The sequence below is a fragment of the Hydrogenophaga palleronii genome (genome assembly GCF_031457455.1).
GTDB classification, from domain to species: domain Bacteria; phylum Pseudomonadota; class Gammaproteobacteria; order Burkholderiales; family Burkholderiaceae_C; genus Hydrogenophaga; species Hydrogenophaga palleronii_A.
Map to the genome: position 1 here is coordinate 1 of NZ_JAVDWU010000017.1, position 55,754 is coordinate 55,754.

A 55,754-nucleotide genomic window follows, 5' to 3' on the forward strand; every position below is an offset into this window, starting at 1 on the left:
GGCGGGGTGGGGGCAATCTTTGCCAGTCGGTCTGAGCCAATAGCCGGAAGTTCCAGGCCCTCCACCCCAACCCCTCAACCATACAAGCCGGTTCCTCGGTATCTCTGGACTAGGGCACTTCGCTCCGGAAGGGTGCGTGCCCACCCCTGTCGATTGGCGTTTCTTGGTGTAGCCACTTCTCACTCGCTCCACGTGTGAACCGCCTTCCAGACGCAAAAAAGCCGTCTTGCGACGGCTTTTTTGCTTTTGCTGGCAGCGCACCGTTTCAAACGGCAGACCCTTGAAGGGTCCGGGCTGGTGGTCTGGCGGGGCAGACCGTGGGGGTGTCAGGCGGCGGTGGCGGTGGCCAGCGTCTTGACTTTGGAGGACAGGCGGCTCTTGTCGCGAGCGGCCTTGTTCTTGTGGAAGATGCCCTTGTCGGCAACGATGTCCACCACTTTTTGCATCTTGGCAAACAGTTCGGTGGCCTTTTCCTTGTCGCCGGCCAGAACGGCTTTTTCCACGTTCTTCACGGCGGTGCGGTACTTGGAGCGCAGCGAGGTGTTCGCGGCGTTGATCTTGACGTCCTGGCGGACGCGCTTGCGGCCTGAGGCCAGGCGGGGGTTCTTTTTCTTTGGCTTGGTTGCCATGATGAGTTTCCTTTAGGTGTTTGGGATGATGCCAGCAAAGCCCGCGATTTTAGCATGAGCCACCTCCTTGGCAAATCGCGTCGTGTGGCTGGCTCAGCTTCGGCTGAGCAAGAGCTTCAGGCCGAAAAGCGCCATCACCCCGCCAGTGAGGCGGTCAATAGCCTTCTTCGCCAGGGCATATCCGCTGCGAGCCCGTTGGGCGGAAAACACGGTGGCCAGCATCACATGCCATACCACAGACATCAGCCCGACCAGCAGGACGGCTGCAAGCTTGATGCCGACCGAGAGTCCTGGCGTAAACAGCATGGCGAAAGCGCTGCTGAAAAATACCAGCGTCTTGGGATTGGTCAGATTTGTGAGCAGGCCATCGCGAAACGCTGACCAGGCGTTGAGTTGTGTGGTTGGTGGTTCCACGGTCGGCAGCGGTCTGGAGGCTGCCCAGAATGTCCTGACGCCGATCCAGAGCAGGTAGAGGCCGCCAGCGATCTGCAGCGCGCGGTGCAGCCACTGCATGTGCTCCATCGCCATGCCCAGTCCCGCAGCAGCCATGGCCGCCCAGATCACACTGGCGCAGGACACACCGAGCCCGGCCCACACAGCCTGCCGGCGGCACTGGCGCGCAGCGGTGGTTGTGATCACCAGGAAACTTGGCCCCGGGCTGACGACCAGCAGCAAGTACAGACCTGCGACACCAAAAAGAAATTGAATCTCCTGCATGAGGTCCTCCTGGTTGGCAGTGGCAATCCACCGTGTATGTACGCTGTGGTTTGCGGGCGCAACAGACTACCAGATCTGTGGGGCTTTTAAGCGCATCCTCGCACTGAGGAGTGCGCTGCCTTAGTCAAGGGCAGCCGGGGATCGGGGCTTTGCCCGGCCGCAGGCGGTGCAGGGGGTTCTCTTACACTCGCGCGGTGACACTGTTCAAATCCGCCTCCCTGATCTCCGTGCTGACGCTGGCGTCGCGCATCACCGGCCTGTTGCGTGAACTGCTGATGGCATCGACCTTCGGTGCCAGCGCCCTGACCGACGCCTTCAACGTCGCGTTCCGCATTCCCAACTTTTTCCGGCGCCTGTTCGCCGAAGGCGCTTTCAGCCAGGCCTTTGTGCCGGTGCTGGCCGCCGCCCGCGAGAAGGACGGGGAGGCGTCCACCAAGGAACTGGTGGACCAGATCGCCACCGTGCTGGCCTGGGTGCTCACCTTCACTTGCATCCTGGGTGTGGCGGGCGCGCCGGTGCTGGTCTGGGCCATGGCCAGCGGCCTGAAGCAGAGTCCCGAGGGCTTTGAGACCGCTGTTTTCCTGACCCGCTGGATGTTCCCGTACATCGCTTTCATGTCGTTTGTGGCACTGGCCGCGGGCATCCTCAACACCTGGAAGCGTTTCGCGGTACCGGCTGCCACCCCGGTGCTGCTCAATGTGGCCCTGATTGCGGCGGCGGGGTGGGGGGCTCCCTGGTTCGGCAGCATGGGCATTGAGCCCATCTACGCCATGGCCGCTGGCGTGCTGCTGGGCGGGGCGCTGCAGCTGTCGGTGCAGATACCGGCCTTGCGTCGCATCGGCATGCTGCCGCATGTGGGCTTGCGTTGGTCTTCGCTGCGCACGGCATGGCGTCACCCGGGCACGCGACGGATCACCACCCTTATGCTCCCAGCGCTGCTGGGCGTGAGCGTGGCGCAGATCTCGCTGCTGATCAACACGCAGATCGCTTCCCATCTGACCGTGGGCAGCGTGAGCTGGCTCACTTATGCCGATCGCCTGATGGAATTTCCCACGGCCATGCTCGGCGTGGCGCTGGGTGTGGTGCTGCTGCCCCAGCTGGCGGCGGCCCGGGCGGCAGACGATGCCGATCGCTACAGCGGCCTGCTGGACTGGGGCCTGCGCCTGGTGGTGCTGCTGGCGGTGCCCAGTGCGGTGGCTCTGCTGACTTTTGCCCGGCCCCTGGTCGCAGTGCTGTACCACTACGGCGCCTTCACCGCTGCCGATGTGCAACAGACCTCGCTGGCCCTGATGGGCTATGGCGCGGGCCTGATCGGCCTGATCGCCATCAAGGTGCTGGCGCCCGGTTTCTATGCGCGGCAGGACATTCGCACCCCCGTGAAGATCGCCATCGTGGTGCTGGTGCTGACCCAGTGCATGAACCTGCTGCTGGTGCCGTTCCTGGCCCATGCGGGGCTGGCACTGGCCATCGGCATTGGCGCCATGGTCAACGCGCTGTGGCTGCTGCTCGGTCTGATCAATCGGGGTGCCTACAAGCCTTCACCCGGCTGGGGCCGTTTCGGACTGCAGGTGGTGGCGGCCAGCGCATTGCTGGCGGTGTTTCTGATGGCGATGACCACCCAGGTGAACTGGCTGGCATTTGAGGGGCGGGCGCTGGGCCGCGTGGGGTTGTTGACCCTCTGTATCCTGGGGGCGGTTCTGGTGTATTTTGTGACTTTGTTGCTGTCGGGTTTGAACCTGCGCCAATTCGTCAGAAAATAGCCGAACCGCCGTCACCGCCCGCCCACCCACCATGTCTGCCGCCTACGACTACTTGGCGCCCACGCCTCTGGGGTACTTTGCTGCCCTGGTGGGTGATGACGAGAGCCTGCCGCTGCTGGAAGCGGCCACCGCCGTGGCACAGGACGAATACCCCGATCTTGACGTTCAGGCGGTGCTGGGCGACGTGGACCAGCTGCTGGCTCGTGTGCGCCGGCGCTGCGCGACAGAGACCGAACCCCTGCCGCGCCTTCGGCTGCTGAACCAGTTCTTCTTCCATGACATGGGGTTTGGCGGCAATGTCAACAACTACTACGACCCGGACAACAGCTACCTGAACGCCGTCTTGCGCACGCGCCGGGGCATTCCCATCACGCTGGCGGTGCTGTGGCTGGAACTGGCGCAGGGCTTGGGCCTGAAGGCGCGCGGTGTCAACTTCCCCGGGCATTTCATGGTCAAGGTCAACCTGCCGAACGGGCAGGTGGTGATCGATCCCTTCAGCGGGCAGTCGCTCAGCCGCGAAGACTTGTCGGAACGGCTGGAGCCCTACAAACGGCGCAATGGCCTGGTCGACGATTTCGATGTGCCGGTGGGGCTGTACCTGCAGGCTGCCGCACCACGCGAGATCCTCGCCCGTATCCTGCGCAACCTCAAGGAAATTCACCGCACCCAGGAAGACTGGCTGCGCCTGATCGCGGTGGAGGACCGCTTGCTGGTGCTCTTGCCCGACGCCTGGAGCGAATACCGCGACCGCGGGCTGGCCTGGGCCGAAATGGGCGAGGCGCGCCTGGCCGTTAGCGATCTGGAAATCTACGTCGATCACACCGAAGACACCCTGGAGCGCGACGCCATCGATCAGCGCCTGCAGGAATTGCGTCGTGCGCTGAACTGACCGGCGAAAGACATTCGCCCATGACGACGCTGCTGATCCTGGGCGCCACTGGACTTGTGGGGCGTTCTGTGCTGAGCCAGGCACTGGCCGATCGCAGTGTGAGAAGGGTGGTGGCCCCTACCCGAAAACCCCTGCCACCCCATGCCCGCCTGCACAATCCGCAGCCGGATTTTGAGCGTTTGCCGGGAGACGCGGATTGGTGGAAGGTGGACGCGGTGATCTGTGCGTTGGGCACAACCATCGCCAAGGCGGGCTCCCGCGAAGCGTTTTACAGGGTCGACCACGACCTGCCCTTGCGCGCGGCCGAACTCGCGCTGGCACACGGTGCGCGGGCCTATGCGCTGAATTCGGCGCTGGGCGCGGACCCGCTGTCCAAAGTGTTTTATTCGCGCACCAAGGGCGAGCTGGAACGCGATCTGCAGAAACTGGGCTACCCGTCGCTCACCCTGGTTCGGCCCGGGTTGATTGGCGGCGAGCGCGAAGAGTCGCGCCCGGCCGAGCAGATCGGGGTGACCCTGTCGCAATGGCTGCGTCCGCTGTTGCCGCTGCGCTACCGCGTGGTGCCGGCTGAGAACATCGCACACCACCTGCTTCTGGCGGCCTTGGCAGCCCGCCATGGGGTGCATGCGGTGCCGTCGGAAGCGATGGTGTGAAAGAGAGCACCCCCGCGTCGCTTCGCGCCACCCCCTCAAGGGGGCGATACCTGTGGCCCGGCAAAGCCGGCCCGACGGTATCTCTGGACTGGGTCATTTCGCGCCGGAAAAGCTCAGATACACCCCCGCGCCGCTTCGCGTCACCCCCAAGGGGGCGATACCAGTGGCCCGGCAAAGCCGGTTCCACGGTATCTCTTGACGGGGTACTTCGCTTCGGGTCGGGTATTGGTGTGAGTTTCGACAGGTTCAGCCCGCACGGCATTTTGGACTGCCGGCTTTTCCGAGCAGATGCCAGGTACGCCGCAACTGGGTGTCGGAACTGAAACCGGCCAGTTCGGCCGCCTGGGTCACGCTGTGGCCTGAGCGCAGCGCGGCTTCGGCCAGATCGAGCCGGATGTTGCGCAGGTAGGCCAGTGGCGCGATGGCGGCGTGGGTGAGGAACAGCCGGGTGAGGTGGCGTGGCGAGGTGCAGGCGACTTCGGCCATGCGCGGCAGCGACCAGTCGGCCTGCGGCTGCTGGCCGATCATGTCCTGCACGCGGTGGATGGCTGGATGCAGGTGGTCCCGAAAGCGCAGGAACGGCGAAAGCTCGGGGTCGTTCGGTCCGCGCCGCAAGGCCACCACCATGCCCTGGGCCACCTGGGCCGCCAGCGCGGGGCCACAGACCTTGCTGATGCGGTGCAGGAAGAGGTCGATGCCCGTGGTGACACCGGCACTGCTGCACACCGGGCCATCCATGAGGAACACCCGGTTGGCCACCACGTCGCAAGCCGGGGCCACATCGCGCAGTTCGTCCAGATGCTGGTGATGGGTGGTGGCGCGCCGGCCGTCGAGCAGGCCGGCGTGGGCGGCCAGCACGGCGCCGGCGCACACGGTCAGCAACTCCACTCTGCCTGTGGCGAACTGCAGTCCGCGCAACCAGTGCATGAGCCTGCGGGCGGGTTCGTTGTCGACTGCGATCCGGGCGCCGGGTTGGCCGACCAGTACCACCCAGCAGGCTTCAGCAAGCTGCGCGGGCAGGGGCTCGATGTCGCTCACCATGGCGCCCACCGAGCTCCGGGTTCGGGCCTCGGGGCCCACAAAACGCAAGCGAAAGGCATCGGGCTTGCCGGCGGCACGCATGCACAGGTTGGCGATGCGCAAGGCCTCGGCCGGGCCGGCCCAGTCCAGGATGAGGCTGTCCGGCAGGAGGACGAACAGCACTTCGATGGGCTGGACTTTCGGTTTCAGGCGCGCGTCCACTGGAAATCCATTTGGTGGGCCGTGCGTTCGGCCAGCGCCATGCCGGCCAGGCGTGCCACCAGGTGCAGGCTCATGTCGATGCCGGCGCTGATGCCGGCGGAGGTCACCACACGGCCCTGGTCGACCCAGCGCACGCCGTCTCTCACCGTGAGTGCCGGAAATCGCCGGGCAAGGTCGTCCAGATCCTCCCAGTGGGTGGTCACTTCACCGGTGGTGAGCACACCGCTGGCGGCGAGCAGGAAGGCGCCGGTACACACCGAAGCCGTGATCTGAGCAGAACGGTCGGCGCGGGCGATCCAGGCCAGTGTCTGTGTGCTGGTCAGTGCGTCGTCGACCACGCCACCCGGCACGATGAGCACGTCTGGCGCAGGGGCGTCTTCGAAAGCGTGGGTGGGCAACAGCGTGAGGCCGGCACGCGCCCGTACCGGCATGTGGTTCTGCGCAACGCAGTGCACGTCGAACAGGACCGCAGCCGCAGGGCTTTCGCGCTGGTGCATGCGGCTGGCCGTGGTGAACACCTCGTAGGGGCCGGCCAGGTCCAGCGCCTCCACCTGGTCAAAGGCCAGAATCGCGACCTTCATGGTTTGGGCAGGCCGGGTCACACGCCCTCCAGGGCCTGTGCTGGCGTGCAAAGGCGAACGAACCGGTCTTTCAACACCGTGGCGGTGCGGGCGCGGATATCTGCGGCCAGCAGCGGGCTGCCATCGGGCTGCACCATGTCGAAGGTCAGGGTGGCATCCAGCACGAAGTCCACGGTGTAGCCCAGGTCGGAGGCGTGCCGCGCCGTGGTTTCGCAACACTGTTCTGTGCGGATGCCGCTGACGATCAGGCGCTGCATGCCGTTGCTGTTCAGCCAGACATCCAGCCCGGTACCGACGAGAGCGCTGTGGCGTGATTTGTGGAAAGTGGCGGCGGCGTCGAAGTCAGCCAGCCCGTCGAGCGGCCTCACCGCGCCCGATTCCTCTGAAAACGGGTTGCTGGGCACCGCCGGTCCCTGCCGGTGGAACACACGCACGATGGGCATGTTCACGGCTTTGGCGCCTTCGATGAGGGCGTTCTGCGCAGCCAGGTAGGCCGGCAGATCCTGTTGGCTGAAGAACGGGAAGTGGCGGAACGACTCTTGAACATCGATCACGATCAGACAAGTTTTCATGGGTGTTCCTTGATGGAGTGAAAGCCTGAATTGTCCCCTTGTGATTGAGTGTTGTCCGCCACGGTAAGGGACGGATTTCGATCATTTCAAGACATCATTCTTAAGAAATGGAAATCCAGATGCTGCCATGAAAAAAGGCCCGCTGAGCGGGCCTTTGTGCAGGTCAGGACTGTTGCTTCAGCCCACCACCACCGCAGCGTCTTCGCCCCGGGGGGCGATCACGCCGATCTCGTACACCGTCTCGCCCAGTTCGCGCAGCGTGGTGGCGCAAGCAGCCGCTTCTTCAGCCGCGATCACCACCACCATGCCGATACCGTTGTTGAAGGTGCGGTTCATCTCGGTGTCGTCGATGCCGGCGGTTTTCTGCAGCCAGGCGAACAGCTCGGTCTGGGGCCAGCTACCGGCCTTCAGGTGGGCGGCGGTGCCTTCCGGCAGCACGCGCGGAATGTTTTCAAGCAAACCACCGCCGGTGATGTGAGCCAGGGCCTTGATGGGATGGGTGGCCAGCGCGGCCAGCACGTTCTTCACGTACAGGCGGGTCGGCGCCATGATGGCTTCGCGGAACGGCTGGCCGTCCAGCGTGGCGGGCAGGTCCGCTCCGGCGCGTTCGATGCACTTGCGAACCAGCGAAAAACCGTTGGAATGCACCCCGTGCGAGGCCAGACCCAGCACCACATCACCGGGCTTCAAGCTCTGGCCGGTGAGGATCTTCGATTTTTCGACCGCACCCACGCAGAAACCGGCCAGGTCGTACTCGCCAGCAGGGTACATGCCGGGCATTTCGGCCGTTTCGCCACCAATGAGCGCGCAACCCGAGAGCTCACACCCCTTGGCAATGCCGCCCACCACCGCAGCGGCCGTGTCCACATCCAGCTTGCCGCAGGCAAAGTAGTCCAGGAAGAACAGCGGCTCGGCGCCCTGCACCAGCACGTCGTTCACGCTCATGCCCACCAGGTCGATGCCCACGGTGTCGTGCATGTTCCATTCAAAAGCGAGCTTGAGCTTGGTGCCCACGCCGTCGGTGCCGCTGACCAGCACGGGTTCCTTGTAGCGCTTGGGCACTTCGAACAGGGCGCCAAAGCCACCGATGCCCGCCAGCACGCCTTCGCGCATGGTCTTTTTGGCCAGAGGCTTGATGCGTTCGATGAGCGCATCGCCAGCGTCGATGTCGACACCAGCGTCTTTGTACGAAATGGGAGTGGTGGGGGAGGTCATGTGGGCAGGGGCGGCACAGGCCGCGAGGGGGTGAAGTTGGCGACGCCTGGGACCGGCGCACCGCGTTTTGGCGGGGCGGCGCCCGGCGCCAGGGGCGTTCGGCGTCGGCAACAAGGGCGCGGAATAGAATTTGCGGTGGATTTTAAGGGTTTGCTCCCGCCGCCCGTCCCGTCAACACGCCGAACCGCCCCCCATGACCTTCACACCTACCCAGATCCGCGCAGCCGCCTGGACCACGATTGCCGTGGTGAGCTGGCTCCTGCTGACGCTGCTGGCGCCGGTGCTCATGCCCTTCCTGCTGGCGGCGGTGATTGCCTATGTGCTGCACCCATGGGTGGAACGCATGCGGGCCAGGCGAGTGCCTCGCTGGCTGGGCGCGGGCCTGGCCATCTCCTTGCTCATGCTGGTGATGCTGGCGGTGGTGCTGCTCATCGTGCCGGTCATCACCAAACAGGCGCCGCTGCTGCGCGACCAGGTCCCGGCGCTGCTGGAGCGGTTGAATGACTGGGTGGTGCCCTTTGCTGGCCGCTTTGGCGTGGACGCCCAGGTCGATGTCACCGTGGTGCGCGAAGGCCTGAAGTCGCTCGTCAGCGGGCACGAGAGCGAGCTGATCGAGGGACTGTTGTCTTCGTTGCGCATTGGTGGCAGCGCGCTGGCCGCCGTGGTGGGCAACCTGTTCCTCATGCCCATCGTGGCTTTTTACCTGCTGCTGGACTGGAACAATCTGGTGCAGCGCTCCAAGGGCCTGATTCCGCCGCGCTGGCGCGAAAGCGTGCAGAGCTTCCTGGACGAGACCGACGAAGTGCTGGGCCAGTACTTGCGAGGCCAACTGGTCGTGATGGGCCTGCTCGCGGTGATCTACACCGTGCTGCTGGTGCTGGTGGGGCTGGATCTGGCCCTGCCGATCGGCGTGTTCACCGGGCTGGCGGTTTTTGTGCCCTACCTCGGTTTCGGGCTGGGTCTGGTGCTGGCCCTGCTGGCGGCCCTGTTGCAGTTTCAGACCTTGTTGGGTGTGGGGCTGGTTTTTGGCGTGTACATGCTGGGTCAGGCCTTTGAGAGCATGTACCTCACACCACGCCTGCTGGGTGAGCGCATTGGCCTGCACCCCATTGCCGTGATCTTTGCCTTGCTGGCGTTCGGCCATCTGTTCGGTTTTGTGGGGGTGCTGATCGCGCTGCCAGCCAGCGCGGTGCTGCTGGTGGCGATCCGCCGGGCTCGCAACGAATACCTCAAGAGTGAGCTTTATCTGGACGAGGCGCCTGCGGAGCCGTCCCCCCCGCTGGCCCTGCCGCCCTCCACAAACGGTGGTGAAGCATGAGCGCAGCGCCGGGCCGCTCCCAAGCAAGCTCTCACCGCAGCCCGCTGGGCGAAGGTGTTTCGGTGCTCGCAGCGCCGGGCCGCTCCCAAGCAAGCTCGCACCGCAGCCCGCTGGGCGAAGGTGTTTCGGTGCTCGCAGCGCCGGGCCGCTCCCAAGCAAGCTCGCACCGCAGCCCGCTGGGCGAAGGTGTTCCGGTGCTCACAGTGCCAAACCGTTCTCAGGCAAGCCCGCTCCGAAGCTGGAAGGGCGAGGGCCAGTCATGAGCCAGCCTCCCGCTCCGATGAAGCAGATGGCGCTGGACATCGGGCTTGCGCCAGTGCCCACGCTGGACAATTTCGTGGCAGCGGGCAACGAAGCAGCGTTGGAACACCTGCGCCTGTGGGCGGGCAATCCGATGCGCTCGCCGGTGCCTACCTACCTGTGGGGCGAGGGGGGCAGTGGCAAGTCGCACCTGCTGCGCGGCGTGCGGGAAGCCCTGCGCGAGCAGGACAGTCGCGTGGGCTGGATGGACGCCAGCACCCTGCACCCGCCTGAGTACGACGAACACTGGGACGCGGTGCTGTTGGACGACTGTCAGCTCTACACGGCAGAGCAGCAGGCGGCGGCCTTCAACTGGTTTGTCAACGCCCAGAATCCGCCACACGGCCCGGCGCGATGGGTGCTCGCCGCAGCGGACCGCCCTCCCGCCGACCTGCAATTGCGCGAAGATCTGCGCACCCGCCTGGGCTGGGGGCATGTGTTTCAGCTGCGCGCGCTGGGCGAAGCCGAGCGCCGCTCCGTTTTGCGCCGCGCGGCAGACGAGCGCGGCGTGTTCCTCAGTGACGAGGTGATGGACTTCATGCTGACCCGCTTTGCACGTGACCTTTCCAGCCTGATGCTGCTGCTGGAACAGCTCGATGGCTATGCCCTGCGCACCCAGCGCGCCATCACCATCCCGCTGATCAGATCCATGCTTGAAAACGAATGACAACATCCCCGAACGCCACCGCTGCGACGACCGGTTCGCAGGCGCCCCAAAGCATCCGACTGGCCCTCTTCGATCTTGACCACACGCTGATTCCCCTGGACTCCGACTACGCCTGGGGCGAGTTCACCGTCGCCCAGGGCTGGCGCGACGCGGCCACGTTCTCGCTGGCGAACGACCGGTTCTACGCGGCCTACAAGGCCGGCACACTGGACATCCACGAATACGTGCACTTCGCCACCGCCGCCGTGCGGGAACAGGGCATGCTTGCTGCCAACGAGGCACATGAGCGCTTTATGCAGGAGGTGATCCGCCCTGCGATGCGGGAAAAGGCCCTGGCTGTCGTGAAAGCGCACCAGGCGGCAGGCGACCAGGTGGTCATCGTCACGGCCACCAACGCTTTTGTCACCCGCCCCATCGCCACCGCCTTTGGTGTGGACGAACTCATCGCCATCGATCTTGAGACCGATGCCGCAGGCACGCCCACCGGCCTGATTCGGGGTGTTCCCTCGTTCCGGGAAGGCAAGGTCGCACGTGTGGAACAATGGCTGGCTGCGCGCGGCCTGAACTGGGCAAGTGTTGCGCACAGCACTTTCTACAGCGACTCCATCAACGATCTGCCGCTGCTGGAGAAGGTGCACGAGCCCGTGGCGACCAATCCGGACGACCGGCTCAAGGCCATTGCCCTGGAGCGGGGCTGGCGCATATTGAACCTATTCGAATGATCAAAAAATTCATTAACAGGCTGCTGGGCAAGGGTGAGGGCACCACCGGCCGGCGCGCCAGCCCCTTTGGCAAACGCGAAGATGTGCCGGTGCAGGTGCACGGCATCGACCCCAAACTGGTGGACCAGCGGGCGCTGGACGTGGTGCACACTCTCAAGCAGGCCGGCTTTGAAGCCTACATCGTCGGCGGCGCCGTGCGCGACCTGCTGCTGGGCCTGCGCCCCAAGGACTTCGACGTGGCCACCAGCGCCACGCCCGAACAGGTCAAGGGACTGTTCCGCCGCGCCTTCATCATCGGGCGGCGCTTTCGCATCGTGCATGTGATCTACGGGCGGGGCCGTGAACACGAAATGATCGAGGTCTCCACCTTCCGCGCTTACCTGGACAGCGCAGCTGCCGAGCAGGTGACCGGCAACGAGCGCACCAGCAAGGGCCAGCTCGCGGGCATGACGCACGCCGTGGACGCCAGTGGACGGGTGCTGCGCGACAACGTGTGGGGACCCATCGAGCACGATGCCGCGCGCCGCGACTTCAGCATCAACGCCATGTACTACGACCCGGAAAGCCAGACCGTGGTCGACTTCCACCACGGCATCCGGGACGCAAAGAAAAAGACGCTGCGCATGATCGGCGACGCGGCCACCCGCTACCGCGAAGACCCGGTGCGCATCATCCGCGCGGTGCGTTTTGCCGCCAAGCTCAACGCCCTGGGTTTCCAGTTCGACCCCAAGACCCGCGAGCCCTTGGTGGCCTCGCGCAACCTGCTGGCCGACGTGCCGCAGAGCCGCTTGTTCGACGAGATGCTCAAGCTGTTGCAGACCGGCCACGCGCTGGCCAGCATCGAACAGCTCAAGGCCCATGGCCTGGCCAATGGCATCTACCCGCTGCTCGACGTGGTGGTGCAGCGCGCTGACGACCCCTTCGTGAAACTGGCGCTGCAGGACACCGACCGGCGCGTGGGCGAAGGCAAGCCGGTGGCGCCGAGCTTCCTGCTGGCCTGCGTGCTCTGGGCCGATGTGCGCAAGGGCTGGAGCCAGCGTTTGCAGCCACGCCCCAACCAGCGCCCGACCCCGCCGGTGGCGGCTTTGCAGGACGCCGTGGACGATGCCTTCGATGCCCGCATTGGCGACGTGTCGGGCCGCGGCAAGCTGGGTGCGGACATGCGCGAGATCTGGATGATGCAGCCGCGTTTTGACAAACGTGTGGGCTCGTCGCCGTTCAGCCTGGTGGACCAGGCGCGCTTCCGCGCCGGTTTTGACTTCCTGCGCCTGCGCGCCCAGGTGGGTGAGGTGGAAGAAGAGTTGGCCCACTGGTGGGAAACCTTCCAGAGCGTCAGCGATGAAATGCGCGACGACATGATCGACGCGCAACGGCGTGCCAACCTGGCCAAGCCCGGTGGCCCAGGCGCGGCGCGCCGCGTCAAGCGCAGCGATGCCGATCATCCGGTGAACGCCCCAGCACCTGATCCCCGTTTTCGCCCGGTGACCGGAGCGGAAGAGGGCGATGAGGACGGGCCAGAAATGAGCGGCCCGACGGATGCGGTGCCACCAGACGGCACGGCACCCGCCAAAAAACGCCGCCGCCGGCGCCGCAAGCCCACGGGCGCCCCGCGTGCCGAAGGTGGTACCGGTGGTGACGGACCGGATGAACCTGGCTGAATGTGGTTGCCCGGGCATGACCCGCGAACCCGTGATCGCCTACGTGGCGCTGGGGGCCAACCTGGGTGATGCGGCCGGCGCGCTGCGGGAAGCGGTGCAGGTGTTGGCCCAGACGCCCGGCATTTCAGGGCTGCGCTGCTCAGGCCTCTACCGTTCGGCACCAGTGGATGCCAGCGGGCCCGATTTCATCAACGCTGTGGTGGAGCTGCGCACGCTGCTGACCGCGCCTGAACTGCTCGATGCGCTGCAGGCCATCGAAACCGAGGCAGGCCGCCTGCGACCCTACCGGCACGCCCCGCGCACGCTCGACCTCGACCTGTTGCTCTATGGCAGTGCCAGCGTGGCCTCAACCCGGCTCACCGTGCCGCATCCACGCATGTGGCAGCGCGCGTTCGTGCTGGTGCCACTGGCCGACTTGGCACCGCACCTTGTGAGCGCGGGTCAACTTGTCGCGGTGGCCGATCAGACCATTGAACCACTGGGAGTCTGAACCCCGCTGCGCGGGTCGCTGCCCCGCAAGAGGGCCGGCCTTGCTGGGGGCAACCCGGCGCTACGGGGCGAGTCGTTCGCGTACCCAGGTGCCGTCGTCCTGCTTCAGGTAGCGAAGACGGTCGTGCAGACGGCTTTTGCGACCCTGCCAGAATTCCCAGCGCTCGGGGCGCAGGCGGTAGCCTCCCCAATGTGGCGGGCGGGGTGGCTGCAGCAGGAACTGTGCACCGTAGCGGGCTGCGTTGGCTACCAGCACGCCACGACCGTCGATCACCTGGCTCTGCGGGCTGGCCCAGGCACCGATGCGGCTGTCGAGTGGCCGGCTGTGGAAGTAGGCGTCACTCTCTTCATCGCTGACCTTCTCGACAGAGCCCTCGATGCGCACCACCCGCTCCAGCTCCACCCAGTGGAACTGCAGGGCGGCGAACGGGTTGCCCGCGAGTTCCTGGCCCTTGCGGCTCTGGTAGTTGGTGTACCAGACGATGCCGCGTTCGTCGAAATCCTTGATCAGCACGATCCGGGTGCTGGGCCGCAAGTCCGAGCCTACCGTGGCCAGCGTCATGGCGTTGGGCTCCGGGACTTCGCTCTGAATGGCTTCTTCCAGCCAGTGGGCAAACTGGCGCAGCGGATCGGGCTGAGATGCCGATTCGCTGAGTTCGGCTTTTTCGTAGCTTTTGCGCAGGTCGGCGATGTTGGAGGGTAGGGACATAGTATTTCTACTATATCCCCCCCAAAGAACCGTACGTGCGCCTTTCGACGCATACGGCTCACGCACGACCACTGATTTCACGGGGTCATCGGGCTGCATGACCCTATCCCGCTCCGTCAGATTAAAGTCCCCGTGCTGGGACCGGCTTGGTGACCTCCAAACCTAGGGCGTGGGTACGCCTGTGACACCATGAATGCAGGAGCACTCGGTTGGCCAGACTGTTTGAACCACCGTATCGAACTTCTTCGATGTGGTGGTCCTCATGCCTGCCGTCCTCGTACTCCAGATCCGTGCCACAAAACACGCACTTTCCTGATTGCGAGAGCCACAGTTCCAGCCGTTGAGCGTTCCAGATGCTTTGCTTCATCCGTTTCACCCTCAGACCTTCCCAGTAAGGCTCCCATGCTGGATCGAAGGGGTTGTAAGCCCCCTTGATCTTTACGTGGCGCACGATGGACGTGTCCGCCAGGTGGTACAGCCGTAGCTGCACCACTTCTTCCCACCGATTGATGGCCTTGGCGGAGAACTCCCAACGGGTGTCGGGATGACACCAGTAGTGCAGGAACACCTTGCCTCTGCTCCACCGGGGATGTCGCCGCATTCCCCATCGCCACAACCGCCAGAGGATCTGGTGATCGAGCTTGGTGAACGTTGCCTTGGCCACCACGCCTTGGTGGTACATCGCCCAACCTTTGAGGATCGGGTTCAGTTTCTGAATCAACTCAGCTTTGGGGCGGGAGACATGACGGGCAATGACTTCGCTGACCTTGCCGTAGAACGCTTGCACGTTTTTCCGGCTTGGCTTGATGAGCAGTTTTTCCGAGTATTTCCGGAAATTCCACCCCAGGAAATCGAACCCTTCATTGATATGCACGATGCGTGTCTTGCCCGTGTGCAGTTGCAATCCCCGCTCGCGCAGGAATGCTTCTACCCATGGCTTGACCACCGTCACCAGCAGCTCTTGCGAGTCACCAGTGATGACGAAGTCATCTGCATACCTCACCAGATTGACCTTGGCCTTCTTGACCCCTGTGACACCCAATCGATCCGTTAGAAATCGTTTGAGGCCGGTCTCGAGTCCGTCCAGCGCAATGTTGGCCAACAGCGGTGAGATGATGCCCCCCTGCGGGGTGCCTTGCTCGGTCCGCTGGAACTGGTTCTTGTCCACCACTCCGCATCGCAGCCACTGCCCCAGCACCCGCTTGTTCATACGAACTTTGGCGAGCAACCAGTCGTGGTTGATGTTGTCGAAGAACCCCACGATGTCCGCATCCAATACCCATTGGGCCGAGCCCTTTTGAGACAGAGACACAAACAATTGCGAGCGTGCATCGTGCGTGCTTCTGCCTTTCCTGAACCCGTACGAGTTTGGATCGGCGTGGCACTCTGCAGCGGGCTCTATCGCAAGCAAGAACAAGGCTTGCATTGCCCGGTCCCGCATGGTCGGTATCCCCAGTGGGCGTTCCCGGCCATCACTCTTTGGAATCCGGACGCGCCGCAGCGGCTTGGCCCGGTATCCCCGCAGGATCAATCGACTCACTGCTTCCCATTTCTTCTCAGGCGTATCCCATAGTTCGCGATCCACGCCACTGGTTCGCTTCCCTTGGTTTTCGGTCACTTTCCTGACGGCCAATGCCTTGGCCTGCCAGCACCGGATGAGACTTCGTTGGAGTCGTTTGACCCTTCGGAAATCCTTTTCCAGTTCCGCCTGCGCGATTCTCGCTTGCGCTTTTCCTACGAATCGTTGGGCGGCTTTCCAATCAATGGAATGCCACTCGCTGTATTCGTCGCGAAGCGCAGCATCAAAGAGTTCTCTGATGTTTTCCATGCCTTCTCCGGTTCGGTTGAGACCCGTGTGAAGGCACCCGTCCCCGAAGGCACGAATGCCCTCCGGGGTCGGTTTAAAAGACGCTCACGGCTCGCGCCGTCGCACCTGTTGCAAGTCAGCAGGCTTTCACCTCGGGGTAGGACCCCTATGCCGCCCATTACAGACGGCCGTTCGCTTTTTGCAACTTCCTTTGCCCACTGCGCCATCGCCCTTGCTTGCGCTTGGGTTGCCAATCTCTTGCGAGCTTGGCGACGCATTGGGTTTACCTCGTTTCCCAAGGTGCCCCGCCGGTCGGCAGACCGACAGATGGGGTTAGGGACTCACTATCCGCCGAGCGCTCATCGGGGAACGAGCTTCGGTCAATGACCCTAGGCTCCCGAGCGCTATGCCTTTTGGCCGCAGCTCCCTCCCGAGGGGAGGAGACAAGCGTTAGCTGCACACTGCTTACGACGGTTCAGACGTGAGTTCACATGACATTTCCCATACCCTTTTCCTCATCGTCTCTTCCCGGTCTTGCTTTGGGGAATCGGACACGTTCGCACGTGGCCTGTGTGCTTGCGCACGAGACGTTTATCCGCAGCTTCACACGCCCGGATTGCTCCAGATGCATGTGCGGATGAGGACACGCTGTTCCAAGCGTGGTTCGGTTGAGAACAAGACACCTTGAGTGGTGTCGATCTGTTGTCGGCCAAGACTCCGACAGCTTCCGGATTTACATGTGGTTACGTAAATCTGATGCGATAACGCAACAAAAATAGCCCCGATGGGGCTTATCTGTTGCGCATGCCCAGCACATTTTGCTGTTCATGGGTCTGTTCCCGAGGGAACTATGACGCTATGTTTGGGCGGTCCGTGCACGGCTCCGCCCAGGCTTTTCACCTATGAATTTCATAGAGAAAAGCTGTCTTGGTAAAGGCTGAGGAGTTCAGCTACAGAAGCGACTTCGAGTCGCACCATTCGGGCAGTATAGGAGTGCGGCGGTGGCCGCGGTTTGCGCCGGGTCAATGCGGGGCGCCTGCATTGGCGGCGACGTGATCGCAAGGTTCAGGTCATGAGTTTGAGCAGCCGCTCCAGTGCGCGGTCGTGAATGCCATGCTGCAGCAGGCCCTCAAACGTCTGCTGGGCATAGTCCAGTGTGGTGCCGTAGCGCCCGCGTGAATGCATGAAGATTTCGCGGTACCGCTCCGGGCTGAGGTGGCCTGTGAAGCTGGGGCTGCGGCGCGACAGCGTGAAGGCCAGTGCGCGCACTGGGCCCTGGGCGGTCTGGCAGAGCAGCCATTTGGGGTCGTAAACCGGGTTGGGCATTTCGCGCGCCCACAGCGTGGGCATGAGTGCTTCCACCTGTTCGTGCGGCACGCGCAGCGCCAAGCCGCTGCAGCTGCCGCCGGGCAGCAAGGTGAACACCAGACCGGGTCGCTCAGGGGTGCCGCGATTCACCCGGCTCCACATCTGCAGGCAGCGATGGTGGCCGTGCACCCGGGCCATGCGCTGCTCGACGGCTTCAAATTCGGGTCGCCACACGAGGGAGGCGTAAGCAAAGACCCAGAGGTCAGGCCTGGGCCCTTGGGTGCGCCATTGGTCCAGTGCGTCGGCCATCATGCGGGCACCGTCTCGAAGGGCCGGATCGTGCGGTTGTGTCAATCGTCGTCTGGGTTCGGCCATTTAGAATCGCGTGTTTGCCAATGCAGGACCGGGGCAACCGTTTCGCTGGTCCGCACCCGCTGATGTGTCTGTTTCAGCCCATTATTCTTCAAGGAGTTTCTCACTCATGTCATCCCAGGAAACCGAAATCGAGTACCGCGTGGTTGCGGTGGTGTTGATCCTCACGATTCTGCTGGCTGTGGGTTTGGCGCTGGGTATTGGCATTCACAAGTCGCGCAGCGGCGCCGCATCGCCTGCGGCGGGTGCGGCCCAGGCGGCCGTGGCGGGTGCGGTGGCTTCGCTCACGGGGTCCGGCGAGGCATCGTCCAACACGGCCGCCAATGTCATGCCTGCGGCCAGTGCCGCGTCGCGCAGCGAAGACGCCAGTATCGTGGTGGAAAACGGTGTGGTGATGTTCTATTTCGCTACCGGCAAGGCCGATCTGGCCAGCGGTGCCGTGGCTGTGCTGGGTGACGCGATTGCCGCTGCAAAGGCTGGCAAGCGACTGGTCATTTCCGGCTTTCACGATGCCACGGGTGATCCTGCCTTCAACATCGAGCTGGCCAAGCGGCGCGCCATGGCTGTCCGCGATGCGCTGGTGGGTGCGGGTGTGGCCGCGTCGAGTGTGGAACTGAACAAGCCCGAAGAAACCACCGGCAGCGGCAACATGGCCGAAGCCCGACGCGTGGAAGTCGTGATCGCCGACTGAGTGCCTCGCTGTTCCAAAGAAGAAAAGCCCGGTCGACCGGGCTTCTTCAATTCTGGTTCAGCGCAGGCCCTGGCCGCCCGCCTGTTCGGCTCGTTGGATCAATTCAATCTTGTAGCCGTCGGGATCGGTCACGAAGGCGATCACCGTGCTGCCGCCCTTGACCGGACCGGCCTCGCGTGTGACGTTGCCGCCTGCGGCCTTGATCTTTTCACAGGCTGCGTAGGCATCGGGCACACCCAGGGCGATGTGGCCGTAGGCCGTGCCCAGTTCGTAGCTTTCGGTGCCCCAGTTGTAGGTGAGTTCGATCTCGGCCTGGGCCGGGTTGCCCTCATAACCCACAAATGCCAGCGAGTATTTGTATTCGGGATTTTCCGAAGTGCGCAGCAGTTGCATGCCCAGCACCTGGGTGTAGAAGTCGATCGAGCGCTGGAGGTTGCCCACGCGCAGCATGGTGTGTAGGAGTCTCATGCGCCTGATTGTGGCTTCATATCGAAAACCAGGCAGGTTGTCGTGGCATGGGCATAAAGCGTGCCGTCCGGGCCGATCAATTGCGCGTCGGCGGTGGCGAGCTGGCGCCCGCAATGGATCACGCGGCCAATGGCGCGCACGCGTTTTACCTTGGGCGTGAGGGCACGCACGATGTTCACGCTGAGTTCGGCCGTGGTGTAGCCCCGCCCGGGTGGCATCTTGGTGTGTACCGCGCAACCGAGCGCGGAGTCGAGCAGGGTGGCGAACCAGCCACCGTGCACCGTGCCCATGGGGTTGAAGTGCCGCGGAAGCGGTGTGCCCTGGAAGGTGGCCGTGCCATCGCCGATGTCAATCACCAGAAAATCCAGCGTCTGCGCGATGGCCGCGTACGGGATGTCCCCGCGCAGCATGGCCTGCATCATCTCCATGCCGGACTTGCCTGCGAGCTGTTCGGGCGACGCGACGCCGGGGCCAGGCCCTGCATCCAGTTTCTGCAATATTGCGGCTTCTTCGGCCAGCCAGGCTTCGAGATGGTTCACCTTGGTCATGTACGGCTCCTGGAAATTTGCATATGAAATCATTGTAGATACAATGATTTCATGTCGTCTGACCCCCATGTGTCACTCTCTGAGTCTGAGGTGCTGCTACGGCCGGTGGGTTGCACCAACTTCAAGCTGCGCCAGCTGACCCGGCGCGTCACGCAGCATTACGACCGCCGCCTGGCGCTGTCCGGCCTCAAGACCACCCAGTATTCGCTGCTGAGTCATGTGGACCGGCTGGGGCCGTTGCCACCGGGTGAACTGGCCCGGCGCATGGACATGGACGCTTCCACGCTCAGCCGCAATCTGCGGCCACTGCTGGCAGCGGGATGGCTGCGCATGGATGAGGGGGTGGACGCGCGCACCCGCGTGCTGAACATCACCGATGCCGGGCGCGAATTGCGCCGGCGGGCGCAGCGCCACTGGAAGGCGGCCCAGGTGGCATTGAATCAACAACTGGGGCCTGCGACCGTGGTGGCCTTGCACGAGCTGCTCGACAAGGGCCTGGCCGCATTCCACTTGGCCGATTCGGACTGAGATTCAACCCGCGCTGTAGGCCAGACCCGAAGCCACGCCGCCGAACAGATCGCCTTGCACCAGGGGCACACCCGGGAAGGCCGCCTGCAGGGCCTGCTGGAAGGGTTTCAGCGCAGACGAACCGCCCGTGAGGTAGATGGCGTCGAGTGCGCCTTCGCTCCGCAAATTGGCGCGAAGCGCACATTCCACGGCGCACGTCACGGTGCGCTGCAGCAGGGCGTCGAGGTACTGCTGCATGTCGGCTGTGGACAGTTCCGCCTTCAGACCGGCTTCCACCGCCTGCAGGTCCACAACGGTGGTGGCCTGGGTTTCCGAGCAACGGATCTTGGCCAGTTCCACCTCGTGGGCGAGGCGGTGGCCGTCTCGCTGGTCCAGCACGCGCATCAGGCGCTCGTGCAACCGCGTGTCGCTGAAGTTCACCCGCAAGGCCTGCGCCTGGGCCAGTGCCCGTGGCAGGTACAGCCACTGGATCAGGTGCCAGGTCGACAGGTCGAAGAACACGCGGCTGGGCACTTCGCGTCCTTGCGGGCCGATGTGTCGGTGGCCAAGCAGCGGCATGACGCGCTCCAGGCTGAGCTTCTGGTCGAAGTCGGTGCCGCCCACGTGCACACCGGTGGTGGCCAGCACGTCAGCGTTGCGGTCGGGCTTCCCAGCGCGTTCGGGGCCCAGTCGCACCACAGTGAAGTCGGACGTACCGCCCCCGATGTCGGCCACCAGCACCCGAGCCTCCCGGGTGAGTCGCCGCTCGTAGTCCAGCGCCGCCGCGATCGGTTCCAGCTGGAAGCGCACTTCGGCAAAGCCCACCACCTGTGCCGCTTCGCGCAGCGACTGTTCCGCCTGCGCATCGCGCTGTGGATCGTCGTCCACGAAGTGCACCGGCCGTCCCAGCACCACCCCGGTCGGCAGGTGTCCCAGTGACCGAGCGGCGCGTTGCCGCAGCTCAGCGAGGAAGATGGCGATGATGTCCTGGAAGCTGATGGTCCGGTGGTTGATCTCGGTTTTTTCCTGCAGCAGCGAACTGCCCAGCAGGCTCTTGAGCGAGCGCATGAGCCGGCCTTCGGTGCTGGCGAGGTACTGGCTGACGGCGTCGCGGCCAAAGTGGGTGAGGTGGTCTTCGGCGTTGAAGAACACCGCTGTGGGCATGGACACGGCATTGCCTTCCAGTGGGAGGGGTTGCGCCGCACTTCCATGTGGCGCCCAGGCCATGGCGGAGTTGGAGGTGCCGAAGTCGATGCCGAGGGTGCCGTGGGAAGTGAGCGTCATGGTGGCCGGAGGGAGTAGTGTCAGAAGGGCGCTTGCCCGTCGGGAGGGGCGATTCTGACAGGCCCTGAGCGGCCGCGCGCGATGGCGCTCAGTGGTCGAACACCAGCGAGCGGTGCACAGACGCGCCGGTCATGGCCCCGTCGCCCACAGCCATGGCCACATTGCTGAAGCCTCGAGCGGTGTCACCACAGGCAAACACACCCGGTACTGAAGTTTCCTTGAGTTCGTTCACCCGCAGGTAGCTGCCCACAGGGCCGTGTTCCAGTGCGCAGCCCAATTGGTGTGGCAGGTCGTTGGTCATTCGGGTGGAGGGCACGGTGAACAGACCGCTGAAATGCAGCCTGCGGCCATCTTTCAGCACCACACTGGCGTGATCCTCCAGCCGCAACACCTGTGCGTGCTCGACCTTGACACCGCACCGCGTCAGCAGCGCCTGCTGCTCGTCGTCGGGCACAAAGGCACCATTGAGCAACAGCGTCACCTGGCCCCATTCCGGCAGCAACTGCGCCTGGTGCATGGCCATGGCATTGTTGGCCAGCACCCCGATGGCACCCTGGTTCAATTCATAGCCGTGGCAATACGGGCAATGAAACACGCTGCGGCCCCAGCGCTCGCGCAGGCCTTCGATTTCGGGTAGCTCGTCGGTCACTCCACTGGCGAGCACGAGGCGGCTGGCCGACAGGGGCTGGCCATTGACGACCACTTCGAATCCGCCCGCCACCTGAGAGGCCTGGGTGGCTTCGCCGGCCAACCAGTGCACCGTCGAGTAGGCCAGCAACTGCTGTCGCGCCTCGTCTGCGATGGCCGAAGGTGAATGGCCGTCGCGTCCAAGGAAGCCGTGCGAATGGCTGGCGAAGCGGTTGCGCCGCTGGCCGGCGTCCACCACGGTGATGCGGCGGCGGGCGCGCGCGAGTTGCAGGGCGGCGGACAAGCCGGCGTAGCTGCCGCCGATGATGATCACGTCAGTGTGCATGGTCTGTGTGCTTTCTGGCGCAGGGATCCGTCGCCATGCGTTGTTGAAAGATTTGATGCAGCTCGGCCAGCGAAATGGCATGCAGACGCTCCAGCACCAGGCGCTCGGCGTCGCGGTAGGCGGCATCGAGTGCGGTGTTCACCGCTTGCTCGATGACGCATTCGGGGTTTTGATCGCGGTGCCCCACCGCCAGCAGGTTCGGGGCGCCCAGCGCCTGATGGATGTCGCCCACCGTGGTCGTGGCCAACGGGCAGGTGAGCACCCAGCCGCCGCCGTGGCCCTTCGCAGACGCCACGAAACCCGCCTGACGCAGCCCGCCCATGAGGCGACGCACCACCACCGGGTGGGTCTGCATGGCCTTGGCCAGCGCTTCAGAAGTGGTGGGGCCATCACGCAACGCCATGTGCATCAGCACATGCAAGACCCCGGAGAGCTGGCTGTTGGATTTCATGAAACATTATTTGTTGCGTGAATGCATTGGCAAACCGTCAAGCTCCAAATGTCCTTGAGCGTAGAGGGGTTTTGGCACGCGGGCGGCGGCCAGCGCAGGCGTGCTTCAGTCCATCGGCAACGCGCTCGTGCACTTGAGTTCATTCAGGCAGATGCTGGATCGCACGCTGCTCACGCCGGGCAGTTGCGCCAGCGTGCCCAGCAGAAAGTCCGACAAACCCTTGAGGTCGCGTGCCACCACCTTGCACACGTAGTCGAAATCGCCGGTCACGGCGTAACACTCCAGCACTTCGGGCATCTTGCCCACGGTTCGCTGGAACTTCAGCACCTCCTTGTGCTGCCCGCGTTCCATCGAAACATGCACGAACGCGGTCACACCCAGACCGAGCCGGTGCGCATCCAGCCGGGCTTCGTAGCGCTGGATGTAGCCCGCCGCTTCCAGCCGCTTGTGGCGCCGGTTGCTTTGTGCGGGCGACAGGTGCACCGCTTGCGCCAGTTCCTGGTTGCTGATGCGGCCCTGTTGCTGAAGCACCGAAAGGATGCGCCGGTCCAGCCGGTCAAGGGAGGAGGGATGCAAGGAATCGCCGTGAATATCGTTATTCATGAAAGGGTCTCTTGTAAACCGCGCCACATGTGCGGAACATGAGAGCAAATTGTCTGTCATGCGGCGCAAACTGCACAGCTTCATGCGCAACGCGCCGAATCATTCCACCAGGAGACATCGACATGACCCCCATCGACCCCAGCACCTTGCGCACGCGCATGCTCGCATTGCCTGAATGGAAGCTGGATGAGGAACAACGCGCCATCTCGCGCCACTTCCGTTTTCAGGACTTTGCGCAGGCCTTCGGTTTCATGAGCCAGATGGCTGTCGTGTCCGAGAAGATGGACCACCATCCCGAATGGTTCAACGTCTACAACCGGTTGGAGGTTCGCCTCACCACGCACGATGCGAACGGCCTGACCACACGTGACCTGGACTGGGCCACCCGCGCGGACAAGGCCTTCAAGGCCGCAGCGGAGGCGGCATGAACACCTCGACCAAGCATGGCCTCGCAGCAGGGGATGTGGGCCGGCCCGAGCGTCCCGACTGGACCATTGACCAAGGCTGGGAACACTACACCGCTGAAGATCATGCGACCTGGAAGACGCTGTTTGAACGCCAGACGAAACTGCTGCCTGGGCGCGCCTGCGATGAGTTCGTGGAGGGTATGCGCGACCTTCCCATCGGCCCCGACCAGATTCCCGATTTCCGACGCCTCAACGAGGTGTTGATGCAGCGCAATGGCTGGCAGATCGTCGCGGTGCCCGGCCTGGTACCTGACGAGGTGTTTTTTGAGCATCTGGCAAACCGCCGTTTCCCTTCCGGCAACTTCATTCGCCAGCCGCACGAGCTCGACTACCTGGAAGAGCCCGACGTGTTTCACGACGTGTTTGGCCACGTGCCCATGCTCATGAACCCGGCCATTGCCGACTTCATCCAGGCGTACGGCCAGGGAGGTTTGCGTGCGCAGCAACTTGGGTATTTGCCCCAGCTGGCGCGGGTGTACTGGTACACGGTGGAGTTTGGTTTGCTGCAGCAGGGCGACGCGCTGAGGCTCTATGGTGCGGGCATTGCTTCGTCGTTCACCGAATCGCAGTTCTGCCTGGAAAGCGCCTCGCCCAACCGCATCCGCTTCGAGCTGGAGCGCGTGATGCGCACGCATTACCGCATCGACGATTTTCAGGAAAGTTACTTCGTCATTCGCGACCTGGACGAGCTGCTGGAATTCACGCAGATCGACTTTGAACCGCTGTACCAGCGCGCGGCCCAGGGCACAGAACACCAGCCGGGTGACGTGTTAGCGGATGATCGCGTGTTCGCGCGCGGTGACGGCAGTTACCACCTGGCCAAGCGCATCAACTGAGTCTCGCCTGCAAGCCGCACTTCGCACTTACTTGGCCGGCGGGTTGCTGCCCGCAGCGCCTTGCTCCGGCTGGTGAGGGCTGTCCTGACGGGGCAGACCCATGGACGACGCGGCGCGGTCCATACCGTTGCCCCAGTTCTGGAAAAAGCGGTGCACCGGCTTGTCGTCTGGCGTGGCAAGTGACGGAATGGGAAGCTTTGGAGCAGGGGGAACGGGAATCAGCGGGCGCTGTGGCTGATCACTGCCTTGGGGCTTGTTTTCAGTTTCAGTGGCGGCTTGCGCGTGCAGGGGCGAACTGACCAGCAGGAGGCCTGTAAGCGCAGTCGCAAAGAGGGTGGATGATGTCTTTTTCATGGGACTCTCCGGAGCAGCTGTGCCTAGCATTCTCGCGCGACACGGCCTGCATGGCGGCAGACCGGCCGTTACCGTTGGCAAAAAAATGTGAGCCTGCTTTGAGACGCTTGGCCTCCCTGGCCACGCCCCTTGCGCTCAGGAGGGCGGAGCAACGTCGCCTCTCGCCGAATCAGGCAGTCTCACGGCTTGCGGCTGATTGGCCGCAGAAAGAATGCCCGCCAGAATGTGCGGCACCTCAAAGAGCGCGCGGTTGCGCATGCGCCGGACACTGCCGCGCCAATGCTCGAGGTTTTCCAGCATCTCGGCAACGGCCACATCCACCCGCCTGAAGCTTCGCAGCACCATGCCAAGCTCGTTTTCTCGGATCCATTGCGCGTTGTAGCGCTCCTGCGGCATGGTCAACGCGTTGTTCACCACGATCACCGGCAGACCCTGTTGCACCGCTTCGCTCAGGCTGCCGGGACCGGGTTTGCCGATGAAAAAATCGGCCATTTGCATGTAGCGCGGAATGTCGGTGGTGAAGCCGACCACCACGCGCGCTGCGCTGCCGGGCAGGGCCTGCAGGCGGCGCGCCAGCGCCTGGTTGTGGCCGCAAACCAGGATCAGCTGCGTGGAGTCTGCCAGCTGGCGCGCAATGCCCAGCATGGTCTTGGCGCCGTGACCGCCGAACAGCACCAGGCCGGTGGGTCGGTTCGGATCCAATCCCAGGTGGCGCTGCTCGCTGGCGCGATCCGGTGAAGGAGGTTCGTAAAAGGCGGGCCGGATGATCATGCCGCTGGTGGCGTGCAGGCGAGATTCTTCGTGGCCCATGGCGCGGGCCTGTTCCAGGGCGCGCGGCGTGCCGCACACGAAGTGCTGGGGCTGGCGGCGTTCGATCCAGAAGTTCGGTGGCACGTCGGCCAGGTCGGTGAGCACGGTCACGTAGGGCACGCCGGGCAGGGCAGAGGCCAGGCTCTCAAACAGGGCCTTGTTGAAATTGGGCACCAGCGAAACCACGAGGTCGGGTTCGGTGTGTAGCCAGTGCTGTTGCAGTTGCCGCACCAGCATGGGATGGGACAGGCGGATCAGGCCTTGCAACAGTTTGAGCTCCTGCGCCATGCCGATGGTCCAGCCGCGCGCCAGACGCCGGTTGTACCAGTCTTCCGGGGCACTGCCAGTGAGCTTGCGAAACTTGTCGTGCGGGTCCAGCACCTCGAACAGATTGACGAGCCGCACGCGCCAGGGCCAGCCCTGCGTCTGCAATACCGACTGCAGCGCCAGCGCGGAGGCGCGATGGCCGCCTCCGGCATTGAAATAGACGAGATCGACCGTTTGGGTGTTGACCACGGTTCACGACTCCAGAAGGGTGTGCTTGTCAGGGCGCGACCGAGGTCCATGCGGTCACCCGGTCTACCTGCTTCAGTCCCTTGTAGCGCAACTGTGTGACAACTCAGTGGCTGAGGGATGGACCCCTGAAACCTATTGCGTATGCATCGTTCGTGGCGAGCGATGGGCCTTCAATCAAGAGGGGCTCGCGGCGCGACGCCGGATGTGGGATAGCGGTAAAAAAACACGCGTTCGATGCCACTTTCTTCCCTTTAGATTTGATGGGGCACGCCGAAAATTCAGGTGTGCCTTGACTGAGCGACTGAAGGCACACGAGGCCCGTTGCAATCGGTGCGGGTCCCAGTGATTCAAGGGTGGCCGCTCAGCAAAGGGGATCAACATGACCTCACCAACGAGTTCCAGCGAACATCACTTGCTTTTTGCATCGTTGTTCCATCCCGGCCGTGGCATTGCTGTTCCGTGTGACGCTGATGGCGAAGTGCACATGGATGAGCTCTCCGAGCGCCTGAAGAACGCCTACCTTGGCGCCCGCGCCCTTGTCGGTCGGGAGTATGCGTTGCCCATCGTGGAACCCATGCATTCCTTGCATTGAACCTGGGCATGGCGAGGCGCGCCGAAAGGCGCGACGGCGCATCGGGCGTTCTCTTCCCAAATGCAGGAAGTGGGAACGGAAGAACAACCCGACTTTGACGCCGTTTACTGGCGCTTTACTCATTTTCAGGAAGCCGAAAATTCAGATGTGCCTTGACTGAGCGACTGAAGGCACACAAGGCCCGCAGCAATGGGTACGGGCCCCATGGATCCAAGGGTGGCCGCTCAGTACAGGGGATCGAAATGACCTCACAAGCACATGCCAGCGAGCATCAACTGCTTTTTCCATCGCTGTCCCATCCCGGCTGCGGCATTGCCGTACCGTGTGACGCCCATGGCCAAGTGCACATGGATGAACTCTCCGAGCGCCTGAAGAACGCCTACCTTGGTGCTCGTGCCCTCATCGGATGGGAGTACGAGTTGCCGATCGTGGAGCCGACGCACACCTTGCATTGAGCTGAAATAAAACACCCCCGCGCCGCTTCGCGTGCCTTGCAGGCCGCAGCATCGCCGGAGTCGATGCTTCTTCGGACTGTCCAAGCCTGCGCAGGCAGGCTTGGAGCCGCGGCCCTCAGCCCCCTCAAGGGGGCGGCACTGGCCGTCAGGCAAAGCCGGCCCGGCGGTGCCCCTGGACTGGACCGTTTCATGCGTCGTGGGTCGCGCGCTGCGCGGTGTCAGGGCGGGCTTCCCGGTTCGATCAGGCCCATGGCTTCAAAGGTGGCGATCGACTGCCGCGCGCCATCTGCCCGGGCCACCAGCAGGCGCCGACGCGTGTCCAGTGCGCTGCGCTGGGCATCGAGCACATCCAGAAAACCGGAGAGGCCGTTGTCGTACAGCACGCGGGCCTGGGCCACGGCGGCGCTGGCAGCGGCATGGCTCTGCTCCAGGGCTTGGGCGCGCTGACGGGCGCCGCTGGCTGCCACCAGCGCGGCCTCGGTCTGCTGCAGGGCCTGCAGCAGGGTCTGTCGGTACACCTCCACCGACTCGCGCATCCGTGATTCGGCCACGGCCACGCCGGCGCGGCGCTGGCCACCGTCGAACAGGCTGGCGTCCAACACGGCAGCGATGCTGGCGGTGACGATGTTCAGCACCCCGCCGCTGAGCGCACTGGAGGTGAGCGTGATCGAGCCCGGCAGACGCAGGCGCGGGTACAGGTCGGCCTGCGCCACGCCCAGGTCGGCAGCGGTGGCGGCCAGCGCGTTGCCGGCGGCGCGCAGGTCGGGGCGCAGGCGCAGCAGGTCCAGTGGACGCACCACAGGTTGATCCCCGGAGAGGGCAGGCAGGCGCAACGCGTCGCCACCATCGAGCGGGCCAGGCCTTTCACCCGCCAGCACCTGCAGGGCCGCACCGGCCTGCCGCACCCGGACCACCGCATCGGCCGCGTCGGCGGTCAGCGACGCGGCTTCGGCCTCGGCGCGGTTCAAATCCAATTGCGGAGACAGGCCCGCCTGCACCCGCACGCGCACCAGGCGCAGCACTTCGGCCTGCAGGTCCAGCGCATCGGTCAGCAGGCGCTCGTCCAGCAGGGCCTCGCGCCAGGCCACATAGGCGCGCGCGGTCAAGGCGGCGGTGGACAGGCGTGCCGCCTGCACCAGGTCTTCGCTGCGCAAGGCGGCTGCGGCAGCAGAGCGCTCGGCCTGGCGCAGGCCGCCCCAGAGGTCGGCGTCCCATTCGAACAGGAGGGCGGCCGACGGGTCCGGCGAGCGCTGGTTCGCCTCCCGACGGCTGCGGCTCTCCACCGATGCTTCGGCATCGACTCGAAAGCCGCGCTGCCCGCCGGCCTGTCTTAGCAGCGTGCGCGCCTGTTCGGCGCGTTCTCGTGCCACGGCGATGTCGGGGTTTTGGGCAAGGGAGCGTTCCACCCAGTGGGCCAGCGCCGGGTCGTCGAATCGTTGCCACCAGCGGAGGTCGGCCAGTTGCGCATCCGGCGCATCTGCAGGGGCGGCTTCGAAACGAATGCTGTCGGTCAGTCCCAGGGCAGGGACCACAGGTGGCACCGTCGTGCTGGCACAAGCCATGAGGCCCGTGCACACCATGGTCATGGCGAGGCGGCGCCAGGTGTCTCCAGGGGATGGGGTCATACCGGCTCGTTCTGTTCGTTGACGGCGGCCAGCTTCATCTCGCTCGCCAGGCGGTCGGCCTGGTTGGCGCGGGGCCGGGAGAAACGGGCGATGCCCAGGTAGACCACAGGTGTGAGGAACAGCGTGAACACCGCGGCCAGCGACAGGCCGCCGAAGATCACCCAGCCAATGGCCGCGCGCGACTCGGCCCCGGGGCCGCTGCCCAGCACCAGCGGCAGTGCGCCCAGCACGGTGGACGCCATCGTCATCATGATCGGTCGCAGGCGCGTGGCGGCGGCCTCCTGTGCGGCCTCCAGCACACTGCGACCGGCGTCGCGCAACTGGTCGGCAAACTCGACCATCAGGATGCTGTTCTTGGCCATCACCCCCACCAACAGCAGCAGGCCGATCTGGCTGTAGATGTTCACGGAGGTTCCGCTGAGCGCCATGGCGAACACGGCCGCGGCCAGGCCGAACGGTACGCTGATCAGCACCACCGCTGCGCTGGTCACGCTTTCGAACTGCGCCACCAGCACCAGGAACACCACCAGCAGCGCAATGGCGAAGGTGATGGCCACGTCGCGTCCGGTCTGCTCCAGCGTGGCCGCGTCGCCCCGGAACAGCAGGCCCATGCCGGGTGGCAGCTCGGTGGCGGCGAGTGCGCGCAGCTCGGTCACCGCCTGGGCCAGCGGCACGCCTTCGGCGGTGACGGCGCTGAGCTGCACGGCGCGGCGCTGGCCCAGCCGTTCCAGTTCGGAAGGGATGGCGGTTTCTTCGAAACGAACGAATTGTGAGAGTGGCACCAGGCGCTCACCCCCGGGCCCGCTGGCGCGCACGCTGTAGCTCAGCAGATCCTGCGGGTCGGTGGCACCGCGCGCGGTGGACTGGAGGATCACGGGCACGGTGCGGTCGTCCACATTGAGTTCGGCCACTTCGGTGCCATCCACCAGGGCGCGCAGGACGGTGTCCAGGCCCTCGACCGGTACGCCCAGCGCAGTGGCACGCTCGCGGTCCACCTGCAGCGTGAGTTGCGGCTGCGAAGCGCTGTAGCTCACGCGCACGTCGCGCAAGCCGGGCAGCCGGTCTTCGATGGCGGTGGCAAAGGCATAGGCGGCGTCGGCGATGCGCGCGTAGTTGTCGCCAGTCACCGCCATCTGCACACTGCCGTCGCCGCCACCCACACCCAGGCTGTTGCCTCCGCGAATGCGCACCCGAGCACCTGGCAGATCGTCCAGCAGCTTTTGCACGCGGGCGGTCAGTTCGGCTTGCGAAACGCTGCGCTCGCTCCAGTCGGTCAGCGGCGCGACGATCTCGGCGCGGTTGAAATCCCAGCGGCCGGTGATGGTGAAGAGGTTCTCCACCAGGCCTTCTTCCTGCAATGGCGTCACGGCGGCGAGCGCGGCTTCGAGCTGGCGGTCGCTGTAGGCCAGGCCCACGCCGTCCGGCCCGTCGAGGCGGATGGACAGCACGCCCCGATCTTCGGTGGGAGTGAGTTCCTGGTTCAGTTGGGTGAAGGTCAGCACCGCTCCCGCCGCCAGCAGCACGCACACGCCCACCACCCACCAGGCCCGCTTGAGGCAGGCCGCCAGCCAGTGGTCATAGGTGTGAATGCCGCGATTGCCCCAGGCGGAGAGGCGGCGCCACACCGGACCGGGTTCGCGCGCTTCGGGCAGGCGCGAACTGATCATGGGACCCAGCGAGAGGGCCACGAATGAAGAGGTTGCCACCGCGATCGCCATCACGAAGCCGAATTCGGCAAACAGCCGGCCTGCCGCCGAGGGCAGAAAGGAAATGGGCACGAACACCGACACCAGCGTGGCGGTGGTGGCCACAATGGCAAAGAACACCTCGCGTGTGCCCAGCACGGCCGCCGCGCGAGGTTGCAGCCCCTGGCCGCGGCGGCGCTGGATGTTCTCCAGCACCACGATGGCGTCGTCCACCACCAGGCCGGTGGCCAGCAACAGCGCCAGCAAGGTCAGCAGGTTGACGGAAAACCCGAGCAGCCAGATGGCGCCCAGGGTGCCGATGAGCGCCACCGGAATGGCGACCACGGGCACCAGCGTGGCACGCCACTGCCCCAGAAAGGCACCCACCACGGCCACCACGATCAGGACGGCCAGACCCAGGCTGAACACGACTTCGCGGATCGCACCGCTAATGAACACCGCGTCGTCGGACACCACCGACACGGTCAGGTCGCCGCCGTTCTGGTTGAGGCGGTTCACCACCGCGCGCACGCCTTCGGAGATGGCCACGCTGTTGGACTGTGCCTGGCGCACCACGCCCAGGCTGATCACCGATTCGCCGTTCAGACGCACATAGGACGTGGCGTCGGCTGGTCCGTAGAACACGTCGGCCACCTGTTCGAGCGCCAGGTCGCCATTCAGGCGCAATGCGCGGAGTTGTGCGGGTGTGGCCACGGAAGCGTTGGCGCGCACCAGTACTTCCTGATTGGCCGATTCCAGGCTGCCGGCGGGCACGTCCACTCGCGCGCTGCGCAGCAGGTTGGCGATGTCGTCCACCGAGACGTTGTAGGCCGCCAGACGCAGTGGGTCGATGCGCACCCGCATGACACGTTGGCGTGTGCCGAACAAGGTGATATCGGCCACGCCTTCGACCGATACCAGTTCGGATTCGATCTGCTCTTCCACCACGCGCGAGAGTTCGTCTACCGCCAGCGTTCGGCTGGAGACCGCCAACTGCATCACAGGCTCGGCGTCGGCGTCGGCCTTGACCACGATCAGGTTCTCCACCCCTTGGGGCAGGCTGCCCTCCACCCGGGCCACCGCATCGCGCACATCATTCGCCGCCGTGACCAAGTCAACGTTCGGGTTGAATTCGATGATGACGCGGAAGTTGCCTTCTTCGCTGGCCGAGCGCACCAGGTACACGCCCGGCACCCGCGAGGCGGCGCCTTCGATCAGTCGGGTGACTTCCGAGTCCAGCGTCTCGGGTGCAGCACCGGGGTAGTCAGCGCGCACCGCCACGATGGGGCGATCGATGTTGGGCAGCTCGCGCACCTCCACACCCAGCCAAGCACCGAGCCCGGCAATCACGATCAACAGGTTGATCACGATCACCAGCCAGGGCCGTCGGATCGAGAGGGCGGGCAGATCGCTGGCGCGGTCGTCGGTCATGCGGGTGCCGTGCTCACGATCCGTTGCCGATCACGCGCACGGGCCGGTCCGCGCGCAGGCGTTGCACGCCTTCAACCACCACGTTTTCACCTGCTTTCAGATCGCCATCGATCAGTACGCGGCCAGCGGTTCGACGCACCGGCCGCGCTGCCACCTGCACCGCGCTACCGTTGCGCACCGCCCAGACGAAGGAGCCGTCCCGACCCCACTGCAAGGCCAGTTCCGGCACGCTCACATAGGCCTGGCCGGGCAACTGGAGCTGCACCTGAAACGACATGCCCGATCGCAACAGGCCATCGTTGTTGGGCAACGTGGCCCGTACCCTTACGTTGCGGGTGGTCGGGTTGACGCGGCTGTCGATCTCGGTGATCTCGCCCTCAAAGGTTCGCTGGGGGTAGGCCGGGTTGACCGCTGTCAAGGACTGTCTGGCGGCCACGCGGGACAGGTAGGCCTCAGGCACTTCAAAGTCAAGTCGCAGGACCCGCTGGTCGTCGAGCGTGACCAATGCCGTATCGGTGGTGACCCGGTCGCCCGCTTCGACGCTGGGCAGGCCCAGCACGCCATCGAAAGGGGCCCGCACCACACGATCGGCCACAGCTTCGCGCGCCTGCGCCAGCTCGATCTGCGCGGCGCGCAAGGCAACGCGGGCCTCGTCCACCACGCTCTCGGGCACGGCGCCGGTGCCACGTGTGCCTTCGTAGCGCCGCGCGAGCACCTGCGCAGCATCGACACGGGCAACCGCCAGGTCGGCCGCCAGCCGCTGACTGCGGTCCACCAGGCGGAACAGCACCTGACCTGCCTTCACTTTCTGGCCGGTTCGAAAGTTCACCTCGGCCACTTCGCCGGCCACGGCGGGGTAGAGCGTGACCGATTGCCGTGCCACACCATTGCCGATGACGTTGAGCGTGACGTTGTCGCGGGCTTCGGTGCTGGCGGCCACAATCACTGGCGGCGGACGGGGTGCGGCAGCGGGGGGCTGGGCATGGGATGGCAGCGCCCATCCGAGGGCAAGACTCAGCGCGGTGGCCAAGGTGAAGGGGTGGGTAAGTCGCAGCAAGGTGGAACAGGCAAAAAAGGAGGCCGCTGCTGCGGAACGGTGCGTCGGTAGAGGTGCATCCATGTGATGCACCGCAAGGCATGAGCTGGAGGATGGAGGCATGGGCGGGGCCAGAGTTCCCGGTTCCGGCCTGGGCAGGAGAGATGATCCCGGCCTCTCAGCCCACAGGCACGGTGTAGTTCAGCGTCATGCGCCCGCCGTCCACCGTGACGATCTCGCCGGTCACATAGCTGGCCGCGTCGCTCGCCAGCCAAGCCACCACGTCGGCGATTTCGTCGGGCTCACCCAGCCGCTGCATGGGCGTGCGGCTCAGAATCTTGTGCTTGGCTTCTTCGCTGGTGAGCACGGCCTTGGCCGCCAGTTCGGTGGCAATGGTGCCAGGCGCCACCGCGTTGACGCGGATGCCTTTGTCGGCCAGGGCCAGCGCCATCACGCGGGTGAGCTGGTTGATCCCGCCCTTGCTCACGTTGTAGCTGGCGATGTTCGGAATGGCGAGCACGCCGTTGACCGAACTCATGTTGACGATACTGCCACTGCCCTGGGTGGCCATGACGCGGGCGACCGACTGGCCCATGAGGAACGAACCTTTGAGGTTGACGCGCAGCACGTCGTCGAAATCCTCTTCCGTCACTTCCAGGAAGTCGGCGGCCTTGAAGATGCCGGCGTTGTTGACCAGCACGTCGATGCGGCCGTGGCGCTGCTGCGTGGCGGCCACCAGGTCATCCACATCGATCTTGTCGCCGACGTCGCAGCGCCTGTAGGTGGCACCCAGCTCCAGGGCCAGCGCATGCCCGCGCGCGTCGGCCACGTCGGCGATGACCACCTGTGCACCCTCATGGGCAAAGCGGCGGGCGCAAGCCTCGCCAATGCCTTGTGCACCGCCGGTGACGATCACGACGCGGTCCTGATGACCGAAATGCACCGCATGACCGGTGCGCGAAGGGGGAGTCGAAGTGTGGGTTGGGGCGTTCATCCGCCGATGGTACCGGCTCGCTCTGGATCTGCGCCCTATCGCCGAGCGACGCATGGGTCTACCTCCGCGGCACGGCGAGAGGTGACTGGCAGAAGGAGAAGTGGAAGGCGGCAACCCTACAGCAAGTCCAGTACCTGATCGTGACCAGCCTGCCGGGCCAGGTCCGCTGCGCTGAGGCCGTGTCGATCGGTGGGCGTGGCGTCGGCACCCGCATCGAGCAACAGCCGCACCATCGCCAGGTCGCCGCGCGCCGCCGCTGCCATGAGCGCCGTGCGACCACTCACATCCGCTGCATTGAGGTCGTCGCCTCGCGCAATGGCTTCGCGTGCCATGGCCAGATCGCCCGTTTGGGCGGCGCGCAGCAGCGCTGGCGCCGGCAAGGCTTCTGGTGCGGCCTGCGGGGCCTCGGCAGACGCGGTCCGGGGTGCCTGACGGGCCATGGACGGCGCAGCGGCGCGGGAGCGCTCAGCAAGGGAAGCTGGAGGCGACAAGTCCGCGTTGGCCCCGGGCGCCTGAGGCTCAAGCCGGGGTGCCGGTGCGGCGACTGGTGGCGGCGCCGCCACCGGGTTGTCGGATGTTCGGGGCGGCGCAGATTCTGATTTTTGGGGAGCCGCTGGCGCAGGGCGCTTGGGTGCCGCAGCGGTTTCCGCATCATGGTCTGAACCACGCGCCATGGCTGGGGCCTCGGCTGCTTCTGGCGCCATGCCAATGCCTTCAGTGGCAGGTGCAGGTGTCTGGGCGACGCTGGGCGCCGATGGCAAGGGCGGTGGGCCGAAGGCGGCTTCGCGTTCGTCTGGCGTGCCCTGGTCGAACTGCAGCACCAGCAGCCCCACCAGACCCAGCGCGGCGAGCGTGCCCAGGGCGCGAAGTGTCCAGGTGCGGTCATTGGCTGCGGCCGTCCTTCGCAGCGGGGATGAGAGGTGGGGCGTGCTCTTCGTCGACTGCTCGCGCGCTCGCGCCAGCACCGCGTCGCGCAGGCGGGGCGCAGGGCGTGCGTCGTCCAGCGCATTGGCTTCAAGGTAGCGCTGCAGCAACCGGTCCGATGCAGCGTCGGTCGTGGTCGGGTCGTTGGTGGCTCGGGTCATGCGAAGGTCTCCAGCGCAGCGCGCAACTGGGCACGTGCGTAGCGCAATCGGCTGCGGGCGGTTTCCATCGGTACGCCAGTGGCCTGCGCAATCTCGGCCACGCTCATGCCGGCTTCCGCCTGCAGCAGAAAGGCCTCGCGCTGTGCAACAGGCAGGGCGGTCAGCGCATCCAGCAGGGCCTGCGCCTGCTCGCGTGAGTCCAGTCGCCGATCAGGGCCAAAACCCGATTCGGCCGCCAGCGTGTCGGCCAGCGCAGCGCCTTCTTCGGTGTCAGCGTCCAATGGGCTGTGCACTTTGTGGGTGCGCCAGTGGTCCACCAGCCGGTGGTGTGCGAGGGTGAACAGCCAGGTGCGAAAGCGGGCCTTGGGCTGGTAGTCAGGCGCGTGCCGCAGCAGGTTGAACCACACGTCCTGCACCAGGTCGTCGGCCAACGCGCTGTCGTGCACACTGCGCTGCACGAAACGCCACACGGGCATCGCATGGCGGTCGTACAGCACTTCGAACGCCTGCGCGTCACCCGCCACGAAGGCGAGCATCAGGGTTTCGTCAGCGGGCGGGCCCTCGAGAGACATGGCCCGCATTATGGAGCTGGCACACCATGCTTCTCCGCTGCTGTCACTGGGGTTTCAATAAGGGTCAGGCGCGTAGCCGGGCGCCACACCGCCGGGAAACGGGTTCGGGCGTGGCGGCAGCGCGCGGCTGGGGATGATGCCCATGGCGACCAGGTTGTCATGGCTGTCGTAGCGGATGCGCACCAGCTCGTCGGGTTGGTGGCTGCGCCGCTCGAAGGTGGTGTGTGAAATCCAGTCGTGTTCCCTCGCGCCGTGGCCTGTGCCCAGGCGCGGCGCAGGGCTGGCCGGTGCCATGCGCCGCTCCGTGGCCATGGATTCAGCGGGTTCGGCCTTTTCCGATCGATCGGCGCTTTGTGGGGCGGGCGAGCTGGACGGCGGTGCCCCGTCGGACTCAGCGGCGCGGCCGAGCTCCCGCGAGCGGGGATGTGGGGCAGGGTCGGGCATGAGCACCGCTGGCGGAGGCACCTGCTTTTCGCGAAACACCGCCACCCCGATCACCCCGACATTCGCGGGACGCCCCGTGCGTTCGGCGTACGAGGCGGCAGAGGCGGTGAAGTGAAAGGCCGCCACTTCGCTGTTGCTCTTGCGCCATCCGGCCACGCTGTATTGTTGCCATGGCGAGAGCACGTAGCCGGTCTGGTGCCATGCCGCTGTCTCACCCGACACGACGTTCACACCATCGACCGACACCACCCCCAACAGGCGGGCGGAGCTGGCATTGCGAACCGAAACGGCATACCGGGCGCCGGGCCGTCCAGCCACCCAGTGCTCGCCCTTGTGGGAGTAGACCGGCAAGGTTTCGCCGCTGTCGCGGTCGATCACCTGCACATCCATCAACCGGCCAACGGCATGTGCATGTGGGGCGGCCAGCAGGCCGAATGCGGCCACCAAGGCGAGGCCGTGGCGGGAAAGAGACGCGCGTCGAAAAGTCATGAAAAGCTCCAGTGGGTTGGGTTGGAGCTGAGTGAAACGAACGAGGCTGGTCAACGGGGTTGAATACCCGCGGAGATTTTCGTAACGGTTTGTGCGGCAGGAGAGCCGGGTTCAGCATTTGTCGCACGCCGCCATGGCGCTGACCACCCGCAGCCGGGTTTGCTCGGTGAGGTAGTCCAGGAACACCTGGGTGCGCTGCGGCATGAATTTGCGGCTGGGCAGGGCGGCGTACAGGGTCAGCCGGTCCGTGATCCAGGGAGACACCACCCGAACGAGATCACCGTTGTTGAGCAACGGCGCGGCCAGTTCGACCGTGGTGGCGGTGATGCCCGCGCCATCGAGCGCGGCGCGCATGAGGGTGTCGGTGTGGTTGGCCCAGAGCACCGGCTGCACATCAATGTCCACGAAACGGTCCGGCTCATCGGCGTGCAGAAGACGCCATGCACGGCTGCGACCGGCCGCCGGCTTCAGGCGCAGACAGTCGTGATGCTGCAGATCCTCAGGTGTCTGGGGGGTGCCCCTGCGCTGCAGGTAGTCGGGGGAGGCCAGAAGAATGGCCTCGGTGGAGATGACCTTGCGCGCGATCACATTGGCATCAAAAGTGTCTTTTGCGCCCATGAGCGTGATGTCGTAGTCCTCGATCGGGGGTTCGCGGTGCGATTCCACGTCGATGTCGAGCAGGATCTTGGGGAAGGCCTGCCGAAACCCGCTGACCAGCGGCGCCAGTACATGTGTGGCCAGCACCGGTGGTGCGAGCAGTCGCAACACGCCCGCGAGTTCCTTCGTCTGGGAGCTCACCAGTCCATGGGCTTCGTCGAGGTCTTGCAGGATGACGCGCACGCGCTGCAGATAGATTTCGCCGGCTTCGGTGAGCGACAACCGGCGCGTCGTTCGGTGCAGCAGACGTGTCCCCAGATGCTCTTCGAGGTCGGCCACCAGGCGCGTGACCACGGCGGGTGAAATGTCCATCACTCGCCCGGCGGCTGCAAAGCCACCCTCGTCGATCACTTTCTGAAACACACGCATTGAAGTCAGTCGGTCCATGACGTTCCTTAAAGGCCTTGAAAGGGCGTTTTCAAGCTGCTTATTGTTGCTGATTTGGAAATTCAATGGTGGTTTTTCTGATGTTTTTCTTCTGATTCAGAAACTTTACAGTTCAACCCATCGACGCAAAACACTTCAGTTCAGGCGTCGAAGCCGAGCCCACCAACCCGCGGTTGACCGGCATCTTCAACACACTGAAAGGAAACTCTGTCATGAAAAACGCCCGCATCTCCGTTATCGCCCTTGCCCTCTCCACCCTGGTGGCTGGCCAAGCCCTGGCCGCCGATCCTGCTGCTGCCAAGACCCGTGAGCAGGTTCGCGCCGAATACATCCAGGCCCAGCGCAATGGCGACGTGATCGTCAACGGCGAAATCGGCCTGACCGCCAAGCAACTGAACCCTGATCTCTACCCCACCCAGGCTTCCGCACAGGGCAAGAGCCGCGCCGACGTGCAGGCCGAACTGCGCGAAGCCGTGCGCACCGGTGCCGTGGTGGCGGTGGCCGAGAGCGGCCAGAGCCGCAGCGATCTGGATCCCCAGCGCTACGCCAGCGCCAACGCCGTGGCCGGCAAGAGCCGCGCTGAAGTGAAGGCCGAGCTGGCCGAAGCCCGGCGCAACGGTGATGTGGTGGCCAATGGTGAAATCGGCCTGACAGCCAAGCAGATCAACCCCGATCTGTACCCGAGCGAAGTGACCGCCCAGGGCAAGACCCGCGCAGAAGTGCGTGCCGAACTGGCCCAGGCGCGTCGCGACGGCAGCCTGAACGTCAACGGCAACCAGTACCCCGCATCGGTCCACTGAACGAAGCCAGGCCAGCGTGCCTCAAGCCCGGCAGCCCGCAAAGGCCGCCGGGCTTTTTGCCGGTTGGGTCTGGTACAAACCGCTCATCACCGAGGGCCACCATGACCACATTCACGCAAGTCGTCCTGTTCACCGATACCGATGGCCTCGCCCGCTTCCGCGAAGAAACCATCGAACTGAGCGAAGGCTCTCCCGCCGCGCGCCTGTCACCACCGATGCCCGCAACGGGACTGCAACTGCGCCAAAGCCCGGTGGGGTTTCGCAGCGAATTCCACTGCACGGGAACACCGCAATGGCTGTTCGTGTTGCAAGGGCAGATGGAGATTGGCCTGCAAGACGGCAGCACCCGCGTCTTCGGACCCGGCCAGCACTTCTATTCAGCCGACACCTTGCCCGAAGGCGCAGTGTTCGACCCACAAGTGCACGGCCACCGTAGCAGGCAAGCTGGCGAAGAGCCGCTGGTGACTTTGTTCGTCAGAGGGTAGAAGCACCTCGCTGAACTGGCAACGCTATGTCAGCGGGTTCAGTTTCCAGCGCGAAGTGCCTCATCCAGAGATGCCGTGGAGCCGGCTTTGCCGGGCCACTGGCATCGCCCCCCTCCCAGGGGGGTGACGCCGAAGGCGGCGCGGGGGGTCTTAACGAATTCTGCCGAAACTCGTCCGCAACGGATCGGCCGGGCCGCCCTGGCCACGAGGACCGGAGCCGCCACGGCCACCACCACCTCCACCGCCGCCTTTGCCGCTGCGGTTGCCCGAGCGCATGGCGTCGATGCTCGTGCGCAGCGGATCGGGCTGACCACCCGGCGCGGCAGAGCGGGGACGGGGCTCGCGGATGCGCAGGCTGCCCAGGTGGGCGTTCGGTCCTGGCTGGCGCTCGGCGCCGGGTTCGCGCTCTTCACGCGGGCCACGGTCTTCCCGTGGTGGGCGGTCCATGCGGTCGCCGCGATCGGCCTGCTGGCGAGGTGGGCGCTGGCCCGGTCCGCCATTGCGGTTGCCGCCGTGGCGTGGCTGGCCATTGCCACCCCCGCCGTTGCCGTTCGCACGCTGTCCACCACCGTTGCCCCGGCGGCCTTCGCCGCGAGGGCCTTCGATCTGGGCACCGTCACCAGCAGGGCGCTGGCGTTGGCCGCCCCCACCATTGCCGTTGCCTCGGCCCTGAGGTTCACCGGCTTTCTTCTCACGCACGCGCTGAAGCATCTCGGTGCGTGCGGCCTTGGCAGCAGCGGCCATCACATCGCGGCTCGGCGGTTTGCCCGCGCCACCCCAGATGGTCTGGCGGCCCATGGCGATGGGTTCTGCCTTTTCGCCGGGTTCAGGCATGAACTCGGGGAAGATCTGCACCGGAATCTGCTGCTTGGTGAAGCGCTCGATGTCCATCATGAAGCCTTCTTCGTCCAGACTCACCAGGTTGACGGCTTCACCGCTGTTGCCCGCACGGCCGGTGCGACCGATACGGTGCACATAGTCTTCGCTGACGTTGGGGATTTCGTAGTTCACGACGTGCGGCAGCTCATCGATGTCGATGCCGCGCGCCGCGATGTCGGTGGCCACCAGCGCACGGATGTCGCCGCTCTTGAAACCGGCCAGCGCCTGGGTGCGTGCGCCCTGGCTCTTGTTGCCGTGCAGCGCCATGGCCTGGATGCCGTTCTTGGTGAGGAATTCGGCCACGTTGTTGGCGCCGAACTTGGTGCGGGTGAACACCAGCACCTGGCTCCAGTTGTGCTGGTTGATGATGTGTGCCAGCAGGGCCTTCTTCTTGCCGCGACCCACGGGGTGGATCACCTGGGTGATGCGCTGCACCGTGGTGTTGCGCGGGGTCACCTGGATGTGTTGCGGGTCCTTGAGCAGGGCGCTGGCCAGATCACGGATTTCGTCGCTGAAGGTGGCCGAGAACAGCAGGCTCTGTTTTTCTTTCGGCACCAACGCCAGGATCTTCTTCACGTCATGGATGAAACCCATGTCGAGCATGCGGTCGGCTTCGTCCAGCACCAGGATCTGAACGCCGGACAAATCCAGGAAGCCTTGTTGCTGCAGATCGAGCAGTCGACCAGGTGTGGCCACCAGCACGTCGACGCCGCGTTTCATGGCATTGATTTGCGGGTTCATGCCCACGCCGCCGAACACCACGGCAGAGGTCAGCGTGAGGTGTTTGCCGTAAGTGCGCACAGACTCTTCAACCTGTGCGGCGAGTTCACGGGTGGGTGTGAGCACCAGGGCGCGGATGGCCACGCCACCGAAGCGGTTCTTGGCACGTTCGCCTTCGCTCAGGCGGTGCAGCAGGGGCAGGGTGAAGGCAGCGGTCTTGCCGGTGCCGGTCTGGGCGCCTCCCAGCAGGTCGCGCCCGGCCAACACGGCGGGAATCGCCTCGGCCTGGATGGGGGTGGGAGTTTCATAGCCGTGCTCGCGAACAGCTTGCACGATGGCCGGGGCCAGATTCAGATCATCAAAAGTCATTGTTTTTTGAGGCGCCCGTCCAGGGCGCTGGGGGCATCGGCCACTCCGGTGACCGCCTCTTTGTTGGAAGCGGCTCCCGGTCAGTCTGGGGCAGATGGATTCAGGAATTTGGTGGCGGCAAGTGATTTGCGTTCACCCCAGCAAAAGGCTGGTGCCGGGCCAACTGATGTGCCCAACAGGCCGTATTGTCGCACGAGTGCGCGATTCGCCCCTTTGAAGACGCCCTGACGATGGCGATACAAGCTCTGAGGGGATAATCCAGGGTTGCGCGACCCTCCTGGCCGCGGCTATCTCAGGCGAAACTCCCATGGCTCAATACGTTTTGATGAAACGGAGCCGCCCCTGCTGAAGCAGGCGCATTCGTGCCTACAGGTCACTCAACATTTTTATCAAAATGGCTCAATACGTTTTTTCAATGAACCGGGTCGGCAAGATCGTGCCGCCCAAGCGTCAGATTCTCAAGGACATCTCTCTCTCTTTCTTCCCTGGCGCCAAGATCGGCGTGCTGGGCACCAACGGCTCGGGCAAGTCCACGCTGCTGAAGATCATGGCCGGGCTCGACAAGGAGATCGAAGGCGAGGCGATCCCGATGCCAGGGATCCGCATCGGCTACCTGCCGCAGGAACCGCAACTGGACCCGGAACAGACCGTGCGAGAAGCCGTGGAAGCGAGCATGGGCGCGGTGCGTGCGGCACAACAGCGGCTCGAAGAGGTGTACGCGGCCTACGCCGAAGAAGACGCCGACTTCGACGCGCTGGCGGCCGAGCAGGCCCAGCTTGAAGCCATCATCTCCACCGCCGGCACCGACAGCGAACACCAGCTCGAAATCGCCGCCGATGCGTTGCGCCTGCCGCCCTGGGAAGCCAAAATCGGCCTGCTCTCCGGTGGTGAAAAACGCCGCGTGGCCCTGTGCTGCATGCTGCTGTCCAAACCCGACATGCTGCTGCTTGACGAACCCACCAACCACCTGGATGCCGAGTCGGTGGAATGGCTGGAGCAGTTCCTCAAGCGCTTCCCTGGCACCGTGGTGGCCATCACCCACGATCGCTACTTCCTCGACAACGCGGCCGAGTGGATCCTCGAACTCGACCGCGGGCACGGCATTCCCTACAAGGGCAACTACTCCACCTGGCTGGAACAGAAAGAAGCCCGCCTGGAGCAGGAGCAGCGCACCGAAGACGCCCGCACCAAGGCCATGAAGAAGGAACTGGAGTGGGTGCGCCAGAACCCCAAGGGCCGCCAGGCCAAGAGCAAGGCGCGCCTGGCGCGCTTTGAAGAGCTGAGCGATGTCGATTACCAGAAGCGCAACGAGACCAACGAAATCTTCATCCCGGTGGCCGAGCGCCTGGGCAATGAAGTGTTCGAGTTCAAGAACGTCAGCAAGAGCTTTGGCGACCGCCTGCTGATCGACAACCTGAGCTTCCAGATCCCGGCCGGTGCCATCGTGGGCATCATCGGCCCCAACGGCGCGGGCAAGTCCACGCTGTTCAAGCTGATCAGTGGCAAGGAGCAGCCCGACAGCGGCGAGGTCAAAATCGGCCAGACCGTGAAGATGGCCGTGGTGGACCAGAGCCGCGACGACCTGGCGAACGAAAAGACCGTGTGGGAAGACATCTCGGGCGGTCTGGACATGATCACCGTGGGCAAGTTCCAGATGCCCAGCCGCGCGTATTGCGGGCGCTTCAACTTCTCGGGCGGCGACCAGCAAAAACGCGTGGGCACGCTCTCCGGCGGTGAACGCGGGCGCTTGCACCTGGCCAAGACCCTGGCCGAAGGCGGTAACGTGCTGCTGCTGGACGAACCTTCGAACGATCTGGACGTGGAAACCCTTCGCGCGCTGGAAGACGCCCTGCTGGAATTCGCTGGCTGCGCGCTGGTCATCAGCCACGACCGCTGGTTCCTCGACCGCATTGCCACCCACATCCTCGCCGCCGAAGGCGACAGCCAGTGGGTGTTCTTCAACGGCAACTACCAGGAGTACGAGGCCGACAAGAAGAAGCGTCTGGGTGAAGAAGGTGCCAAGCCGAAGCGCTTCCGCTACAAGGCCTTGAAGTAGGCCCACCCCCGCCGCGCTTCGCGCGACCCCCTCGAGGGGGCGATACCTTGGACCGGCGAAGCCGGATCCTCGGTATCTCTGGAATGGGGCACTTCGCGCCGGAAAGTTGGGTGTGCCCCTCAGCGCTCTGTCCTGCCTTTACTTACGTTTTGCCTCTTCCCATGACCGAAGAACAAGTCCTTGCCGATACCCGCCACTGGCTGGAAAAGGCCGTTATCGGTTTGAATCTGTGCCCGTTTGCGCGCTCGGTGTATGTGAAGAACCAGGTGCGTATCGTGGTGAGTCAGGCGCGGCATCTGGATGGGTTTCTCGATGACCTGGACCGCGAACTTGATCTGCTGGTGAACACGCCGGCCGATCAGATCGACACCACCTTGCTGGTTCATCCGACCCTTTTCCCGCATTTCGACGTCTTCAACGATTTCCAGAACGTGGTGGACGACGTGGTCGCTGAGCACGAGCTCGAAGGTGTGATTCAGGTGGCGCACTTCCACCCGGATTTCCAGTTTGAGGGCACCGAGGCCGATGATGTGACCAACTTCACCAACCGGGCGCCGTATCCGATACTGCATCTTTTGCGTGAGGACAGCGTGGAACGAGCCGTGGCATCTGAGGGCGGTGATGCGGAGAGCATCGTGGCGCGCAATCTCAAGACCTTGCGGGATCTTGGTACCGATGGCTGGCAAGCCGTGTTACAAAAGCCTTGAACTGAATCGCTTTTCGGTCTCTGCACAAGGGTTTCGCTTCTGAATTTGTTCGCCATAATGGGCCGGACAAATACCTTCATCGTTGGAGCAGAAAGCAGAGCCGCGCATGGATGCCAGCAACACACAGGCTTTTGACGCCTGCCTGAGAGAAGCCCTTGCCCAGACCCGCGAGTGGACGCCTCGTTGGATCGACAAGCTGCGCGACGCCTTGTACCAGCGCGAAGGCACGGTGGCGAGCCTCCAGGAAAAACAGGCCTTGGTCGAGGCCAGAACCACGCTGGACGGTTACCGGGACCGCATCACTTCCCGGTTCCTCGAATATTTTGCAGAGGCGGTTCACGGATCGCTGGCTTCGGAGGGCGGATCAGGCCGAAGACTTCAAACGCTGAGCTTCGACGAACTGGAGCTCATGGGTGATGAGCAGGTGCAGGAAACGGTTGAGCTGGCGAGGGTGCAGCAGGTCGTCAAGATGGCCGCTGACGAAGAACTGGTGGCACTCAACACCCGCATGAGCAGTGCCCAGGGACATTCCAGGGTACGTCCAGAAGCCAACCCTTTGCGCACCGAGGTCGTCATTGGCGCCCTGATGCGCGCCATCAACGGTCTGCATGTGGATCCCGTGGTGCGTTCGCGCTGGCTTCAGATGGGCGCTGTGGGGCTGGGCAGTGAATTGCAGAAGATGTACGCCCACCTGAGCCGGCAGCTGGATGGCATGGGAGTGCGGCCGGCCGGCTACAACCTCATACAGGCACCGGACGTGCGCAGCCCGCCCAAGGCGCCAGTGCACACCGAGTCCGTCACCGCCGATTCCGTGCTGGGCTCCAACGCGCTGCTGACGCTGGACCACCTGCACCAGTTGCTGATCGGCAATCTGGACCAGTCGGGAGACCGCCCCAGCGACCAGGGCGTGTCGGGTTCGGGCAATGCCATGGTGCGCACGCTGGCGGCCGAGGTGGTCACCTTCATGCTCAAACGCATTCATGAAGACAAGCGCCTGATGCCGTCCGTGCGGCAGGTGCTGCTCGACATGAAGCCGGCGCTGCTGCAGCTTGCGCGCAGCGACCCCCGTTTTTTTGCCGATCGCCAGAACCCTGCCCGTCGCTTGCTGGACACGGTCACGGCGCGCAGTCTGGCCTTCACCAGCGAGCAAGACCCGGGCTATGAGCCGTTTGCGCGTCAGGTGCGTGGCATCCAGCGCGCACTGGAGAAGCCTGGCGCGGACCTGGCCAGCCGCTTTCCCAAGCTGCTGGAGGAACTGACGCAGTCGCAAGCGCTTGCGCCTGAGCAGGCGCAAGCCAGAGGGCTGGCCGTGAAGACCCTGGTGCGTGTGGAGCAACGCAACATGCTGGCCGAGCGTGTGGCAAACGAATTCCGCGCACGCACCGACTTCGAGCGGGTGCCGGGTGTGGTGCGCCGGTTTCTGACCGGGCCATGGGCCCAGGTGGTGGCTCAGGCACGCATGGACATGCCGGACACCCATTCGGGAGACCTGTCGCCCTCTGGTTCCGCCGCCATGAGGTACACCGACATGCTTCCCGACCTGCTCTGGTCGAGCCAACTGGCGCAGGCCAGCCGCAACCGTCCGCGCCTGATCAAGGTGATCCCGGGTGTGTTGCGCACCTTGCGTGAAGGCCTGGATTCAATCGACTACCCGCGTGACCAGAGCGAAGCCTTTTTTCAGGCGTTGATGGGCTTGCATGAAGCGGCCTACAAGACCCAGCGGCCTGAAATGCAGCAAGAGCCACCGGTCAGCCTGCAGGTCGAGGAAGACCTGGAGCCTTGGATTCACCCGACCGAAGTGCGTGAGACGGGCTTCATGGAAGACGCATTCCTGGAAAGCACGACCCAGCCTTCGTTCCAGGACACACAGCCGATGCAGCGTGACTGGGCCGACATCAAGGCCGACATGACAGAGAAAAACCAGGCGATCTCTGTGGGGACCTGGGTGGATGTCTGGCACGAAGGGCAGCCCCTGCGCGCGCAACTCACTTGGGCCAGCCCGCACAACACCATGTTCCTGTTCACGGCAGGCAACGGCCGTTCCTTGTCCATGACCCGGCGCGGCCTGGACAACCTGCTTGCGAACAACCGCCTGCGCGTGGTGGCCAACAATGGTGTGATCGACGAGGCGCTGGACGAGATCGCGCGGCAGGCTTGGATCAACAGCAGTAAGGGCGGGTAGCTCCCCCCTGCGCTGCTGACGCAGCTTCCCCCCTCTCTGGCGCGCCAAAGGCGCTTGGAGGGGGGACGCACCCTGTGGCCCGGCGAAGCCGGTTCCACGGGTGCCCTGGATCGAGGCACTTCGCTCCGGAGCCTGGTTGAGTTCAGGTTTTTCTAAGTAGCTTCTTGCGCACCAAGTGAATGTTGTTGCGCAGGGCGTAGAGCTCGTCGGTGTGGGAGAGGGGCACGACGATTTTTTCAGCTTTGCTTTCCAGGGTATCCAGTTGGTCCAGCAGCGATTGCACGGTGTCGCCCTCGTTGTCACCCTGTGCTTCGGCGCGTTGTTCGATGTCGCGCAGTTCGGCGTACCAGCGGAACACGCGGGAGCGGATGCGGAAGGTGTAGAGAGGGGGCACGACGCGGGAGAGGGGCAGGGCCAGGGCGATGATCAGGCCCATGGCGAGCCACATGCGTTCGATCAGGTTGGCCATCCAGAAGGGCAGGTAGCGCTGGAGGAAGGGCGGCCCGTTGGTGATCGCGCGTACCGCTTCCTGTGACACCGGGACTTCGGTGTGTTCCAGGCTGGGGTATTCGCGGGTGCGGCTGAACCAGCCTGCGCCACCGTGCAGCTGGGTGGCCGTCTGGGCGAACAACTGCAGGATGGCCGGATGGGTTTCTGTGCTGGCGAGCAGGCTGGTGGTGGAGGCCACCAGGCGCACGTCTTGCTGCGGGTTGTTGGCAGCCAGGTCCACCACGCCTTGCGGCAGTACCACCGGTGTGAGGTAGCCGAAGCGGCGCGAATAGGCTTCGCTTTGCGCAAAATCCAGCAGGCGCACGCCCGGCGTCTGCAGCAGCATCTGCACCATCAGCGACTCGGGGGCCGAAGCGAACACAACCGCGTCGATCTGTCCTTCGAGGAAGGCCACGGTGGCAGGTGTCTGTTCCATTTCGCTCAGTTGCAACGCGCCTGGTGGAATGCGGTTCACATCCAGCAAGGTGGAGAACAGGCGCGGCACGCCGCTGCCGGCCGTGCCCACGTTCACGTGCCACCCACGCAGTTCGGAGAGGTGGCTCACGGTGTCGGACTGGCGCAGGCGTTGCGCCGCGTCTTCGCGGTAGAACAGCCAGAGCGGCTCCACAAACAGACTGCCCAGCGAGGTGATGGCGTCTTCGTCGTCAAAGCCGATGTCGGCCGTGCCACCCTGCACAAACCCGAGGTCGGCCCGACCGCTGCGCAGCAGCGCCAGGTTGTCTGAAGAGCCCTCCGAGCGCAGCAGCTCGACCTCGATGTCATAGCGCTTCAGAGCCTCGGCATAGCGTTTGCCAAACTCGTCATAGGCACTTTGTTCGGGGCCGGTGGCCAGCACCACACGCTTGGGTGGCGTGGGGTTGAGCCACCAGTAAGTGAGTGCCAGCAGCGCGACGGTGAGCAGGGCGAACGGGCCGATAGATGCCATCAGATCGCGCAACGAAAGCAGGGTGTAGCGAATGTTTTTCGGCATTCCGCTACGTTATCACGCCGCCGGACAGCGGCTCAGGCTGCGCCAGACCCCGGATGCGTCGCTCAGGCGCGTTCCGTGGCCGCGTTGCCCCGGCTGCTGAGTCGGAAGATGCGCACGGCATCCTGCATCACCACCGCCTGCGCCTGCAACGAGCTGGCGGCGGCAGCGAGTTCTTCGACCATGGCCGAGTTCTGTTGCGTCACCGAATCGAGCTGGCCAACCGCCTGGTTGATCTGCGCGATGCCCATGGACTGTTCGCTCGATGCACTGGTGATGTCTGTGATGAGCACGTTGACCTGTTCCACGGCACCCACCACGTTGTTCATGGTCTGGCCGGTGCTGTGCACCAGTTGGCTACCCTGCGAGACCTTCTGGGCAGACTCGTCGATCAGCACCTTGATTTCCTTGGCGGCGGTGGAGGTGCGTTGGGCCAGGCTGCGCACCTCGGCGGCGACCACCGCAAAGCCCCGTCCCTGCTCCCCGGCGCGGGCGGCTTCCACGGCGGCGTTCAGCGCGAGGATGTTGGTCTGGAACGAAATGCCTTCGATCACCTGGATGATCTCGCCGATCCGGCTGGATGAGCGGCTGATTTCGTCCATGGTGCTGACCACGTTGCCCATCGCGTCGTTGCCTTCGCGTGCCACAGTGGCGGCCCGCTGGGAAAGGGATGCGGCTTCACGAGCCGAGTTGGTGCTGTTCTCGACCGTGCTGGTGAGCTGCTCCATGGACGCGGCCGTTTCCTCCAGACTGCTGGCCTGCGACTCTGTGCGCGAAGACAGGTCCTGGTTGCCGCTGGCGATCTCGTTGGACGCCACCTGAACGCCTTCGACTTCATGGCGCACGTCGGAGACGACCGCCTGCAGGTTCACGTTGAGCTGGTTCAGGGCTTTCGCCAGTTCGCCGAACTCCCCCCGGCTGGCGCCTTCGAAGCGGGCCGAAAGGTCACCGGCGGCCATGGTGTTGGCAAACCGGATGGCTTTTTGCAGCGGGCCGACCATGATGCGGCGCAACAGCCACGCCGCCAGCACGGAGACACCGAGCAGCGGGATGGCCATCGCCATCTGTGTGCTGCTGCTCATGCCGGAAGCGATTTCGCCAATGACAACGCCCGACACGGCCAATGCCACGCAAACTCCGCCGATGACGCGTCCCAGGGTGAGTTCGGTGGCGCTGTTCAGTGCACCCCGTATGCCCGTGCGGACCACGCGCCCGCGATGCAAGGCGATGCTGATCTTGCCACTGTCGCGCTCGGCGCGCATCCGTGCGTACAGGGCTTCAGCTTCCTGCACCTGCTCGCGGCTGGGCTTGGTGCGCACCGACATGTAGCCCACCGCCTGGCCGTTTTCGACGATCGGGGTGGCGTTGGCCACCACCCAGTAGTGGTCACCGTTCTTGCGCCGGTTTTTCACCAGCGCCGACCAGGGCGATCCGCTCTTGAGGGTCTCCCACATGTCCCGGAAGGCTTCCTGGGGCATGTCGGGATGGCGCACCAGGTTGTGAGGCTGACCGAGCAGTTCGTCGCGGCCATACCCGCTCACCGCCACAAAGGCAGGATTGCAATAGGTGATGTGGCTTTGCAGATCGGTGGTCGAAACGAGATTGACACCGTCTGGAACCACGAACTCGTTGTGGGTGACAGGCAAATTGCTGCGCATAAAAGGGCCTCACTGGGAAGAAGTTTTCAGTGAGACTGCGGCTCTGCATCAGCGCCAACTGACGCAACTTGCGCACCTCACCCATGCAGTATCGACATGACGGCAAAAAGCAATAGGGTAATAAGGAGGAGAAATATCACCCAGTACTGATGTATGTCAATGGTGACTGATCAGTGCACTTCTCGCCTGATGTGTCGCTGGTCTGGCTGGACCTGTGTGGCGGCCACCTCTGCGCCACTCAGGGGGCAGGCTCCAGGCTCATGACGGTGTAGGCGCCATTCACCTGGGCCGCAGTGAACCGCACCTTGTCACCGACTTTGATCTTGCCCAACAGGGCGGGGTCGCTGACCTGGAACACCATGGTCATGGGAGGCATGTCCAGGTTCTTGATCTCGCCATGCTTGAGTGAGACCTTGTTGGCGGCGGTGTCGATGCGCCGTACCTCGGCCTCGGCCAAGGGCAGGGCATCGGCTGGCGCCGCAGCAGGTGCGGTCGTGTGATGTGACGCATGATCGGTGGTCTGGGCCATGGCGGGCAGCGTGGTGGCTGTCAGCAGGAAGGCCAGGGCCAGGAGCGGATGCTTCATGGTTGTTCCAGATAAAGAGTGAGAAAGCCGTCGAACACCCACAGCTGATCTTGCTGAGTCGCCAGCGTTCCGCAAATTCTTCACTGTTACTGGGCCAGAGCCGCAATCTGCGCCACAGACAGTGCCCCGCTGTAGAGCCGGAAATCCTGCATGCGGCCGTCGAAATACGGGTCGGCGCTGTACTGCGCGCGACCCAGCCAGTTCTGCGTGGTGGCACCCAGTTGATGAGGGGCAAACTGCGCATCGGTGTGGGTGCCGGTCGCCAGCCCGTTTACATACAACGTGACGGTGTTGCCCAGGCGGGTCACTGCGAGGTGCACCCATTGGCCCGTGCTCAGTGAAACGGAAGACGTGACGTTCTCCTCTCCGCGCCATGTGGTGCCGGTGGATGCACACCTAAGTGTGCCGGCGCTGGCGAGCAGGGCGAGGTAGGCGATGTCGCTGGAGCCGATGTCGAACACGCGGGCATTGCCCACGGCCGCAGTTTGCCGGTGGACCCAAACCGCGATCGTGAAGTCCGCCATGTCTTCCATGATGCCCGTGGGCATGACCACGTGGCCGCTGTCGCCGTCGAGCGAAATGGCGCTGCTGCTCGGTGTGCGGCCCACGCCCCATGAGGCACCACCCGCCAAGTGTGCATGAAGCCCGTTGCCGCTTTGGTCTGCAGCGATGGCGCCGCTGCCATCGTTCAAGGGCAGATGCAGTTTCAGTCGCGGTGTGGTGGAGACGCTGCGCACATCGACGCCCGTGAGCCGCCCGCTTGGCGTTAGGGCCACGATGCGGTAGTGCCAGATGCCCGAGCTTGGTGCGTCGGTGTAGGTGCGCGCTTCGCCGACGCTGGTGATGGTGGTGAATGGGCCTGTGGCCGTGGACGCGCGTTGCACCTCATAAGCGGTCGCGTAGGCGGTGCCCCACCATGACAGCAGCACTTGGCCATTGACGAGGTACGCCGTCAGGCCACTGGGCGGGGCCCCGGCCGCGATCGGCTCGCGTGAGAAGGTCAAGGTGCCCATGCCGGGATCGTCGCCGGTGCCTCGCGTTTCGGGGCGCAGTTTTTCTGCCATGGCGGTCACAAATGGCGCAGACAGCCCTTTGCGGTTGACATAGTGGTTGTACAACAGCTCCCAGCAGCGGCGAAGGTGCGGACGTCCGGCCCATGAGATCGCTGTGGAAGTGGCAAGCACGTTGGAATAGCGGGCATAAGGTAGGTCTGCGTAATTGCCGTTCGCATCCTGCAGGTTGCTGGCTGCCACGTATTCGGCGGCAGAGAGCAGGCGGTTGTTCCAGTAACCATACAGGTCGTCGCCCTGGGACCATGCCATCTCGCACAGCGCGCCGCACAGTGACATGCCCAGCGTTGCATGCCCCTGGTCGCGCCCGCTTTCCTGCCATTGACCCAGGAGCCCGGGGTGGATGACGTAGACGTTGTGCGCGGCCGCACCGTTGCCCCGGCCGTTCTTGTAATAGCTGACAGCCTCGTCGTACAGATCGCGCCGGTCGCAGCAGATGCCGATGGCCATGATGGCGTTGATGTTGCACAGATCCCAGTTGGCCCAGTAGTTGGTGATGTCCGCACCATTGTGTTTGATGAGGAAGTCGTGGCTCAACGGATAGAAGACGTTCAGCAGCAGCTTCTGGAACCTCTCGATCCCCTCGGGCGACCAGCCGGAGTAGCTGCGCATGAGCTCCACGACGTTGGCCCACTGGTAGCCGTAGATGCCGGCCGCAAGGAAGCGGTCGGCATTGCCAGTGAGCGTGGTCATCTTGCCCGACCACGCGTCCAGGAACGCCACCGCACGGTCTGCGTAGGCATCGTCTTCGGACACCTTCCAGCGCAGCGCGAGCTGGTAGGCCCGCTGCATGTCCTTGATCATGGTGCCAAAGTTCTGTCCGTCGCCTCCACGGATCACCACCGCCAGCGGGTTGGGCCATGTATCGGTGTTCAGCGAGGAATGGCCCGAGTGCTTCAGTACGTCCCAGGCGTTCGCCCACGGCGCTGCGCCTTCTGCAATCTTGGTGCGCATGCGGGCGAAGTCTGCATCAGTGTGCAGCCCACCCGGGTGCACAAAAGCTTTGGCGGCAGGTGGTTGAGGCGGCGGTGGCGGTGGTGTCGCAGGCGATGGAGGGGGTGCGGCAGGTGCTGGAGACGCTGCGGGAGGAGAGGGTGCGGGCGGTGGAGCACCCCACTCCACGGGTTTGGAAATGGCTGGTGGACCGTTGGCGGTCTCGGGCGAGTTGCCACCGCATGCCAGCAGCGTACTTGCCAGGGGCATGGCTGCCATGCCTTTGAGAATGCGTCGCCGTGATGATTGGTGAGAGTGGTCCCTGGAGTCCTTGGTCATTGTTCTTCGGATGGATGGTTCGGAGTCGGGCATTGGTGGGGAAGACGCATTGAGCCCGCTCCGGGGACCGATCGTTGACTGAACTCGCCGCACTCGTATGGCGCCTGGCCTCGACTGCAAGCATCAATTTCCGTGCCGAAAAACCTGTGGCTTCGGTGACTTTAGACAACTATCCAGATCGTTCATCGATCCGCGATCACGCAGGCGCACTTCCGTAATCCCGGCATTTTCTTCGCGTCCACACAGTACGGGCTGGCTGGCCGATGTCCGGCGACATGGCCTGTATGAACGGAAAATTAAAATGCGAAATGCGACTTCAATGAGCCTGAACAAAAGGCCAACGACCAAGTCGCAACCACACCTTTGCCGGGGGGCGACGCTGGCGGGGCCGCCTTAACCGCGGAAGTACGACTGGTACACACGGCTGCTGCCATCTTTGAGCACCAGCACCACGTCGTAAGGGTCGCGGCGTTTGCCGTAGATGGCGCCGTCCATGCCCGGGCTGCCCACCGGCATGCCGGGCACGGAGAGACCGATGGCATGGGGCTTCTCTTTCAGCAGGCGGCGGATCTCAGGTGCGTTCACGTGGCCTTCGATCACGTAGCCACCAATCAACCCGGTGTGGCAGGAGGCGTATTTGTCTGGCAGGCCCAGGCGCTTTCGTACGGCGGCGTTGCCGCTGTCGAACACCTGGACCTTGAAGCCGTCGGCCTCAAGATAGGCCACCCAGTCGCCGCAGCAGCCGCAGTTCGGGTCTTTCCAGACCTGCAGCACGGGCAGGGTGTCAGGCTTGGTCTGGGCCAGTGCGGCGGTGCCGAGGAAGGGCAGGCCGATGGCGGCGCTGAGCAGGATGCGTCTTTGCATGGTGGTTCTCCTAAGTTCAAGATCAGGCTTTGGGTGCGACACGGATGGTGCCGCGCATGCCGGCTTCGAAGTGGCCGGCGATTAGGCAGGCGAATTCGAAGTCCCCCGGGCGGTTGAAGGTCCAGACGATGTCGCCGCGCTTGCCGGGCGGCACGTGGGCCATGTACGGTTCATCGTGCTCCATGGCGGGAAACTTCTTCATCATCTCTGCATGTTCGGCCAGTTCAGCCGATGTGCCGATCACGATCTCGTGCATGACCTTGCCCTTGTTGATCGCGCGCAAGCGCAGGGTTTCGCCTTCGCGCACGTTCAGGTGGCTGGGGCTGAGTTTCATGTCGTCGGTCATCAGAATCTCGAGCGTGCGCTGGGCCTTGCCGGGCTCAGCGGCGATGCCCCAAGGTTTCTGCTCCTTCACGACCGGCCCGGCGGTCTTGCCGTGCGTGTCGCCGTGGGCCTGTGCGAGGGTGGTGCCGAGCGCCCAGGGCAGGGCGAGCAGGCTGAGCTGAAAGTGGCGGCGGGAGGAGGTGTGTTTCATTCGGTGTCCTGTGCGTCAGTGTTGATGGCCGGAACCGGCCTGAGGTTTGCGGGCGTTGGCGTTGGCGGGCTGGGCAGGTGTGGCGGGCCGGCTGGCTGCGGGGGCATCGCTGGTCTCCACCAGGCGCGCCTGGGTGCCGGGCGGCATGGTGTACCAGCCCGGATCGGTGTAGTCGCCTGGCTTCTGGTCGGCACGCACCTTCAGCATGGTGAACATGCCGCCCATCTCGATCGGGCCGTAAGGGCCGGTGCCGGTCATCATGGGGAACGTGTTGGCCGGCAACTCCATTTCCATTTCGCCCATGTCGGCCATGCCGCGTTCGCCCATCACCATGTAGTCGGGCACCGCGCGCTGCAGGGGCGCCACCAGGCCGCTGTGGTCCACGCCGATCATGGTGGGCACGCTGTGTCCCATGGCGCCCATGGTGTGGTGGCTTTTGTGGCAGTGCATGGCCCAGTCGCCGGGCTCGTCGGCGATGAACTCCAGTTGGCGCATCTGGCCCACGGCCACATCGGCGGTGACCTCCGGCCAGCGCGAACCCTTGGGGGTGGGGCCGCCGTCGGTGCCAGTCACTTCGAATTCGATGCCATGGATGTGCACCGGGTGGTTGGTCATGGTGAGGTTGCCCACCCGCACGCGCACGCGCTCGCCCATCCGGGCCACCAGCGGCGAGATCGCCGGGAACACGCGGCTGTTGAAGCTCCAGATGTTGAAGTCCAGCATGGTGTTGATCTGCGGCGTCATGCTGCCGGGCTCCACGTCGAAGGCGTTCAGCAGGAAACAGTAGTCGCGCTGCACGTCTTCGATCAGCGGGTGCTTCTGCTTCGGGTGCGTGACCCAGAAGCCCATCATGCCCATGGCCATCTGCACCATCTCGTCGGCGTGCGGGTGGTACATGAAGGTGCCGGGACGTCTTGCCGTGAACTCGTAGACGAAGGTCTTGCCGGGCGCAATGGCGGGCTGGTTCACCCCGCCCACACCGTCCATGCCGTTGGGCAGTCGCTGGCCGTGCCAGTGGATGGTGGTGTGTTCAGGCAACCGGTTGGTCACGTAGATGCGAACCCGGTCACCCTCGACCACCTCGATGGTGGGCCCGGGACTCTGGCCGTTGTAGCCCCACATGTTGACGTGAAAGCCGGGCGCCATTTCACGCACCACGGGTTCGGCCACCAGGTGGAATTCCTTCGCCCCGTTGTTCATGCGCCAGGGTGCGGTCCAGCCGTTGAGCGTGACCACCGGGTTGTACGGACGGCCGGCACCGGTGACACCGGGCGGCGTCCAGGGGCCGGCGGTGTCGGCCGATGTTTGTTGCACGGCTTCGGGGATGGCGGCCAGTGCCACGCGGCTGACGCTGGTGGCGGCCACGGCTGTGGCAGCGGCACCGGCGAAGAAGTGTCTTCGGTTGAGGGTGTTTTTCATTTTCAGTGTTCCATGTGCTTGCGTGCGGTTGCTGCGAGGCGGAGGCGTTCGCTCTCAATGTGCTCCAGCCGAAGAAGTGCCTGCGCCCATGGAGGCGGGGGCATCAGGACCGGCGTAGTCGGCACCAGCCAGCAGGGCCTGCCAGTCGCTGTGCGCGCGCCAGTAATCGCGCCGGGCTTGCAGGGCCGCATCAAGTGAGCCAATGCGTTCGCGTGCACTGGCCAGCAGCTCCCAGCTGCTTTGCAGCATGCCGTTGTAGCGCAGCAAGGTTTCCTGTTCCAGCGCAGCCTGCAGCTGGCTCACCACGTCTTGTGCATGCTGGGCGCTGGCATGGCGCAGCCGCACCTGGGCCCAGGCTTCACGCGCCATCGATCTGCGCTGCGCTGCCTTGGACAGCAGCTCGGCCTGCGCCTGTACCGCGCCAGCCAAGGGATGATCCCGCAGCAGGGTGTTGTCGTCCAGATGGGGGGGGGTGGCGAGTCCGCCTCCGGCCTGATCGGGCGTGTTCTGCAAGGCCGCCTCGGACGCCTTGACCCAGGCCTCCCAGCGGCCCGCGCTCAGACCCGCAAAGCGCCGCTGGGCGGCTTGGCGTTCGACGCCGAGCGTGGGGTGGCTGCGCAATACCGCGCTCTCGATGTCGGCCTCGTCCAGATCAGGACCCGGAACGGCGCTCGCTGGCAGGGCAGGCAGGCTGTCAGGCAGGCGCTGGTCCAGCTGCGCCACGGAGGCCGCATCCCAAAGGCCCATCAGGCCCGCCAGCCGTTCGCGGGCCTGCATCGATGCGAGCTGTGCATTGGCAGCGGTCTGCCATGCGGAGGCTTCGATCAGCTGTTCGCGCATGAGCTTGGCGTGGCTCCAGTTCCCGGCCCGCACCATGCGCTGGCCGAGCTCACTGCCCACTCGCGCGGCGTCCAGCACGTCGGCCGCATGTAGCGCGGCCTGCCGTGCGGCGACCGCGTCGATCCAGGCCCGCTCCAGCTCACGCCGGTGCCTGGCGTAGGCGACCTGCACTTCGGCGCGTGCCAGCTCGTTCATTCCGGTACGGGTGAACAGTTCGGGGCGGTGACGCAAGGACAGGCGCAGGGCCTCGCCCACGTCCAGGCGCGC

53 protein-coding genes (1 of these 53 running past the window's edge) are annotated in these 55,754 nt (G+C 64.6%); 19 read left to right on the plus strand and 34 right to left on the minus strand.

Going from position 1 to position 55,754, the window contains the following annotated elements:
* Window positions 1-326: 326 nt before the first annotated feature.
* The gene (gene rpsT / locus J2W49_RS24910; protein WP_310322403.1) at window positions 327-629 is read right to left on the minus strand and encodes a 30S ribosomal protein S20; all 303 of its coding nucleotides are present in this window, start codon (window positions 627-629) and stop codon (window positions 327-329) included.
* 93 nt (window positions 630-722) lie between these two features.
* The gene (locus J2W49_RS24915; RefSeq protein WP_310322404.1) at window positions 723-1,346 is read right to left on the minus strand and encodes a LysE family translocator; all 624 of its coding nucleotides are present in this window, start codon (window positions 1,344-1,346) and stop codon (window positions 723-725) included.
* Between the two features lie 194 nt (window positions 1,347-1,540).
* Between J2W49_RS24915 and murJ the strand changes: the two genes are divergently transcribed.
* From murJ to J2W49_RS24930, 3 genes are read left to right on the plus strand one after another with little or no spacing between them, the layout of a single operon-like run.
* Complete coding sequence (murJ, locus tag J2W49_RS24920) at window positions 1,541-3,106, plus strand: murein biosynthesis integral membrane protein MurJ (protein ID WP_310322406.1); 1,566 nt, start codon at window positions 1,541-1,543, stop codon at window positions 3,104-3,106.
* Between the two features lie 31 nt (window positions 3,107-3,137).
* Entirely contained in the window at window positions 3,138-3,995 is an 858-nt protein-coding gene (locus J2W49_RS24925) for a SirB1 family protein (RefSeq protein ID WP_310322408.1), read from the plus strand.
* 20 nt (window positions 3,996-4,015) lie between these two features.
* Window positions 4,016-4,648 (plus strand): Rossmann-fold NAD(P)-binding domain-containing protein, encoded by a 633-nt coding sequence (locus tag J2W49_RS24930; protein ID WP_310322410.1) that lies wholly within the window; start codon window positions 4,016-4,018, stop codon window positions 4,646-4,648.
* Between the two features lie 246 nt (window positions 4,649-4,894).
* Here J2W49_RS24930 and J2W49_RS24935 read toward each other — a convergent pair whose 3' ends face one another.
* From J2W49_RS24935 to purM, 4 genes are all read right to left on the minus strand, one after another.
* Window positions 4,895-5,890, minus strand: coding sequence for a GlxA family transcriptional regulator (locus J2W49_RS24935; protein ID WP_310322413.1), 996 nt, complete (start codon window positions 5,888-5,890; stop codon window positions 4,895-4,897).
* Complete coding sequence (locus J2W49_RS24940) at window positions 5,875-6,471, minus strand: DJ-1/PfpI family protein (RefSeq protein ID WP_310322415.1); 597 nt, start codon at window positions 6,469-6,471, stop codon at window positions 5,875-5,877. Before J2W49_RS24940 ends, J2W49_RS24935 begins: the two co-directional genes overlap by 16 nt.
* Before the next feature lie 17 nt (window positions 6,472-6,488).
* On the minus strand, window positions 6,489-7,043 hold the full coding sequence (locus J2W49_RS24945) for a cysteine hydrolase family protein (RefSeq protein ID WP_310322417.1): 555 nt from the start codon (window positions 7,041-7,043) through the stop codon (window positions 6,489-6,491).
* A gap of 177 nt (window positions 7,044-7,220) precedes the next feature.
* A complete protein-coding gene (gene purM, locus J2W49_RS24950; RefSeq protein WP_310322419.1) occupies window positions 7,221-8,258 on the minus strand; it encodes a phosphoribosylformylglycinamidine cyclo-ligase in 1,038 nt (345 codons plus the stop codon).
* 193 nt (window positions 8,259-8,451) lie between these two features.
* Here purM and J2W49_RS24955 point away from each other — a divergent pair, with 193 nt between their 5' ends.
* From J2W49_RS24955 to folK, 5 genes are all read left to right on the plus strand, one after another.
* Window positions 8,452-9,576, plus strand: a complete 1,125-nt coding sequence (locus tag J2W49_RS24955; RefSeq protein ID WP_310322421.1) for an AI-2E family transporter — start codon at window positions 8,452-8,454, stop codon at window positions 9,574-9,576.
* Window positions 9,577-9,856: 280 nt separating this feature from the next.
* Window positions 9,857-10,543, plus strand: coding sequence for a DnaA regulatory inactivator Hda (hda, locus tag J2W49_RS24960; RefSeq protein ID WP_310322587.1), 687 nt, complete (start codon window positions 9,857-9,859; stop codon window positions 10,541-10,543).
* Window positions 10,540-11,265 (plus strand): histidinol-phosphatase, encoded by a 726-nt coding sequence (locus J2W49_RS24965; protein WP_310322423.1) that lies wholly within the window; start codon window positions 10,540-10,542, stop codon window positions 11,263-11,265. Before hda ends, J2W49_RS24965 begins: the two co-directional genes overlap by 4 nt.
* Window positions 11,262-12,923 (plus strand): polynucleotide adenylyltransferase PcnB, encoded by a 1,662-nt coding sequence (gene pcnB, locus J2W49_RS24970; protein ID WP_310322426.1) that lies wholly within the window; start codon window positions 11,262-11,264, stop codon window positions 12,921-12,923. The genes J2W49_RS24965 and pcnB overlap by 4 nt, the downstream gene beginning before the upstream one ends.
* A gap of 16 nt (window positions 12,924-12,939) precedes the next feature.
* A complete protein-coding gene (gene folK, locus J2W49_RS24975) occupies window positions 12,940-13,413 on the plus strand; it encodes a 2-amino-4-hydroxy-6-hydroxymethyldihydropteridine diphosphokinase (RefSeq protein ID WP_310322428.1) in 474 nt (157 codons plus the stop codon).
* Window positions 13,414-13,473: 60 nt separating this feature from the next.
* Here the strand turns inward: folK and pdxH are convergent, their stop codons facing one another.
* The 3 genes from pdxH to J2W49_RS24990 all read right to left on the minus strand — a co-directional run bounded on the left by pdxH (window position 13,474) and on the right by J2W49_RS24990 (window position 17,611).
* Window positions 13,474-14,121, minus strand: a complete 648-nt coding sequence (gene pdxH, locus J2W49_RS24980) for a pyridoxamine 5'-phosphate oxidase (RefSeq protein WP_310322430.1) — start codon at window positions 14,119-14,121, stop codon at window positions 13,474-13,476.
* Window positions 14,122-14,242: 121 nt separating this feature from the next.
* Window positions 14,243-15,949, minus strand: coding sequence for a group II intron reverse transcriptase/maturase (ltrA, locus tag J2W49_RS24985; RefSeq protein WP_310322431.1), 1,707 nt, complete (start codon window positions 15,947-15,949; stop codon window positions 14,243-14,245).
* Between the two features lie 1,044 nt (window positions 15,950-16,993).
* Window positions 16,994-17,611: a gamma-glutamylcyclotransferase gene (locus J2W49_RS24990; protein ID WP_310322433.1), complete on the minus strand. Its 618-nt coding sequence runs from the start codon at window positions 17,609-17,611 to the stop codon at window positions 16,994-16,996.
* A 106-nt stretch (window positions 17,612-17,717) separates the two neighbouring features.
* Here J2W49_RS24990 and J2W49_RS24995 point away from each other — a divergent pair, with 106 nt between their 5' ends.
* The gene (locus J2W49_RS24995) at window positions 17,718-18,299 is read left to right on the plus strand and encodes an OmpA family protein (protein WP_310322436.1); all 582 of its coding nucleotides are present in this window, start codon (window positions 17,718-17,720) and stop codon (window positions 18,297-18,299) included.
* Window positions 18,300-18,356: 57 nt separating this feature from the next.
* On the opposite strand, the gene gloA is transcribed toward J2W49_RS24995, so the two are convergent.
* Both gloA and J2W49_RS25005 read right to left on the minus strand, forming a co-directional pair.
* Window positions 18,357-18,767, minus strand: coding sequence for a lactoylglutathione lyase (gene gloA / locus J2W49_RS25000; protein ID WP_310322438.1), 411 nt, complete (start codon window positions 18,765-18,767; stop codon window positions 18,357-18,359).
* Window positions 18,764-19,315 (minus strand): PaaI family thioesterase, encoded by a 552-nt coding sequence (locus tag J2W49_RS25005; protein WP_310322441.1) that lies wholly within the window; start codon window positions 19,313-19,315, stop codon window positions 18,764-18,766. The genes gloA and J2W49_RS25005 overlap by 4 nt, the downstream gene beginning before the upstream one ends.
* A 51-nt stretch (window positions 19,316-19,366) precedes the next feature.
* Between J2W49_RS25005 and J2W49_RS25010 the strand changes: the two genes are divergently transcribed.
* On the plus strand, window positions 19,367-19,843 hold the full coding sequence (locus J2W49_RS25010) for a MarR family winged helix-turn-helix transcriptional regulator (protein ID WP_310322444.1): 477 nt from the start codon (window positions 19,367-19,369) through the stop codon (window positions 19,841-19,843).
* 3 nt (window positions 19,844-19,846) lie between these two features.
* Here J2W49_RS25010 and J2W49_RS25015 read toward each other — a convergent pair whose 3' ends face one another.
* The 4 genes from J2W49_RS25015 to J2W49_RS25030 form a co-directional block, all read right to left on the minus strand.
* Window positions 19,847-21,106, minus strand: coding sequence for an Hsp70 family protein (locus J2W49_RS25015; RefSeq protein ID WP_310322447.1), 1,260 nt, complete (start codon window positions 21,104-21,106; stop codon window positions 19,847-19,849).
* 88 nt (window positions 21,107-21,194) lie between these two features.
* Window positions 21,195-22,079, minus strand: a complete 885-nt coding sequence (locus J2W49_RS25020; RefSeq protein WP_310322452.1) for an NAD(P)/FAD-dependent oxidoreductase — start codon at window positions 22,077-22,079, stop codon at window positions 21,195-21,197.
* Window positions 22,069-22,530 (minus strand): Rrf2 family transcriptional regulator, encoded by a 462-nt coding sequence (locus J2W49_RS25025; RefSeq protein ID WP_310322455.1) that lies wholly within the window; start codon window positions 22,528-22,530, stop codon window positions 22,069-22,071. Before J2W49_RS25025 ends, J2W49_RS25020 begins: the two co-directional genes overlap by 11 nt.
* Window positions 22,531-22,635: 105 nt before the next feature.
* A complete protein-coding gene (locus J2W49_RS25030) occupies window positions 22,636-23,133 on the minus strand; it encodes an Lrp/AsnC family transcriptional regulator (RefSeq protein ID WP_310322458.1) in 498 nt (165 codons plus the stop codon).
* Window positions 23,134-23,255: 122 nt separating this feature from the next.
* Between J2W49_RS25030 and J2W49_RS25035 the strand changes: the two genes are divergently transcribed.
* Together J2W49_RS25035 and phhA are read left to right on the plus strand one after the other, a co-directional pair.
* Window positions 23,256-23,561: a 4a-hydroxytetrahydrobiopterin dehydratase gene (locus J2W49_RS25035; RefSeq protein WP_310322461.1), complete on the plus strand. Its 306-nt coding sequence runs from the start codon at window positions 23,256-23,258 to the stop codon at window positions 23,559-23,561.
* Window positions 23,558-24,436, plus strand: coding sequence for a phenylalanine 4-monooxygenase (phhA, locus tag J2W49_RS25040; RefSeq protein ID WP_310322464.1), 879 nt, complete (start codon window positions 23,558-23,560; stop codon window positions 24,434-24,436). Before J2W49_RS25035 ends, phhA begins: the two co-directional genes overlap by 4 nt.
* A 27-nt stretch (window positions 24,437-24,463) precedes the next feature.
* Here the strand turns inward: phhA and J2W49_RS25045 are convergent, their stop codons facing one another.
* Both J2W49_RS25045 and J2W49_RS25050 read right to left on the minus strand, forming a co-directional pair.
* Window positions 24,464-24,790: a hypothetical protein gene (locus J2W49_RS25045; protein WP_310322467.1), complete on the minus strand. Its 327-nt coding sequence runs from the start codon at window positions 24,788-24,790 to the stop codon at window positions 24,464-24,466.
* A gap of 135 nt (window positions 24,791-24,925) precedes the next feature.
* Complete coding sequence (locus J2W49_RS25050; protein ID WP_310322469.1) at window positions 24,926-26,116, minus strand: glycosyltransferase; 1,191 nt, start codon at window positions 26,114-26,116, stop codon at window positions 24,926-24,928.
* 379 nt (window positions 26,117-26,495) lie between these two features.
* Here J2W49_RS25050 and J2W49_RS25055 point away from each other — a divergent pair, with 379 nt between their 5' ends.
* Window positions 26,496-26,708 (plus strand): hypothetical protein, encoded by a 213-nt coding sequence (locus tag J2W49_RS25055; RefSeq protein ID WP_310322472.1) that lies wholly within the window; start codon window positions 26,496-26,498, stop codon window positions 26,706-26,708.
* Between the two features lie 242 nt (window positions 26,709-26,950).
* Window positions 26,951-27,163: a hypothetical protein gene (locus J2W49_RS25060; protein ID WP_310322473.1), complete on the plus strand. Its 213-nt coding sequence runs from the start codon at window positions 26,951-26,953 to the stop codon at window positions 27,161-27,163.
* Between the two features lie 218 nt (window positions 27,164-27,381).
* Here J2W49_RS25060 and J2W49_RS25065 read toward each other — a convergent pair whose 3' ends face one another.
* The 8 genes from J2W49_RS25065 to J2W49_RS25100 all read right to left on the minus strand — a co-directional run bounded on the left by J2W49_RS25065 (window position 27,382) and on the right by J2W49_RS25100 (window position 37,568).
* A complete protein-coding gene (locus J2W49_RS25065) occupies window positions 27,382-28,788 on the minus strand; it encodes an efflux transporter outer membrane subunit (RefSeq protein ID WP_310322475.1) in 1,407 nt (468 codons plus the stop codon).
* Window positions 28,785-31,904, minus strand: a complete 3,120-nt coding sequence (locus J2W49_RS25070; protein WP_310322477.1) for an efflux RND transporter permease subunit — start codon at window positions 31,902-31,904, stop codon at window positions 28,785-28,787. The genes J2W49_RS25065 and J2W49_RS25070 overlap by 4 nt, the downstream gene beginning before the upstream one ends.
* A 13-nt stretch (window positions 31,905-31,917) precedes the next feature.
* Window positions 31,918-33,024 carry an efflux RND transporter periplasmic adaptor subunit gene (locus tag J2W49_RS25075; protein ID WP_310322480.1) on the minus strand — a complete coding sequence of 369 codons (1,107 nt, stop codon included), beginning with the start codon at window positions 33,022-33,024 and terminating at the stop codon, window positions 31,918-31,920.
* A gap of 94 nt (window positions 33,025-33,118) precedes the next feature.
* Window positions 33,119-33,934 carry an SDR family NAD(P)-dependent oxidoreductase gene (locus J2W49_RS25080; RefSeq protein ID WP_310322482.1) on the minus strand — a complete coding sequence of 272 codons (816 nt, stop codon included), beginning with the start codon at window positions 33,932-33,934 and terminating at the stop codon, window positions 33,119-33,121.
* 116 nt (window positions 33,935-34,050) lie between these two features.
* Window positions 34,051-35,019 (minus strand): ankyrin repeat domain-containing protein, encoded by a 969-nt coding sequence (locus tag J2W49_RS25085; protein ID WP_310322485.1) that lies wholly within the window; start codon window positions 35,017-35,019, stop codon window positions 34,051-34,053.
* Window positions 35,016-35,591: an RNA polymerase sigma factor gene (locus J2W49_RS25090; RefSeq protein WP_310322487.1), complete on the minus strand. Its 576-nt coding sequence runs from the start codon at window positions 35,589-35,591 to the stop codon at window positions 35,016-35,018. Before J2W49_RS25090 ends, J2W49_RS25085 begins: the two co-directional genes overlap by 4 nt.
* Before the next feature lie 54 nt (window positions 35,592-35,645).
* Window positions 35,646-36,524 carry a hypothetical protein gene (locus J2W49_RS25095; RefSeq protein ID WP_310322489.1) on the minus strand — a complete coding sequence of 293 codons (879 nt, stop codon included), beginning with the start codon at window positions 36,522-36,524 and terminating at the stop codon, window positions 35,646-35,648.
* Window positions 36,525-36,635: 111 nt separating this feature from the next.
* Complete coding sequence (locus J2W49_RS25100; RefSeq protein ID WP_310322491.1) at window positions 36,636-37,568, minus strand: LysR family transcriptional regulator; 933 nt, start codon at window positions 37,566-37,568, stop codon at window positions 36,636-36,638.
* Between the two features lie 212 nt (window positions 37,569-37,780).
* Here J2W49_RS25100 and J2W49_RS25105 point away from each other — a divergent pair, with 212 nt between their 5' ends.
* A complete protein-coding gene (locus J2W49_RS25105) occupies window positions 37,781-38,368 on the plus strand; it encodes a DUF4148 domain-containing protein (protein WP_310322494.1) in 588 nt (195 codons plus the stop codon).
* A 101-nt stretch (window positions 38,369-38,469) separates the two neighbouring features.
* Window positions 38,470-38,853, plus strand: coding sequence for a cupin domain-containing protein (locus J2W49_RS25110; RefSeq protein ID WP_310322496.1), 384 nt, complete (start codon window positions 38,470-38,472; stop codon window positions 38,851-38,853).
* Between the two features lie 150 nt (window positions 38,854-39,003).
* On the opposite strand, the gene J2W49_RS25115 is transcribed toward J2W49_RS25110, so the two are convergent.
* Window positions 39,004-40,821, minus strand: coding sequence for a DEAD/DEAH box helicase (locus J2W49_RS25115; RefSeq protein ID WP_310322500.1), 1,818 nt, complete (start codon window positions 40,819-40,821; stop codon window positions 39,004-39,006).
* A gap of 394 nt (window positions 40,822-41,215) precedes the next feature.
* Here J2W49_RS25115 and ettA point away from each other — a divergent pair, with 394 nt between their 5' ends.
* From ettA to J2W49_RS25130, 3 genes are all read left to right on the plus strand, one after another.
* Entirely contained in the window at window positions 41,216-42,877 is a 1,662-nt protein-coding gene (gene ettA, locus J2W49_RS25120; protein WP_310322503.1) for an energy-dependent translational throttle protein EttA, read from the plus strand.
* 161 nt (window positions 42,878-43,038) lie between these two features.
* On the plus strand, window positions 43,039-43,584 hold the full coding sequence (locus tag J2W49_RS25125) for a DUF1415 domain-containing protein (protein ID WP_310322505.1): 546 nt from the start codon (window positions 43,039-43,041) through the stop codon (window positions 43,582-43,584).
* Window positions 43,585-43,690: 106 nt separating this feature from the next.
* The gene (locus J2W49_RS25130) at window positions 43,691-45,766 is read left to right on the plus strand and encodes a DUF1631 family protein (RefSeq protein ID WP_310322508.1); all 2,076 of its coding nucleotides are present in this window, start codon (window positions 43,691-43,693) and stop codon (window positions 45,764-45,766) included.
* A gap of 142 nt (window positions 45,767-45,908) precedes the next feature.
* Here J2W49_RS25130 and J2W49_RS25135 read toward each other — a convergent pair whose 3' ends face one another.
* The 8 genes from J2W49_RS25135 to J2W49_RS25170 all read right to left on the minus strand — a co-directional run.
* On the minus strand, window positions 45,909-47,246 hold the full coding sequence (locus J2W49_RS25135; protein WP_310322509.1) for a TAXI family TRAP transporter solute-binding subunit: 1,338 nt from the start codon (window positions 47,244-47,246) through the stop codon (window positions 45,909-45,911).
* A 62-nt stretch (window positions 47,247-47,308) separates the two neighbouring features.
* Window positions 47,309-48,901 (minus strand): methyl-accepting chemotaxis protein, encoded by a 1,593-nt coding sequence (locus tag J2W49_RS25140; protein WP_310322512.1) that lies wholly within the window; start codon window positions 48,899-48,901, stop codon window positions 47,309-47,311.
* A 238-nt stretch (window positions 48,902-49,139) separates the two neighbouring features.
* Window positions 49,140-49,487, minus strand: a complete 348-nt coding sequence (locus tag J2W49_RS25145; protein WP_310322514.1) for a copper-binding protein — start codon at window positions 49,485-49,487, stop codon at window positions 49,140-49,142.
* An 86-nt stretch (window positions 49,488-49,573) separates the two neighbouring features.
* Window positions 49,574-51,511 carry a LamG-like jellyroll fold domain-containing protein gene (locus J2W49_RS25150; protein ID WP_310322517.1) on the minus strand — a complete coding sequence of 646 codons (1,938 nt, stop codon included), beginning with the start codon at window positions 51,509-51,511 and terminating at the stop codon, window positions 49,574-49,576.
* Between the two features lie 711 nt (window positions 51,512-52,222).
* Entirely contained in the window at window positions 52,223-52,693 is a 471-nt protein-coding gene (locus J2W49_RS25155) for a DUF411 domain-containing protein (protein WP_310322520.1), read from the minus strand.
* A gap of 22 nt (window positions 52,694-52,715) precedes the next feature.
* Window positions 52,716-53,228, minus strand: coding sequence for a cupredoxin domain-containing protein (locus J2W49_RS25160; RefSeq protein WP_310322523.1), 513 nt, complete (start codon window positions 53,226-53,228; stop codon window positions 52,716-52,718).
* A gap of 15 nt (window positions 53,229-53,243) precedes the next feature.
* On the minus strand, window positions 53,244-54,647 hold the full coding sequence (locus J2W49_RS25165) for a multicopper oxidase family protein (RefSeq protein WP_310322525.1): 1,404 nt from the start codon (window positions 54,645-54,647) through the stop codon (window positions 53,244-53,246).
* A gap of 54 nt (window positions 54,648-54,701) precedes the next feature.
* On the minus strand, window positions 54,702-55,754 hold the 3' portion of the coding sequence (locus J2W49_RS25170) for a TolC family protein (RefSeq protein WP_310322527.1). It continues 393 nt past the right edge of the window; 1,053 of the gene's 1,446 nt are visible here — the last part of the coding sequence; the start codon falls outside the window, past its right edge; the stop codon is at window positions 54,702-54,704.

Bases quoted from the DNA above. Each gene is read 5' to 3' on its own strand.
- rpsT (WP_310322403.1), bottom strand. From the start codon at position 629: ATGGCAACCAAGCCAAAGAAAAAGAACCCCCGCCTGGCCTCAGGCCGC.
- J2W49_RS24915 (WP_310322404.1), bottom strand. From the start codon at position 1,346: ATGCAGGAGATTCAATTTCTTTTTGGTGTCGCAGGTCTGTACTTGCTG.
- J2W49_RS24925 (WP_310322408.1), top strand. From the start codon at position 3,138: ATGTCTGCCGCCTACGACTACTTGGCGCCCACGCCTCTGGGGTACTTT.
- J2W49_RS24930 (WP_310322410.1), top strand. From the start codon at position 4,016: ATGACGACGCTGCTGATCCTGGGCGCCACTGGACTTGTGGGGCGTTCT.
- J2W49_RS24940 (WP_310322415.1), bottom strand. From the start codon at position 6,471: ATGAAGGTCGCGATTCTGGCCTTTGACCAGGTGGAGGCGCTGGACCTG.
- J2W49_RS24945 (WP_310322417.1), bottom strand. From the start codon at position 7,043: ATGAAAACTTGTCTGATCGTGATCGATGTTCAAGAGTCGTTCCGCCAC.
- purM (WP_310322419.1), bottom strand. From the start codon at position 8,258: ATGACCTCCCCCACCACTCCCATTTCGTACAAAGACGCTGGTGTCGAC.
- J2W49_RS24955 (WP_310322421.1), top strand. From the start codon at position 8,452: ATGACCTTCACACCTACCCAGATCCGCGCAGCCGCCTGGACCACGATT.
- hda (WP_310322587.1), top strand. From the start codon at position 9,857: ATGAAGCAGATGGCGCTGGACATCGGGCTTGCGCCAGTGCCCACGCTG.
- J2W49_RS24965 (WP_310322423.1), top strand. From the start codon at position 10,540: ATGACAACATCCCCGAACGCCACCGCTGCGACGACCGGTTCGCAGGCG.
- pcnB (WP_310322426.1), top strand. From the start codon at position 11,262: ATGATCAAAAAATTCATTAACAGGCTGCTGGGCAAGGGTGAGGGCACC.
- folK (WP_310322428.1), top strand. From the start codon at position 12,940: ATGACCCGCGAACCCGTGATCGCCTACGTGGCGCTGGGGGCCAACCTG.
- pdxH (WP_310322430.1), bottom strand. From the start codon at position 14,121: ATGTCCCTACCCTCCAACATCGCCGACCTGCGCAAAAGCTACGAAAAA.
- ltrA (WP_310322431.1), bottom strand. From the start codon at position 15,949: ATGGAAAACATCAGAGAACTCTTTGATGCTGCGCTTCGCGACGAATAC.
- J2W49_RS24990 (WP_310322433.1), bottom strand. From the start codon at position 17,611: ATGGCCGAACCCAGACGACGATTGACACAACCGCACGATCCGGCCCTT.
- J2W49_RS24995 (WP_310322436.1), top strand. From the start codon at position 17,718: ATGTCATCCCAGGAAACCGAAATCGAGTACCGCGTGGTTGCGGTGGTG.
- gloA (WP_310322438.1), bottom strand. From the start codon at position 18,767: ATGAGACTCCTACACACCATGCTGCGCGTGGGCAACCTCCAGCGCTCG.
- J2W49_RS25005 (WP_310322441.1), bottom strand. From the start codon at position 19,315: ATGACCAAGGTGAACCATCTCGAAGCCTGGCTGGCCGAAGAAGCCGCA.
- J2W49_RS25010 (WP_310322444.1), top strand. From the start codon at position 19,367: ATGTCGTCTGACCCCCATGTGTCACTCTCTGAGTCTGAGGTGCTGCTA.
- J2W49_RS25015 (WP_310322447.1), bottom strand. From the start codon at position 21,106: ATGACGCTCACTTCCCACGGCACCCTCGGCATCGACTTCGGCACCTCC.
- J2W49_RS25020 (WP_310322452.1), bottom strand. From the start codon at position 22,079: ATGCACACTGACGTGATCATCATCGGCGGCAGCTACGCCGGCTTGTCC.
- J2W49_RS25025 (WP_310322455.1), bottom strand. From the start codon at position 22,530: ATGAAATCCAACAGCCAGCTCTCCGGGGTCTTGCATGTGCTGATGCAC.
- J2W49_RS25030 (WP_310322458.1), bottom strand. From the start codon at position 23,133: ATGAATAACGATATTCACGGCGATTCCTTGCATCCCTCCTCCCTTGAC.
- J2W49_RS25035 (WP_310322461.1), top strand. From the start codon at position 23,256: ATGACCCCCATCGACCCCAGCACCTTGCGCACGCGCATGCTCGCATTG.
- phhA (WP_310322464.1), top strand. From the start codon at position 23,558: ATGAACACCTCGACCAAGCATGGCCTCGCAGCAGGGGATGTGGGCCGG.
- J2W49_RS25045 (WP_310322467.1), bottom strand. From the start codon at position 24,790: ATGAAAAAGACATCATCCACCCTCTTTGCGACTGCGCTTACAGGCCTC.
- J2W49_RS25055 (WP_310322472.1), top strand. From the start codon at position 26,496: ATGACCTCACCAACGAGTTCCAGCGAACATCACTTGCTTTTTGCATCG.
- J2W49_RS25060 (WP_310322473.1), top strand. From the start codon at position 26,951: ATGACCTCACAAGCACATGCCAGCGAGCATCAACTGCTTTTTCCATCG.
- J2W49_RS25065 (WP_310322475.1), bottom strand. From the start codon at position 28,788: ATGACCCCATCCCCTGGAGACACCTGGCGCCGCCTCGCCATGACCATG.
- J2W49_RS25070 (WP_310322477.1), bottom strand. From the start codon at position 31,904: ATGACCGACGACCGCGCCAGCGATCTGCCCGCCCTCTCGATCCGACGG.
- J2W49_RS25075 (WP_310322480.1), bottom strand. From the start codon at position 33,024: ATGGATGCACCTCTACCGACGCACCGTTCCGCAGCAGCGGCCTCCTTT.
- J2W49_RS25080 (WP_310322482.1), bottom strand. From the start codon at position 33,934: ATGAACGCCCCAACCCACACTTCGACTCCCCCTTCGCGCACCGGTCAT.
- J2W49_RS25085 (WP_310322485.1), bottom strand. From the start codon at position 35,019: ATGACCCGAGCCACCAACGACCCGACCACGACCGACGCTGCATCGGAC.
- J2W49_RS25090 (WP_310322487.1), bottom strand. From the start codon at position 35,591: ATGTCTCTCGAGGGCCCGCCCGCTGACGAAACCCTGATGCTCGCCTTC.
- J2W49_RS25095 (WP_310322489.1), bottom strand. From the start codon at position 36,524: ATGACTTTTCGACGCGCGTCTCTTTCCCGCCACGGCCTCGCCTTGGTG.
- J2W49_RS25100 (WP_310322491.1), bottom strand. From the start codon at position 37,568: ATGGACCGACTGACTTCAATGCGTGTGTTTCAGAAAGTGATCGACGAG.
- J2W49_RS25105 (WP_310322494.1), top strand. From the start codon at position 37,781: ATGAAAAACGCCCGCATCTCCGTTATCGCCCTTGCCCTCTCCACCCTG.
- J2W49_RS25110 (WP_310322496.1), top strand. From the start codon at position 38,470: ATGACCACATTCACGCAAGTCGTCCTGTTCACCGATACCGATGGCCTC.
- J2W49_RS25115 (WP_310322500.1), bottom strand. From the start codon at position 40,821: ATGACTTTTGATGATCTGAATCTGGCCCCGGCCATCGTGCAAGCTGTT.
- ettA (WP_310322503.1), top strand. From the start codon at position 41,216: ATGGCTCAATACGTTTTTTCAATGAACCGGGTCGGCAAGATCGTGCCG.
- J2W49_RS25125 (WP_310322505.1), top strand. From the start codon at position 43,039: ATGACCGAAGAACAAGTCCTTGCCGATACCCGCCACTGGCTGGAAAAG.
- J2W49_RS25130 (WP_310322508.1), top strand. From the start codon at position 43,691: ATGGATGCCAGCAACACACAGGCTTTTGACGCCTGCCTGAGAGAAGCC.
- J2W49_RS25135 (WP_310322509.1), bottom strand. From the start codon at position 47,246: ATGCCGAAAAACATTCGCTACACCCTGCTTTCGTTGCGCGATCTGATG.
- J2W49_RS25140 (WP_310322512.1), bottom strand. From the start codon at position 48,901: ATGCGCAGCAATTTGCCTGTCACCCACAACGAGTTCGTGGTTCCAGAC.
- J2W49_RS25145 (WP_310322514.1), bottom strand. From the start codon at position 49,487: ATGAAGCATCCGCTCCTGGCCCTGGCCTTCCTGCTGACAGCCACCACG.
- J2W49_RS25150 (WP_310322517.1), bottom strand. From the start codon at position 51,511: ATGCGCACCAAGATTGCAGAAGGCGCAGCGCCGTGGGCGAACGCCTGG.
- J2W49_RS25155 (WP_310322520.1), bottom strand. From the start codon at position 52,693: ATGCAAAGACGCATCCTGCTCAGCGCCGCCATCGGCCTGCCCTTCCTC.
- J2W49_RS25160 (WP_310322523.1), bottom strand. From the start codon at position 53,228: ATGAAACACACCTCCTCCCGCCGCCACTTTCAGCTCAGCCTGCTCGCC.
- J2W49_RS25165 (WP_310322525.1), bottom strand. From the start codon at position 54,647: ATGAAAAACACCCTCAACCGAAGACACTTCTTCGCCGGTGCCGCTGCC.